The organism is Nitrospira sp., assembly GCA_024760545.1.
In the GTDB taxonomy this organism is placed as follows: Bacteria; Nitrospirota; Nitrospiria; order Nitrospirales; family Nitrospiraceae; genus Nitrospira_D.
In genome coordinates, this window is sequence record CP060501.1 from 967,501 (window position 1) to 1,025,171 (window position 57,671).

The 57,671-nt window shown below is 55.4% G+C and carries 54 protein-coding genes, 1 rRNA gene and 1 pseudogene (2 of these 56 only partly in view); 22 read left to right on the forward strand and 34 right to left on the reverse strand.

Annotated features, from left to right (window positions below):
* Positions 1-260, reverse strand: a 16S ribosomal RNA gene (locus H8K03_04665) (it extends 1,287 nt beyond the left edge of the window).
* A gap of 315 nt (positions 261-575) precedes the next feature.
* On the opposite strand from H8K03_04665, the gene H8K03_04670 reads away from it, so the two are divergent.
* Positions 576-1,613, forward strand: coding sequence for a molybdopterin-dependent oxidoreductase (locus H8K03_04670; protein UVT21211.1), 1,038 nt, complete (start codon positions 576-578; stop codon positions 1,611-1,613).
* 142 nt (positions 1,614-1,755) lie between these two features.
* Entirely contained in the window at positions 1,756-2,580 is an 825-nt protein-coding gene (locus tag H8K03_04675; protein UVT21212.1) for a hypothetical protein, read from the forward strand.
* 78 nt (positions 2,581-2,658) lie between these two features.
* Here the strand turns inward: H8K03_04675 and H8K03_04680 are convergent, their stop codons facing one another.
* From H8K03_04680 to H8K03_04700, 5 genes are all read right to left on the reverse strand, one after another.
* Complete coding sequence (locus H8K03_04680) at positions 2,659-2,895, reverse strand: hypothetical protein (protein UVT21213.1); 237 nt, start codon at positions 2,893-2,895, stop codon at positions 2,659-2,661.
* Between the two features lie 54 nt (positions 2,896-2,949).
* Positions 2,950-3,450, reverse strand: coding sequence for a signal peptidase II (lspA, locus tag H8K03_04685; GenBank protein UVT21214.1), 501 nt, complete (start codon positions 3,448-3,450; stop codon positions 2,950-2,952).
* A 48-nt stretch (positions 3,451-3,498) separates the two neighbouring features.
* Complete coding sequence (locus H8K03_04690; protein UVT21215.1) at positions 3,499-3,969, reverse strand: nucleoside deaminase; 471 nt, start codon at positions 3,967-3,969, stop codon at positions 3,499-3,501.
* A gap of 80 nt (positions 3,970-4,049) precedes the next feature.
* Positions 4,050-4,283 (reverse strand): hypothetical protein, encoded by a 234-nt coding sequence (locus H8K03_04695; GenBank protein UVT21216.1) that lies wholly within the window; start codon positions 4,281-4,283, stop codon positions 4,050-4,052.
* A gap of 275 nt (positions 4,284-4,558) precedes the next feature.
* On the reverse strand, positions 4,559-5,113 hold the full coding sequence (locus tag H8K03_04700) for a Slp family lipoprotein (GenBank protein ID UVT21217.1): 555 nt from the start codon (positions 5,111-5,113) through the stop codon (positions 4,559-4,561).
* 155 nt (positions 5,114-5,268) lie between these two features.
* Here H8K03_04700 and H8K03_04705 point away from each other — a divergent pair, with 155 nt between their 5' ends.
* The 3 genes from H8K03_04705 to H8K03_04715 are packed head-to-tail and all read left to right on the forward strand — an operon-like array spanning position 5,269 to position 7,256.
* Entirely contained in the window at positions 5,269-5,925 is a 657-nt protein-coding gene (locus H8K03_04705) for a DUF2959 domain-containing protein (GenBank protein UVT21218.1), read from the forward strand.
* Positions 5,926-5,949: 24 nt separating this feature from the next.
* A complete protein-coding gene (locus tag H8K03_04710) occupies positions 5,950-6,813 on the forward strand; it encodes a neutral zinc metallopeptidase (protein ID UVT21219.1) in 864 nt (287 codons plus the stop codon).
* Entirely contained in the window at positions 6,810-7,256 is a 447-nt protein-coding gene (locus H8K03_04715; protein ID UVT21220.1) for an FUN14 domain-containing protein, read from the forward strand. The genes H8K03_04710 and H8K03_04715 overlap by 4 nt, the downstream gene beginning before the upstream one ends.
* A 99-nt stretch (positions 7,257-7,355) precedes the next feature.
* On the opposite strand, the gene H8K03_04720 is transcribed toward H8K03_04715, so the two are convergent.
* From H8K03_04720 to rnhA, 4 genes and pseudogenes are all read right to left on the reverse strand, one after another.
* On the reverse strand, positions 7,356-7,709 hold the full coding sequence (locus H8K03_04720) for a hypothetical protein (protein ID UVT21221.1): 354 nt from the start codon (positions 7,707-7,709) through the stop codon (positions 7,356-7,358).
* Positions 7,710-7,748: 39 nt separating this feature from the next.
* Positions 7,749-8,666, reverse strand: coding sequence for a hypothetical protein (locus tag H8K03_04725; GenBank protein UVT21222.1), 918 nt, complete (start codon positions 8,664-8,666; stop codon positions 7,749-7,751).
* An 89-nt stretch (positions 8,667-8,755) separates the two neighbouring features.
* Positions 8,756-9,556 (reverse strand): ATP-binding cassette domain-containing protein, encoded by an 801-nt coding sequence (locus H8K03_04730; GenBank protein UVT22374.1) that lies wholly within the window; start codon positions 9,554-9,556, stop codon positions 8,756-8,758.
* Positions 9,557-9,586: 30 nt separating this feature from the next.
* Positions 9,587-10,030 (reverse strand): annotated as a pseudogene (rnhA, locus tag H8K03_04735) (ribonuclease HI).
* A 135-nt stretch (positions 10,031-10,165) separates the two neighbouring features.
* Here rnhA and crcB point away from each other — a divergent pair.
* Entirely contained in the window at positions 10,166-10,576 is a 411-nt protein-coding gene (gene crcB, locus H8K03_04740) for a fluoride efflux transporter CrcB (protein ID UVT21223.1), read from the forward strand.
* 3 nt (positions 10,577-10,579) lie between these two features.
* On the forward strand, positions 10,580-10,924 hold the full coding sequence (locus H8K03_04745; GenBank protein ID UVT21224.1) for a DUF190 domain-containing protein: 345 nt from the start codon (positions 10,580-10,582) through the stop codon (positions 10,922-10,924).
* 58 nt (positions 10,925-10,982) lie between these two features.
* Here H8K03_04745 and aroC read toward each other — a convergent pair whose 3' ends face one another.
* From aroC to H8K03_04765, 4 genes are all read right to left on the reverse strand, one after another.
* A complete protein-coding gene (aroC, locus tag H8K03_04750) occupies positions 10,983-12,146 on the reverse strand; it encodes a chorismate synthase (GenBank protein UVT21225.1) in 1,164 nt (387 codons plus the stop codon).
* 6 nt (positions 12,147-12,152) lie between these two features.
* Entirely contained in the window at positions 12,153-13,916 is a 1,764-nt protein-coding gene (aspS, locus tag H8K03_04755; protein ID UVT21226.1) for an aspartate--tRNA ligase, read from the reverse strand.
* Positions 13,913-14,758 carry an rRNA pseudouridine synthase gene (locus H8K03_04760; GenBank protein ID UVT21227.1) on the reverse strand — a complete coding sequence of 282 codons (846 nt, stop codon included), beginning with the start codon at positions 14,756-14,758 and terminating at the stop codon, positions 13,913-13,915. Before H8K03_04760 ends, aspS begins: the two co-directional genes overlap by 4 nt.
* Positions 14,759-15,011: 253 nt before the next feature.
* The gene (locus tag H8K03_04765) at positions 15,012-15,206 is read right to left on the reverse strand and encodes a hypothetical protein (protein ID UVT21228.1); all 195 of its coding nucleotides are present in this window, start codon (positions 15,204-15,206) and stop codon (positions 15,012-15,014) included.
* Positions 15,207-16,062: 856 nt separating this feature from the next.
* Here H8K03_04765 and H8K03_04770 point away from each other — a divergent pair.
* Positions 16,063-17,502 (forward strand): GMC family oxidoreductase, encoded by a 1,440-nt coding sequence (locus tag H8K03_04770; protein UVT21229.1) that lies wholly within the window; start codon positions 16,063-16,065, stop codon positions 17,500-17,502.
* 229 nt (positions 17,503-17,731) lie between these two features.
* Here the strand turns inward: H8K03_04770 and H8K03_04775 are convergent, their stop codons facing one another.
* The 7 genes from H8K03_04775 to H8K03_04805 all read right to left on the reverse strand — a co-directional run bounded on the left by H8K03_04775 (position 17,732) and on the right by H8K03_04805 (position 30,934).
* Complete coding sequence (locus H8K03_04775) at positions 17,732-18,949, reverse strand: hypothetical protein (GenBank protein ID UVT21230.1); 1,218 nt, start codon at positions 18,947-18,949, stop codon at positions 17,732-17,734.
* A 499-nt stretch (positions 18,950-19,448) separates the two neighbouring features.
* On the reverse strand, positions 19,449-21,044 hold the full coding sequence (locus tag H8K03_04780) for a glycosyltransferase family 39 protein (GenBank protein ID UVT21231.1): 1,596 nt from the start codon (positions 21,042-21,044) through the stop codon (positions 19,449-19,451).
* Between the two features lie 542 nt (positions 21,045-21,586).
* The gene (locus tag H8K03_04785; protein UVT21232.1) at positions 21,587-23,065 is read right to left on the reverse strand and encodes a UbiA family prenyltransferase; all 1,479 of its coding nucleotides are present in this window, start codon (positions 23,063-23,065) and stop codon (positions 21,587-21,589) included.
* Positions 23,066-23,106: 41 nt separating this feature from the next.
* On the reverse strand, positions 23,107-23,319 hold the full coding sequence (locus tag H8K03_04790; protein UVT21233.1) for an IS3 family transposase: 213 nt from the start codon (positions 23,317-23,319) through the stop codon (positions 23,107-23,109).
* Between the two features lie 1,366 nt (positions 23,320-24,685).
* The gene (gene guaA / locus H8K03_04795) at positions 24,686-26,242 is read right to left on the reverse strand and encodes a glutamine-hydrolyzing GMP synthase (GenBank protein ID UVT21234.1); all 1,557 of its coding nucleotides are present in this window, start codon (positions 26,240-26,242) and stop codon (positions 24,686-24,688) included.
* 99 nt (positions 26,243-26,341) lie between these two features.
* Positions 26,342-27,808, reverse strand: a complete 1,467-nt coding sequence (gene guaB, locus H8K03_04800) for an IMP dehydrogenase (GenBank protein ID UVT21235.1) — start codon at positions 27,806-27,808, stop codon at positions 26,342-26,344.
* Between the two features lie 159 nt (positions 27,809-27,967).
* A complete protein-coding gene (locus H8K03_04805; GenBank protein ID UVT21236.1) occupies positions 27,968-30,934 on the reverse strand; it encodes an SMP-30/gluconolactonase/LRE family protein in 2,967 nt (988 codons plus the stop codon).
* A 254-nt stretch (positions 30,935-31,188) separates the two neighbouring features.
* Between H8K03_04805 and H8K03_04810 the strand changes: the two genes are divergently transcribed.
* The 3 genes from H8K03_04810 to H8K03_04820 all read left to right on the forward strand — a co-directional run bounded on the left by H8K03_04810 (position 31,189) and on the right by H8K03_04820 (position 32,235).
* Positions 31,189-31,398, forward strand: coding sequence for a hypothetical protein (locus H8K03_04810; protein ID UVT21237.1), 210 nt, complete (start codon positions 31,189-31,191; stop codon positions 31,396-31,398).
* 121 nt (positions 31,399-31,519) lie between these two features.
* Positions 31,520-31,678: a hypothetical protein gene (locus H8K03_04815; GenBank protein ID UVT21238.1), complete on the forward strand. Its 159-nt coding sequence runs from the start codon at positions 31,520-31,522 to the stop codon at positions 31,676-31,678.
* A 47-nt stretch (positions 31,679-31,725) separates the two neighbouring features.
* Positions 31,726-32,235 (forward strand): cytochrome C, encoded by a 510-nt coding sequence (locus tag H8K03_04820; GenBank protein UVT21239.1) that lies wholly within the window; start codon positions 31,726-31,728, stop codon positions 32,233-32,235.
* Between the two features lie 1,127 nt (positions 32,236-33,362).
* Here the strand turns inward: H8K03_04820 and H8K03_04825 are convergent.
* From H8K03_04825 to H8K03_04855, 7 genes are all read right to left on the reverse strand, one after another.
* On the reverse strand, positions 33,363-34,343 hold the full coding sequence (locus H8K03_04825; GenBank protein UVT21240.1) for a hypothetical protein: 981 nt from the start codon (positions 34,341-34,343) through the stop codon (positions 33,363-33,365).
* An 11-nt stretch (positions 34,344-34,354) separates the two neighbouring features.
* The gene (locus tag H8K03_04830; GenBank protein ID UVT21241.1) at positions 34,355-35,143 is read right to left on the reverse strand and encodes a hypothetical protein; all 789 of its coding nucleotides are present in this window, start codon (positions 35,141-35,143) and stop codon (positions 34,355-34,357) included.
* A gap of 3 nt (positions 35,144-35,146) precedes the next feature.
* Entirely contained in the window at positions 35,147-35,665 is a 519-nt protein-coding gene (locus H8K03_04835) for a hypothetical protein (protein ID UVT21242.1), read from the reverse strand.
* Positions 35,666-35,872: 207 nt separating this feature from the next.
* A complete protein-coding gene (locus tag H8K03_04840) occupies positions 35,873-36,583 on the reverse strand; it encodes a hypothetical protein (protein UVT21243.1) in 711 nt (236 codons plus the stop codon).
* Between the two features lie 30 nt (positions 36,584-36,613).
* Positions 36,614-37,249, reverse strand: a complete 636-nt coding sequence (locus H8K03_04845) for a hypothetical protein (protein UVT21244.1) — start codon at positions 37,247-37,249, stop codon at positions 36,614-36,616.
* 177 nt (positions 37,250-37,426) lie between these two features.
* Positions 37,427-38,623, reverse strand: a complete 1,197-nt coding sequence (locus H8K03_04850) for a methyltransferase domain-containing protein (protein ID UVT21245.1) — start codon at positions 38,621-38,623, stop codon at positions 37,427-37,429.
* Positions 38,624-38,797: 174 nt separating this feature from the next.
* Positions 38,798-40,165 carry a glutamate-5-semialdehyde dehydrogenase gene (locus tag H8K03_04855; GenBank protein UVT21246.1) on the reverse strand — a complete coding sequence of 456 codons (1,368 nt, stop codon included), beginning with the start codon at positions 40,163-40,165 and terminating at the stop codon, positions 38,798-38,800.
* A 263-nt stretch (positions 40,166-40,428) separates the two neighbouring features.
* On the opposite strand from H8K03_04855, the gene H8K03_04860 reads away from it, so the two are divergent.
* On the forward strand, positions 40,429-41,220 hold the full coding sequence (locus tag H8K03_04860; GenBank protein UVT21247.1) for a hypothetical protein: 792 nt from the start codon (positions 40,429-40,431) through the stop codon (positions 41,218-41,220).
* A 22-nt stretch (positions 41,221-41,242) separates the two neighbouring features.
* On the opposite strand, the gene H8K03_04865 is transcribed toward H8K03_04860, so the two are convergent.
* A complete protein-coding gene (locus H8K03_04865) occupies positions 41,243-42,562 on the reverse strand; it encodes an MFS transporter (GenBank protein UVT21248.1) in 1,320 nt (439 codons plus the stop codon).
* Between the two features lie 92 nt (positions 42,563-42,654).
* On the opposite strand from H8K03_04865, the gene ltaE reads away from it, so the two are divergent.
* The 4 genes from ltaE to zwf all read left to right on the forward strand — a co-directional run bounded on the left by ltaE (position 42,655) and on the right by zwf (position 47,147).
* On the forward strand, positions 42,655-43,686 hold the full coding sequence (gene ltaE, locus H8K03_04870; protein ID UVT21249.1) for a low-specificity L-threonine aldolase: 1,032 nt from the start codon (positions 42,655-42,657) through the stop codon (positions 43,684-43,686).
* A 70-nt stretch (positions 43,687-43,756) separates the two neighbouring features.
* Positions 43,757-44,542, forward strand: a complete 786-nt coding sequence (locus H8K03_04875) for a nucleotidyltransferase domain-containing protein (protein ID UVT21250.1) — start codon at positions 43,757-43,759, stop codon at positions 44,540-44,542.
* Between the two features lie 137 nt (positions 44,543-44,679).
* On the forward strand, positions 44,680-45,573 hold the full coding sequence (gene gnd, locus H8K03_04880) for a decarboxylating 6-phosphogluconate dehydrogenase (protein ID UVT21251.1): 894 nt from the start codon (positions 44,680-44,682) through the stop codon (positions 45,571-45,573).
* Positions 45,574-45,599: 26 nt separating this feature from the next.
* Positions 45,600-47,147: a glucose-6-phosphate dehydrogenase gene (gene zwf, locus H8K03_04885; protein ID UVT21252.1), complete on the forward strand. Its 1,548-nt coding sequence runs from the start codon at positions 45,600-45,602 to the stop codon at positions 47,145-47,147.
* Positions 47,148-47,166: 19 nt separating this feature from the next.
* Here the strand turns inward: zwf and H8K03_04890 are convergent, their stop codons facing one another.
* Together H8K03_04890 and H8K03_04895 are read right to left on the reverse strand one after the other, a co-directional pair.
* A complete protein-coding gene (locus H8K03_04890; protein UVT21253.1) occupies positions 47,167-47,499 on the reverse strand; it encodes a thiol reductase thioredoxin in 333 nt (110 codons plus the stop codon).
* On the reverse strand, positions 47,496-48,134 hold the full coding sequence (locus tag H8K03_04895) for a hypothetical protein (GenBank protein ID UVT21254.1): 639 nt from the start codon (positions 48,132-48,134) through the stop codon (positions 47,496-47,498). Before H8K03_04895 ends, H8K03_04890 begins: the two co-directional genes overlap by 4 nt.
* Before the next feature lie 176 nt (positions 48,135-48,310).
* Here H8K03_04895 and H8K03_04900 point away from each other — a divergent pair, with 176 nt between their 5' ends.
* The 5 genes from H8K03_04900 to H8K03_04920 all read left to right on the forward strand — a co-directional run bounded on the left by H8K03_04900 (position 48,311) and on the right by H8K03_04920 (position 55,052).
* Positions 48,311-50,110, forward strand: a complete 1,800-nt coding sequence (locus H8K03_04900; protein ID UVT21255.1) for a HEAT repeat domain-containing protein — start codon at positions 48,311-48,313, stop codon at positions 50,108-50,110.
* A 12-nt stretch (positions 50,111-50,122) separates the two neighbouring features.
* Positions 50,123-51,673 carry an HD domain-containing protein gene (locus tag H8K03_04905; GenBank protein ID UVT21256.1) on the forward strand — a complete coding sequence of 517 codons (1,551 nt, stop codon included), beginning with the start codon at positions 50,123-50,125 and terminating at the stop codon, positions 51,671-51,673.
* Between the two features lie 101 nt (positions 51,674-51,774).
* A complete protein-coding gene (gene folB / locus H8K03_04910; GenBank protein UVT21257.1) occupies positions 51,775-52,716 on the forward strand; it encodes a dihydroneopterin aldolase in 942 nt (313 codons plus the stop codon).
* The gene (locus tag H8K03_04915) at positions 52,713-53,561 is read left to right on the forward strand and encodes a PHP domain-containing protein (protein UVT21258.1); all 849 of its coding nucleotides are present in this window, start codon (positions 52,713-52,715) and stop codon (positions 53,559-53,561) included. The genes folB and H8K03_04915 overlap by 4 nt, the downstream gene beginning before the upstream one ends.
* Positions 53,562-53,645: 84 nt before the next feature.
* A complete protein-coding gene (locus H8K03_04920) occupies positions 53,646-55,052 on the forward strand; it encodes a serine/threonine protein kinase (GenBank protein UVT21259.1) in 1,407 nt (468 codons plus the stop codon).
* A gap of 54 nt (positions 55,053-55,106) precedes the next feature.
* Here the strand turns inward: H8K03_04920 and H8K03_04925 are convergent, their stop codons facing one another.
* The 3 genes from H8K03_04925 to H8K03_04935 form a co-directional block, all read right to left on the reverse strand.
* Positions 55,107-55,775 (reverse strand): hypothetical protein, encoded by a 669-nt coding sequence (locus tag H8K03_04925; protein ID UVT21260.1) that lies wholly within the window; start codon positions 55,773-55,775, stop codon positions 55,107-55,109.
* Positions 55,776-55,844: 69 nt separating this feature from the next.
* Positions 55,845-56,858: a hypothetical protein gene (locus H8K03_04930; GenBank protein ID UVT21261.1), complete on the reverse strand. Its 1,014-nt coding sequence runs from the start codon at positions 56,856-56,858 to the stop codon at positions 55,845-55,847.
* 130 nt (positions 56,859-56,988) lie between these two features.
* Positions 56,989-57,402 carry a YjbQ family protein gene (locus tag H8K03_04935; protein UVT22375.1) on the reverse strand — a complete coding sequence of 138 codons (414 nt, stop codon included), beginning with the start codon at positions 57,400-57,402 and terminating at the stop codon, positions 56,989-56,991.
* A gap of 117 nt (positions 57,403-57,519) precedes the next feature.
* On the opposite strand from H8K03_04935, the gene H8K03_04940 reads away from it, so the two are divergent.
* On the forward strand, positions 57,520-57,671 hold the 5' portion of the coding sequence (locus H8K03_04940; protein UVT21262.1) for an adenosylcobalamin-dependent ribonucleoside-diphosphate reductase. Its footprint extends 1,579 nt past the window's final position; the window shows 152 of its 1,731 coding nt (coding positions 1-152); its start codon is at positions 57,520-57,522; its stop codon lies beyond the right edge, outside the window.

Consider the following 57,671-nt stretch of genomic DNA (forward strand, 5'->3'; position numbering starts at 1 on the left):
AGCTGATAGGACATGAGCCCATCCAAGAGCGCGATACCCACGGTATCGCTTTCCCTCCCGATCCGCAGACCAGGAGTCGTATGCGGTATTAGCTAACCTTTCGGCTAGTTATTCCCCACTCGAGGGTAGGTTACCCATGTATTCCTCACCCGTTCGCCGCTTTACAAACGTATTGCTACGTCTTCTCGCTCGACTTGCATGTATTAGGCCCGCCGCCAGCGTTCGTTCTGAGCCAGGATCAAACTCTCAAATAGGTGTTCTTAGAATTTGGACCAAGGGCCACCACTTCAATACACCTTACACCTTGCTCAACGTCCACTATTCAGTTGTCAAAGAACGATCACGTTCATCACGCGAGCCGCGCACTATACAACGTGCTGCGTCGCGTGTCAAGGGACCCGCTCGAAATAAATTCGGGTAGTTTCCCTTCGGCACCGCACCGTGACTCGCCGTCAGGCGCGGTCATCAGGCAGGAACACAAAACCAACGAACAGGTGGCAAGATAACAAGGTAGATCCCAAGAGTCAAGAGGCCCACCGATGTATTAATCGCACGGCAGTGTATAATCAAACGCCATGACAGACTTTCGCGATAGATTTTCAATCCGTCGACGCGCGCTGCTCAAAGCCATCGGTCTTGGAACCTTGGCAGGCAGCGTCGGCGGCTGCGATGCCGTTGGCGGTGTGTTCGGTCGCATGTTCGCCGTTCCTTCTCGTGACACCACGTATTTCACGCCAAACTCCAAATTCTACATAGTCAATTATGCTGATGGGGCCGTCTCCGCCTCGCGTGACCTGAACATCGAACAGTGGAAACTGAACATCAAAGGCTCGGTGAAGACGCCGATGTCGCTCGGCTGGCGCGATATTTTGAACCGCGATTCCTACGATCAAATCTCTACCTTGATGTGCATCGACACGCTGCCGGGGGGCGACAGTATCGGCACGGCGACGTGGCGCGGCATCTCGCTCAAGAAACTGCTGCTTGATTGCGGCGCCGACGCGGACACGGCGCGTGATGTTGTGTTCCGCGCCATCGACGGCTACGATGACAGTATCCCGTTCACCCGCGCGATGCAGGACGACGTCATGCTTGCGTTCCTGATGAATGGCGAGAAGCTCGCGAAGGAGCACGGGTTCCCGCTCAGGCTGATCGTGCCCGGCCTCTATGGCATCAAGAACGTGAAGTGGATCGTGGAAATTGAGGTCTATCCGGGGGACTACAAAGGCTACTGGCAGCGCAAAGGCTGGACCGATGACGGCACGATCAAAGTGTTCTCACGTATCGATTCACCAGGGCATTACCAAACATTGCGCGGACAAGAGCACACATTTCGAGGCATCGCCTTCGGCGGACCCAACAGCATCAGCAAAGTGGAATTGAGTTTTGATGCCGGACGCACCTGGAACGACTGTCAAATCGAGCCCCCCATGTCGCCCTATTCCTGGGTCATATGGAGCTACACGTGGCGGCCGCCAAAGCCCGGAAAGTTTCAGACCGTCGTCCGTGCAACCGACACAAAGGGACAACTCCAGATTGCCGAAATCGTCCGTCCCCAACCAGCCGGTGCCAGCGGGTATCACACGATTATTTCGGAAGTAACAGAACTCTAAAACACGTTACCGCTACCATCCTCGGTCATTAGCCACCTCAACGTTTTCACCACCTACGCTTCAGCGCCCAAACGCTTTGTGTATCGTAAGCCTTCCTTACTGACCTAAAATTGGAGTACCATGACGCCATTGGAGAACACTGATGGCTGATCCGCCGCTGTCAACTCCAGTTGCGCACGGTGATTACCGGCAGAGCGCACTCGAGATTTCGACGGTCCAATCCGCTGACGATGTGCTCAAGCAAGCCGACGCCCTTACGCGGCGCGACTCGCGCGCTGATTTGATGCAGGCGGCTCAGTACTATCTCTCTGCCGCGCATTTTCTCGAAACCCAAGATCCTCCTAAGTCGATACAAGCCTACCACAATGCCGGGCAGCAACTGCATTGGTTACAGCACTTCGCGCAAGCCGGACGGGCGTTTTCCAACGCCGGCCGAGTGGCGGAACGAGCGGCGGCGGCAATGTCTGCCGGGCCGGACCAACATCGGTTGCAGCATCTCGCCGTGCGGGCCTATTCGAGATCGAATAACTCTTTCGCCGAAGCGGGGGAGTTGGATGCGTCAGAAGCAGAATACCTGAACGAGCGAAACGCGCGACTCGTCTGGTCCAAAATGCAGGGCAAGCATCCGTTGGCACTCTCGACATGGAAGGCGACGAGCAATTTCGGGACGAGCGTTTCGCGCTGGGTAGCATGGATCGGCGGGGCGCTCGTAGGATTCAGCTTGCTGTACGAGTTGTTCTTCCGTTTGCATTGGTTCGAACCGATGGGTAACACAACACCTTCACCCTGGATTCCCTTGTGGTCCGGATTTTATTACACCATCAACGTTACCTCGTCACTGGCGCTTGTGGAATACCAACCGGTTCATCCCATCTGCCAAGCCGTGGTCATGCTCAACGTGATTGCCGGCTATCTCCTCCTCGGAATCGGCATCGGCATGGTGGGACGCATGATGCGAACCCATTAGTGCATCAGGCCAGTCGAAGGGAACAGCTCGGATTTCGTCGCGAAAGGAATGACGATGATCCCCGCCCGAACCCACTTCTTATTGGAGCAGTGAGTCCCGGGCGATCTGGTCCTTGCGGATCTCGTATTCTTTTTGATCGATCTTCCCAGCCTTGAAGTCTTGCTCCACCCGATCTTTCTGGCGCTTGAGGTGATACTCATAGCCACCCCCGGCCGCTCCGGCACCGACTACTCCGCCCAAGATGCCGCTCCCGACTGCACCTGAGCATCCCGTAAGCAGCACCAAACAAACGATGGCCACAGTTAGGTTCTTCATACAGACCTCCATGGAATCAACAGTCGGATCTCTTGCAGCTGCAAAAATCCAGACCTATCCATTTACGGACGTACGAGGTCGCTGCAACATCTCGAACACCAACAGCGATAGACCGATCGTAATGCAGACATCCGCCACATTGAAGATGCCGGTGCGCAGGTTGCCGATACCGAGATTCATGAAATCGATGACGCGCCCGTCGTGAAGCACACGATCCAGGAGGTTACCTATGCCTCCGCTCAGGACGAGACTCCAGGCAGCGGCCGAGAGTAGCGGCACCTGCTTGGCGACGAAGAGAAAGATCACCAACCCGGCAAGCCACAACGAGGGGAACACTTGAAACAGAATGACTCGCAACCCCTCGGACAACCCTGTGCCAAGGCTCAAGAAGGCCCCGGTATTCTCTGCATATTCCAGGCGAACGGTATCGTGGAACCAGGATCGCGGAGGTTCAGTGGACAAGTATTGTTGGGCCACATCTTTCGTGATCTGATCGCAGCCTGCACAGAGGATGAGCAACAGAAGAATCAACCAGCTTCGTGTGAACGGAGGCATGCTGCTATAGTTTACCCATGCATCGATGCTTTTGACAAAAATCGCTCCTTACACACCAGATTTCATCTGTTTCCGCCGCCAGCCCTCGAAGAGCTTCACCCCCTCCTCACGAAGGACGTCTGCCACTACGTCCACATTGCTGCGGCTGAGCTGATTCATCAGCGAGGAAGGAATGTGAATTTGACGGATGCCGGCTTTGTCGGCATCCTCGATTCGGCTGGCGTATACAATCCTCGTGATCTTCGCCCAGACACAGGCCGCGAAGCACATTGGGCACGGTTCGCAAGTGCTGTACATCGTTGCTGTGGGGAGTTCGAGCGACTTGATTTTACGGCCGGCTTCTCTGATCGCCTGAATTTCCGCATGAGCGGTCGTATCCATGCCGGATTTGGCGCTGTTGTGCGCGATCGCGACAACCTGCCCTCGGCTGACAAGACACGCGCCGAAGGGCATCTCTCCCTTCTCGACCCCCTGCCGGGCCGCTTGAAGAGCCAGCCGGATGAAATCCGCATCAGACATGGCGACTCGCTGCTGGATGTGGGGCTGATCCGGATACTTCCCGAAAGGACCTAAGGCTTCTGGAAATCTCGAAACCGTAGTTAGGACGACTTATCCTTGCGTGGCCGACCGACGGGCAACTTGCCACGTCTTTTGCCGAACCGCTTCCCCTTCTCGAGTTTCTTGAGCGTGGATAAAATCGCGGATTCGACGACACCGGTTAGCGTCAGCTTGGGGCTCCAATAGACGACGGTTCGCAACCGTTCCACCATATCGGCAGAAAGAGACAGTGTGACTCTTTCCTTACGTTTCCTGGTCTGCCGTTTTTGTTTCATGCCACGATCTCCTTCACGACTGGAGTAATCCTTGGAATCCGAACATATACTTGCATATCATGCCCTATCCCTTCGCGCAAGTACACTTTGCGGGCAATTGCCCAGCTGGCCATTTGAGACAGGAGGAAGTTACGTAAGCAGACTCTCTGCTCTTTGTCGATAAATCTCAATAGGTAGAGGAATGATCAGCGTGACTCGGATAGACGCGTCACGAAACAATCGGACGGAGAATGCGTTCATGCAATCTGCGAATGTCGGTCATGCCCTTCAACGAATCAAAATCCGATACCGAATCCACCGCCGCCGCCCATTCGCCCCCCCGAGCCTCCGAAGATTCCAAGCGAAAGACCCGGCCGAGGTCGAGCGTAGTTCGGAGATTGCTCCGTCCAGCTGTGCAAATGTTTCACGATCAGGACAGGGTACCGATACTCGACATCGTCAAGATGCTCGGTCTTTTCCCCGACCACCTCGCCAACAACCGTCATCTTCGTTCCGTTCACAATGGTCGCGGGATCCAAGAACTCTTGCTGGAGTGCGAGAAATCGGCCTTGTGACTGTTGGCGGTCAAAAATCGGTTTCTCTCCTTTATCAAGCGGTAATTGCAGGAATTCGATTTGGGTGCCGTCTTTCAGCCGCTTTGCATTTAACACTTCGCCACCCAGTACCAACACCTTCCCTTTATACGCGTGTGGAGCATCCACGACTTCACGAAACGTGACAGCTCTATCGACGAGAGGCTCCAGCGATTCAGGGATCACTCGCTGTGATGAACACCCAGCCATCAGAACGATGATCACCAGCCAGCACGGGTTGAGAGATTGCAGACGCATATCGACACTATAACGCGATGCCTAACCTGTTGCTACTTGTGAAAACCCTGAGTGTGACGACTAACCGTCTTTCCCCTCGTGCCGGCTTCAGTTATGATGCAGAATCAGGTGTGGTTTGCCGAGTTGTTGGCTGTGTTCCGTTCATAGAGGTGAACATGCGGAAATTCGTTCTGACCGTCATGCTGCTGGTCGCACCGTTTGGCCTTTCCTCTTGTGACAAGGCCTATATCGCCACCATGGAAAAGATGGGCTACGCCAAGCGCGACATTCTGAGCAGCCGCGTCAAATCGGCGCGCGACGCCCAAGAGGACGCCAAGAAAGACATTCAGAGCACCCTGGATCAGTTTGGGAAAGTGGTCTCTTACGAAGGTGGAGATCTGGAAGCGACGTATAAGAAGTTGAGCGGCGAACTAGAGACCAGTGAAGACAGCGCGAAGGCGGTCAGGAAGCGAATCGAGGATGTCGAAAGCGTGGCCGATGCTCTATTCTCCGAGTGGGAACAGGAGCTCAGCCAATACTCAAGCGCCGATCTACGCCGGAAGAGCCAAGCCAAACTGACCCAGACCAAGAGCCGCTACAAAGATATGCTGGCGGCCATGAAACGGGCTGAGCAGCGGATCGAACCGGTTCTCAGACCGTTGCGCGACCAAGTGCTTTACCTGAAACATAATCTGAACGCGCGTGCGCTTGCGGCTATCAAGGGCGAACTTATCAAGGTTGACGCGCAGGTCGATCAGCTGGTCAAAGACATGAACCGTTCCATCGCCGAAGCCGACAAGTTCATTCAATCGATGGAGAAGGAATCGGACTGATTGCTGGCGTGACGGAGGGCCACTATGCGTACCGACGGCCAACGCGAAAGCGACAACATTGAAGATCGCCGCGGCATGGGTCCGGCCCGTATCGGACGCACAGGTGGTCTCGGTATCGGCACCATCGTGCTGGCGCTTGCGGTCAGCTATTTTACGGGCGCCAATCCACTCACTATTCTCAACCTCCTCACCGGTGTTCAGAGTATGACCGAGGTCTCCGCGCCCTCGCAATCGGGACCGGTCGGCGCCCCGACCGACCAACTAGGCCGGTTTGCTTCCGTCGTGCTGGCCGATACCGAAACGACCTGGCGCACCCTCCTCGGTTCCCGTTACGAGGACCCGCGCATGGTCCTCTTCACCGGCGCCGTGCAGTCGGCATGCGGCACGTCCTCGTCCGCCGTCGGCCCATTCTACTGCCCCAATGATCAGCGAGTCTATTTGGACCTTGCCTTCTTCGACGAAATGGCGCATCGCTTGGGGGCCGCGGGCGACTTCGCTCAGGCCTATGTCATCGCCCATGAAGTCGGCCATCATGTGCAAAATCTCCTCGGTGTCGCAGAAAAAGTCCACCGTCTTCAGCGTCAGGTCTCCGAGGCAGAAGGAAATGCTCTGTCGGTTCGAATGGAGCTCCAGGCCGATTGTTACGCCGGAGTCTGGGGCCACCACGCCAAGCGGGAACGGAATTTGATCGAACCGGGAGATTTCGAGGATGGGCTACGCGCAGCCGCAGCCATTGGAGACGACCGTTTGCAAAAGATGTCACGGGGACACGTCCAACCGGAAAGCTGGACACATGGTTCTTCTGAGCAGCGGACGACGTGGCTTAGGCGCGGCCTTGAATCCGGCGATCCGTCCGTCTGCAACACATTTGAAGCCAAACGCCTATGAGCGACGCAGCGAGTAAATCTCAAGGAGGAGCCTTCGCTAAGGCGCTCGCAGCGATCCTGGCCAATCCTCCCTGGGCCGCCAAATCATTTCTTGCCGCCGGCGCAACGACTGTCGCCGGGTTTGGCGCTTGGTTGAACGATATGATGTCGCCGGCCCTTGCGCGTGGAGGAGCCTGCTTCATCGGAGGGTTTTTGATCGGGTGGGCACTTCGAAAAACCCTGATGATCGGGCTGTTGATCGCCGGTTCCTTGCTGGCGCTCATCGCTGCCCTCAAGACGACCGGCTGGATTCACGTGGAGTGGAGCTTGCTCCAAGCGGATGTCACCCGCAGTCTCGCCTGGGCGCAAGGGAAAGCCGAGAGCCTCAAAGAAGTGTTGACCGGTTACCTGCCCTCAGTCGGCGCCGGCGGGGTTGGAGCCTTGTTTGGATTTCGGAAGAAGTAGGTGGGTAATCCAGCTATTCCGACGCTGTCCCGTACGAAACCTTATTCCCCCTCGAGCGTACGATGATCAACCGGAAGTCAGTGCATCGGACTTATTCGTTCAGCGTTTCGTCACCGAGCGGACATCTAACATTCCCAGAAAGTGGCCCTCGATCGTCACTTGATCCCCGTCTTTGAGCAACACGGTTCCCATCTGACAGAGGGTCGCATAGCTGGCATCGACAACGCCGGTCTCATCCTCTACTGAAAAGGCCTGGATACACTTCTCCAATTTCGTCCTCTGGCCGATGAAGTGATTCATCCGGTAGTTCCGCACTGTGCCTTCCACCTGGACCACTTTCATCTTGTACGCTTCCGGATACGTGAACAATGAATTGATTTTTACCGGGTCGGCGGCCCATGCGGCAGATGCCAGCAGCCCTATAGTCAGCACCATCAGTCCTCTTGATCTCATCGTAGTCCTCATCGTGGGTTCTCCTGATCTTGAGGGTTGTCAGTTGACCGGAACCTGACGCAGCGATTGTCCCGTCGCAGCGCTGTAGGCCTCCGCCAGCGTGTGCACTTCCATCACCTGGATGGATCGCTCGGCTCCGGTGAAATTGAGATGGCTATTGTCCAATCCGTCCGGCACGATCATCACACTTTTTTTGAGATCCCGACAGGCACTCATCTTATCCACCAGCCGTCCGACGGGTCTGATCTCAGAATCCGGCTCGATGGTTCCCGACATGCACACGTCTTGGCGAATCGGATCGCCGAGCAGTGCCGAAGCGATGCCCACGGCAAAAATCCCGCCCGCGCTGGGTCCGTCCAGCCGGGTCGGAACCAGAATGCGCACACTCAGGTATCGAGGATCATATCCCACCGCCCTTGTGGCAACTGCGACAGCCGTATGAAAAGAGTGGACAGATGCAGGAAGCAGGTTCGAATCGCCCAGAATCTCCGGCCCCTTTCCGTCGGCTTTGTATGCAACCGTGAGTTGCGCCACCAATCCTGCCCAAGAGCCGGTAATGAAACCGACCTTGTCCTGCCCGATGCTCAAGAGAGGTAACGGCAGAGATACTTCGGAGAACGGCAATGGTTTCCTACTGGGGAGCTGCCGTGACGGGTCGAGGGAGACAGTTCCGGATAGAGATGGCTGAAGGGCGTCCGACGGCGAAGGCTTTGGACTTGGGGAAATTTTGAGCGGTGAATAGTTTTTTGGCTCACCAAGTTGCCGGCAACCCGGCGACCCACGGTCAGTATAAAGGTCCGTCTGCCCCTGGCGTGGGCAGACCCAGGTTTCAGCCCATCCTGGATGCTCAAGCGTTTGTATCCCTTCCAACATGCACAGCACCACCCACAATACAAACCAGTGATGCGGGGGCAGCGGTTTCAAGAGGTCGCGGAACGTGCCCGGCCGGCTTCTCATAGCGGTGCCTGAAGCCTAGCTCCGAGAATGACATTCGTCAAAACAAAGGAATTATTCTGTGGAGGATGTATGAAGAATATGAGAGTACATCAACCCGGCAACGCCTGATACCACCCGTTGGCCTGGACGAGAGTCATTCTACTATCGAAAAGCCCGCTGACTCGATCATCCGTAAGTAATGTGGATTTGTGGCCATCTGCGATGATCTTCCCTGCCTTCAGGAAAACCACACGGCCAATCTCAGGGGGAATTTCATGCAGATGGTGAGTCACGAGCAGAACCGTCTTTCCTTTTGCGATCAGAGCGCGCAACAGATCAAGATACTGAAAGCAGGCCTTGAGATCGAGGCCGCTCGTCGGCTCGTCCAGCACCAGCACCGACGGGTCATGCACCAGCGCCCTCCCGAGCAGAAACCGCCTTTGCTCACCGGTGGACAGATGGCCGAACCGTCGTCCGGCCAAGTGCGCAATACCCAACTCCTGCATCAGTTCATGTGCCCTCGCGACGTTTGCTTCGCCGAACTCTTGATACTCATAGGTATCGTTGCTTGCATAGAAGCCAGAGAGGATGACGTTCACTCCCTCGGCACAGATCAGATAGTCTCGTTGAAGATCGTGCGAGACAATGCCGATTTGTTTCCGCACATCCCACACATTCCAGCGCTCTTCACCGAACAGCACAAGACGTGTTTCGTCCTTCGGCATCGCGTGGACTTCGCCCAATAATAACTTGAGTAGCGTCGATTTCCCCGCTCCGTTGGGTCCCACGATGGCCACATGTTCTCCGGCATGCAGCGCAAAGGAGAAATCCGAAAAGACGTAGGTCTCGCCTCGATAGACTGTGGCATGTAGAATATCGAGTATTGGGGGAAGGTCGGCTGAACCGTGAATCTTTTTGGATAGATCGCCGACCGGCCGGCCAACGGATTGACCGGCGCGGCGAGCCCGCTCAAGGCCGGTGCGCGCCAACCCATCGACTCGTTCATTCTCTGGATGACCGTTGTGCCCCCTGACCCAGTGCCATTCGAGCGTATGGTCTGTAGCCAAGTTATCGAGACGTCGCCATAAATCCTCGTTCTTCACCGGTTCTTTACCGGCAGTCTTCCATCCTTTCCGTTTCCAGTTGTGGATCCATTCGCTGATGCCCTTTTGAACATACTGCGAATCGGTATAGACCCGGGCCGTCACCGGCGAGGTGAACGATTCCAAGGCCTCGATAACCGCGAGCAACTCCATGCGGTTGTTCGTCGTCGCCGGCTCTCCACCGCACAATTCTGTTTCCTGATCGCCATCCCGCAACAACACACCCCATCCCCCAGGCCCAGGATTCCCGCTGCACGCGCCATCTGTATAGATTTCGAGCATTCAGTTCTTCCTTGGTTAATTCGCATCCGGATTGTACTACGATGTTTTCCATCCGAACCATGCCTGTCATGACACATTCCCCACCATGCCACGTGACTCGATCGAAACACTTCAGTACAATAAGGCGTTAGTCGAATGTGGTCTCTTGGAGCGAGTCATACCCTGCGAACCCTTTTCCTTATCGGCACAGGGGGCTTCATCGGCTCAATTCTCCGCTACCTTCTGAGCGGGTACGTTCAACAACTGAGCAACAGCATCCAATTCCCATTCGGCACCCTTGCCGTTAATATCGTCGGGTGTGCAATGATCGGCTTTCTCGCCGAGCTCGCCGATCATCGTGGTGTCATCTCAGGAGAAGCACGGGCCTTTCTCATGGTCGGTCTGCTCGGCGGATTTACCACCTTCTCGGCCTTCGGCAACGAAACGATGAACCTGCTGCGCGACGGAGAACTGTGGTTAGCCGGAGGAAATGTCATCGGCCATACGGTCCTGGGTCTTATCGCGGTATGGGCCGGCTACTCCACGGCTTATCTTCTCTGGAGATGATCGATGCGTGTTGAAAGCGGCTGCCTTCTCAGGATCTTTTCCGGAGAACGGGACAAACACAATGGGCGACCGCTCTATGAATGGATCGTCGCTCAGGCCCATGCGCGGCAACTCGCCGGAGCCACAGTTCACCGCGGGCTCATGGGATTCGGACCCCACACTCGCGTGATTCATACATTCAAGATCGAGCGTCTGGCTGAAGATCTCCCCATCACCGTTGAAATAATTGATTCGCGCGACAAGATAGACGAGTTTCTCGCCTTCCTCGAACAGCAGGTCGTCTCAGACCTGCTCGCCACCCTCCAGCCGATTGCGATCTGCGTTCTTGAGCAACCTGCGTCATCGTAGCGGCTCCGCATCCCGCACAGCCTTCCTCGTGGAAACGAATCATCTGAGCGGGTGATTCCTACGCCTCGGCAGGATCGGAGTTGATTTTCGCAGCTGGAGTCTTGTTCGTGGAAACAGGGGATTTCTTCAATGAGCCTGCGATCTTGGGGGTCTTCGTCGTCACATCGGCATTTTGGGCGCGATGCAGCAGCGCGTGATCCATCAGGACGAGAGCCATCATGGCTTCGGCAATTGGCGTCGCGCGGATGCCGACACAAGGATCATGGCGGCCGTTGGTCTCGACCGTCACTGGATTTCCGTGCTTATCGATGGACCGGCGCGGGATACGGATACTCGATGTCGGCTTGATCCCGATCGTCACGACAATATCCTGCCCCGTGGCAATGCCACCCAGAATACCGCCGGCATGATTCGTCACGAATCCCTCCGGCGTGAGTTCGTCACCATGTTCAGACCCACGTTGGGCAACCGAGGCAAAGCCCGCCCCGATCTCAACCGCCTTGACTGCATTGATGCCCATCATCGCCGCAGCTAAATCGGCATCCAATTTCGCGTAGACCGGCGCGCCCCATCCAACCGGCACATGCTCAGCTACGGTCGTGATCCGTGCCCCCACTGAATCGCCAGCTTTCCGCAGCTCATCCATGAACAATTCCAGCGTGGGCACCAAATCCGGATCGGCGGAGAAAAATGGATTCTGCCCCACGACGTTCCAATCTTTGAACGACAATTCATGAGGCCCCAGCTGGCTCAGATATCCCCGAATCACCACACCATGCTTCTCGTTGAGCCACTTCCTGGCAATCGCAGCCGCGGCGACGCGAACGGCTGTCTCTCGGGCCGACGCGCGTCCCCCTCCTCGATAATCGCGAATGCCGTATTTCTGCCAGTAGGTGTAGTCCGCATGTCCGGGACGGAAGGTATCGATCAGATTCCCGTAATCGCGGCTCCGCGCGTCTTCATTGCGAATGAGCAGCGCAATGGGAACTCCGGTGGTTTGGCCTTCAAACACTCCGGACAGGATCTCCACGCGATCCGATTCCTGGCGTTGGGTCACATGCCGGGAGGTACCGGGCTTCCGGCGGTCGAGATCCTTCTGAATATCTTCCGAGGAAAGCGCGAGACCAGGCGGGCAGCCATCAACCACACACCCAATTGCCGGCCCATGGCTCTCACCGAAGGAGGTGACGGTGAAGATTCTGCCAAACGTATTGCCAGCCATAGGGATCTACTCCACGAGATCCAGCTTAATCCGCAACTCCTTCAATTGCTCCGGGCCGACGGTGGACGGCGCATCGGTCAGCGGACATTGCGCCTTCTGGGTCTTGGGGAACGCGATGACATCGCGGATCGAATCGGCATGGCCGAGCAGCATGACCAATCGATCCAATCCGAAAGCGATCCCGCCGTGGGGCGGCGCGCCGAAGTCGAGCGCTTCCAGCAGGAACCCGAATTTAGCCTGTGCTTGCTCCTTGCTGATGCCTAAGAGATCGAGGATTCGAAGCTGCACCTCGCTTCGGTGGTTGCGGATACTGCCGCCGCCGATTTCACTCCCGTTGAGCACCATGTCATACGCCTTGGCCCTGACTTTCAACGGCTCCGAGTCCAACAGTTTCAAGTCTTCGTCCATCGGCGCAGCGAAGGGATTATGCATGAAGACATAGCGCTTTTCCTCCGGCGAGTAATCCAGCAGTGGAAATTCGGTGACCCACAGCGGCTTCCAGGCAGTCTTGTCGATCACATTGAGTTCTTCACCCAGCAGCAAACGGATACGACCCAGCACGTCGTGCACGACCGCCGGCTTATCGGCACCGAACAGCACGAGATCCCCGGGCTTGGCATCGGGCAACGCGGCGGCAAAGGCCTTCGCATCCAGGAATTTTGCAATGACTGATTCGAGCTGACCTTCGGCAGTAAGCTTGAGCCAGGCCAAGCCCTTGGCGCCGAAGCTCTTCGCCGTTTCGCCCAGCGCATCGATTCGTGTGCGCGAAAGCGACGCTCCGCCCTTCACGATCAACGCCTTGACGATACCGCCCTTCGCCGCCGCATCTTTAAAGACTTTAAACTCGCTCGACGCGCCAAACGCCGTCACATCGTGAAGCGGCATGTCGAACCGGAGATCCGGTTTATCTGAACCATAGCGGCCCATGGCTTCCGCATAGGTCACCCGTGGAAAGGGCGCCGGCAGCTCCACACCGCCGGCTTCACGGAACACAGTCACGATCATCTGTTCCATCAAACTCATGACATCCGACCGATCCACGAACGACATTTCCAAGTCGATCTGGGTGAACTCCGGCTGCCGGTCGTTGCGGAGATCTTCATCGCGGAAGCAGCGCGCAATCTGATAATACCGATCGACCCCGCTCACCATCAGGACTTGTTTGAACAATTGCGGCGATTGCGGCAAGGCAAAGAACTGCCCGGGATTGACCCGGCTCGGCACCAAGTAATCCCTGGCTCCTTCCGGCGTGCTTTTCGTCAGGATCGGGGTCTCAATCTCCAGGAACGCTTCCGCATTCAAGAAGCCTCTCGTCGCCTGCATGATCCGATGCCGCAGGCTCAAGAGCTGCTGCATTCTCGGACGGCGAAGATCCAGGTAGCGATACTTCAGGCGGATGGCTTCCGTCACTTCCGCCTCGTCTTCAATCAAGAATGGCGGCGTCTTTGCCTCATTCAGAATGTCCACCTCATCCACAAAAACTTCGATCTCCCCCGTCGCGAGATTGGGATTCTTCGACTCATCCGGCCGCGCCATGACTGTGCCGGTGACCGACACGACACACTCGCTGCGGAGTAAGTGTGCCGCCTGGTGGACCTTGAGATTTCGTTCGGCGTTGAACACGACCTGTGTTAGGCCCGTCCGGTCGCGAAGGTCGATGAAGATGACCATGCCGTGGTCGCGCCGCCGCTGAACCCAACCGTTCAAGACGACAATTTGGCTCACGTGTTTCTTGTTCAACTCGCCGCAACGGTGTGTGCGATTCTTCATACAGCCTGCACCTTCTTCGCTGATACCTTCTTCGTTTTGTCCGGTTTGGCCCATCCAGCCTGTCTCGCCGGTCGTTTCGATCTGAACACCTGCTCGTCTCCCCGTTCAACAGCCTCTCGTCGCTCTTCAACCAGTTCCCGCAAGGCATTCGCTTCCCGATCGCTCAAAAACCGGAATTCGCCAGGCGCAAGATCCCCAAGAGACAGTGGCCCCATCCGAACCCGCATCAACTTGAGCACCGGATGCCCGACAGCTTCCAGCATGCGTTTGATCTGATGTTTACGCCCTTCGCGGATGGTGATTTCCAACCACGAGTTTTGCTCAGCCTTCTTCACCTTCTTCACGTACGCCGGACCAGTCATCCCATCTTCAAGACGGATCCCTCGTTCCAACTTCTTGATCTCTTCATCCGTTAAAATCTTTTTGACCTTAATCAAGTAGGTCTTAGGCACATGGTACCGAGGATGCAGTAACGCCTGGGCCAGGTCGCCGTTGTTCGTCAGGAGCATCAATCCTTCACTATCGAAATCGAGCCGTCCGACCGGGAACACCCGAACATACACACCCCGCAAGAAGTCCTTCACCGTCGTCCGTCCGCCCGGATCGTCCAATGTGGACATCACATTCTTGGGTTTATGCAGAATCAGATACACGAACGGCTGCGCCGAATTCAGGTGCTTCCCGTCCACCTTCACGTGATCACGCGCTGGATCGACCTTCGTCCCAAGCTCAGTGACGACCTTCCCGTTCACCGACACCCGGCCGGCGGCGATCAACAGCTCCGCCTTTCGGCGCGACGAAAGCCCTGTGCCTGCAATGATTTTTTGGAGACGCACTTCCATTTCGTTAACTTTAATCTTTAATAGCGAATCGTGAACTGCAAAATGCAAGAGTATCTTATGACTGTAGTGCCTCCTGAAATCAAGCCACCTGAGCCGTTTGTTGAGCCTTGCATTGAACCGGGCTACGGTATCCGAGCACTTGATGCGGCCGCTCGTGGTTGTACCACTTCAGCTAGAGAGGGCTCCGGAAATTTGGACAGTGTGCTAAGTGGTCGCCTGCCCTCTTGACGTTGGCTCCGTTTCAAGACAACTCTTAACCAAAGGAGAGGGCTTCTTCAACGTTCTGTTCTACATGACTTTGGGCAATAAACTCGCTCAGGGTCAGGTGTCCGAGTGAGCTATGGAGGCGGGGCTGCAAATCCATACTAAAATCGACCGTGATCGAACGCGGCCCCGACTCATCCCCCAAGATCCGATCGAGCACCTGCCCCACCTTCTCATCAGACACGCGAAGCCCTGCCTCTAGCTCGGACTGGAACGACTCCAGTGATCGACGACGATCAGGATCCGATAGGGCCGCCTTTCACCCAAGGTATCATGCACGAAATCCATACTCCAGCGTTTCTGTGGACCGGTGGGCATTGGAGCTGGTCTCCGATGCGGCGAGATATGTTTGTGCCTCCGCAGTTCGCTCACGCCAGATACGTGTACTTCTTCTTCGAACCCAAAAGGCTGCTCGGCGATTCCGAGTTACCGGCAGAGATCGCTGGCGAGAGGCCTGCTCTCGGCTTGGCGGAGAGCACAGACAATCTGCTCATCGGAGAACCTTGACCGCCTCATGAATACACTCCTTATCATCGAGGACCGCCGAAGCCACCTTTTACTCTAGTTTTGAACTGCCGTTATATTAAGAGTAAACTTCAGAGCGGTATCCCGTGCAAAGTCAGGTCGCATGATGACCACAGCCGGAGCGATCAGCGCCATGACCGCTTTTACAGGGAGAAAGGACTTGACCAGGGAACATTGGTAGGGAGATCCCCCGCATGCATCAGGCAGAGAGGGTAGAACATTCTCGACGGACGCTATATGAAGGGGAAGGCCATCGCGTCGTGGGATGGAAAGACCGCTTCCAGAGTGATGCCTTCAATCAGAGCTTTTCTCAGGCTGTGACTTTTGTTGATAAATGAGCGGACGCCGAGATGTACAAAGGAGGTGACACACATGTGTTCACGCAGAGGATTCTTGATCGGATTGTTTTTGTTCACCCAAATGAGTTTGCTCACTCGCATTTCCGACAATATTCATAGCAGAAGGAGTGGAAAATTCATGAAACAAGGCTGGGTGCTACAAACAGGAGATATTTGATGCATATTGATTTCAACCTTTCAGTAAACGGCCTCCCGAAGATAGCAGATTTTTGCGTGGTGGGATCAGGGCCAGCCGGAATGACTGTCGCGTTAGAACTTGGAGACTATGGTCGTTCAGTGATCCTCTTAGAGGGAGGCGGCCTTAATCGGAGCGCGGAGTCTCAGGAGATTTATAAGGGGGATGTGATAGGTGACCCCTACTTCGAACTTGATTCTGCTCGGTTACGATATCTGGGGGGTACGAGTGGCCATTGGGGAGGGCACTGCCTACCACTAGCTGAAATTGATTTCCAAAAGAAGGAGGGCTTTGAGGATGCATACTGGCCAATAGAAAAGAACGCCCTAGACCCCTTCTTGGGGAAAGCACTGTCCATTCTCGAAATTCCAGAACCACCCCATGACGTTGTCGTAGATCGTGAATTCGGCATCAGACAAATTGGTGCTTCGCATTCGCTAGTTCGATTTGGTGAAAAATATCGGGAGAGACTTAATTCGTCGACAAACGTCATTTACGTTACAAACGCCAACCTAACGGGATTGCAGACTGATGGCCAGCGTGTCGTGAGTGTAACCGCTACGAACTATTCGGGGCAATCTACCGACGTAAAGGCGAAACACTTCATTTTGGCGATGGGCGGGATAGAAAACAGCCGGATGCTTCTGTGGTGTAATCATCAGACGAAGGGGAAAATTGTTGACCCTCGAGCACCCTTAGGTCGGTATTGGATGGAGCACCCCGCTTTCACGGTGGGAGAAGCGCTCGTTGATCTCAAATTGACGCCTCTTTATCAGGGGAAGAGCTTGGTTGGTTTGACGGATGCGGTAAAAGGAAAGTTATCGACGTTAAATTGCACTATTTCAGTGAGAGGAATGTCAACTGAAGGGACACGGGCGCTGCTTCGCGACCTTTTATGCGTCGCGCCGAAAGCCGGCGCATGGGCCGCTTCCCTCGTAGGGGAAAACCTCGTGTGTGGGAAAATCCTCAGAGCGCAGTGGGAACAAGAACCCATTTGGAATAATCATGTGAAACTGTCCGAGACGAAGCGTGACCGTTTCGGAATTCCGATGACGGAGCTTCACTGGAAAAAAACAGGTCGAGATCTCGCCACGCTACGAAAATCCCTTTCTCAGTTCAATGATTATGTGATGGCCAGAAATTTCGGACGCATCAAGTTTGCCAATTGGGTGTTTGGCAATGATGGTTTTCCCGATTACCGCGAGACGGATGATGAGGGCGCTGGTTGGCACCACATGGGCGGCACTCGAATGGCAGACACGGTCAAGAATGGTGTTGTGGATACAAATTGTCGTGTGTTTGGACAAAATAATCTGTACGTCGCTGGCTCATCAGTTTTTCCATCTGGTGGAGCGGCCAACCCAACTCTCACGATTGTTCAGCTCGCCTTGCGATTGGCGAAGCATTTGCGGAATGTCTGAAATGACTCAGTGATCGCGGAGCAGGTTCATCGACGCAAGGAGAGGTGGCTTCGCTTGGCGAAGCGGATGGACGGCCTGCTCTTTGGTGAACTTCGACCGCTTCACGAGGTGCGTCCTTTTCCCCTGCCCCTGTTGAAGCAGTACCTTACTCCAAGTGTGAACCGTCCTCTTTTATTGAGATGGCCTTGGACTTTCTCGGAGATACCCAGTATTTCGTGGAGTATCATATTTATATTGCTTGACCATAGAGCACAGGAACGTTATTTAACCCCAACAGTACCGACAAGCTTACGACCAAACCAGCTTTATAGTGATCTGGCAAATGTATCTTAGCTAATCCTCGCGCTGCCAATATGGTCAGTGGGAATAGTACTTGCGACGAATATAAGAACGCCTCTCTTGGGTTAAAGAACACGTAGAACGCCAACATGGTCAATGCCCAGATGGCTATCGGTAACACCAACTCGTCGGACCGACGGATGGCTTGTCCTATTGCAACAACGCCAATGACGAGATATAGAAGCAAGGTCGCCGCAGCAATAGGATTATTAACATAGCCCAGGACCTGATGAAGGGGAATATTGCCGGCTAACGAACCCACCGGGCTAACTACTGAAAAGAGGAAGAAACTTACTGCTACAGAGGCCACCTTCTTTACTTCCAACAGGTTGCTGAGAGAGGCATAATGGTTTGCGTAATCTCGAGAAAAGCCCAGGATTGAACGCCCGTAAATTAACGCATATGGCAGGCAAAACACTAAGCATGCCGCTACCATCGTCAAAATTCCGTAACGAAGGGCTTCCTTCTCTCTTCCCCAGTTCCATCCATAAACAATACCCACCAGTGAGAGGGATAATAAAGGTGGATTGAGTAACCCAGCAAACCCTGCTGCCGTCCCAAGCAACACAGTACTACGACCAGTTCGTTTATTTCCAAGCGCAAGCAACAAGCATACATAGGCTTCGACCGCCAAACCAGATAATGAATATGTCTCAGGAATGCTGAAAAATGTCAGATTACTAAACATTAAGCCGTACATCACACATAGTGCCAGAGCGAGCGTCTTTGACACTGCAAATCGACTCAGTATCCACCATGCGAAAGTTACATTGCCTGCTGCTATTAGACCAAGAGTCACGATAACTGACTGATCCTCACCAATCCTAAATAGCCACCCTACGGCATCAACCATCGGCGCGGTTACTATCGAAAACAACGGGTGTTTGCGCATATCTCCGTCTACGGTCAACGATCGCATAGCGTCAGCGATTTCGACCGTATCGGCCCCAAAAAACGAGCCGTCATTCCCCACCAGTGTGACCTGTGCTTCATCACTAAAGAATAATGGTGCTAGTTGCGCAAGATTCAGCATGTAAAACACCACAGAGGTCAAAAACCAGCACGCACCGATTAAGAACGTTGATCGGGAGAGTTTCAAAAGGCTCATGGTTTGATTATTTCTCTCTTAGCAACACCCCTGCGAAATTTGATGAGCGGCTGCATCAACGAGACACGATCCAAAGAGAACCCGAGCGCCCGCTCCTGAGCCGAATACGAAAGCCATTTTCTCTCACAACCACGACCTAACCCCTGGGCTACTTCTTGACAAGCCGTTACAGTCATCCACGGAGCCCCGTTTCCAGTGGGCAATGATCGTCGGGTGTACCCGGTGCGCGGCGCTGAGTTCACTGAGCACTTGCACGCCCTAGACCGCCTCGACAACCACACGCGCCTTGAACGCTTCCGACTGTGTTTTCCGCTTCTGCCCCATACGTCTCTCCCTCTTGTTTGGACAACAGTGCCACCAGAAATCTTGGCTTCACCACATGTTCAAAGAGCGGGGAAGCTTCAGGGGAATCTGATTGTTTGCCAAGGCGAAAGGCTACAAGGGCATGGTGCAGAAAGAAGCCGAGCTGAAAATGGAACTAGATCCTTGAAATTGGCCCCTATTGAGATGGCGGGATCGCTCCAGCTTGAGAGGCATCTTCTACTTCTATGCGATAGATTACCAGTGCCCTTTGCAAGTCCGAATAGACGGGTTTCAGCCATGGTATGGTATTGACAGGTTCGGCGAGCATTTTAAGCTCAGGGCGCCTTCCCAAGGCAATTGTGTCATACACGAGATAATCAGCCGGCGATTTCTTCAGTGACTCATGTAGCTCATCTAGCGATTTCACCATCGGAAAGAAAACATGTTTCCCGTCGACCATAAAAGCAAGATGCGACTTTCTAGCCACGATCCTGACGCCGCTGACAGAAACGCCCTTGAGATACTCACTTGCCCCGAAGAGTTCATAGGGCTGGTCGTTGATATACCGATGTATATTCCTCATGGACGTCAGCGCAGAAATAGAACAAATGGTTAGGCCGATACAGAGCAAGCCAGCCTTGGTCATCCCGCATGAGAGCCATCCATTGTCTGAAATCCAGTCTGCAGTAGCGATCAACAGATAACTGGCCAGTCCTACATAGCAGACCAGCACATACAGATAATAACGAGTTTCCCAAACATTGAAACTCATGAGAAGCAGATACAAGAATAACGATAATAAAAAGACCCAGATTTCTCGCTGACGAAGCTTTACGAGGGCCAAAGGTATTGCTGCAACAGCCACCACGCCGATGGGTACGAGGAGAAATTCCCCGGACAGGCTTCCTGAAATCGATTTTGCGATATTGGCGAGATAATGCAGAAGAAATCGTTTCGGATCGTGAAATAGAACATCCCCGAAACTTTTAAAAACCATGCCAGCCTGTGTAAATCCCTCCCAACTATTTTGATACCCATAAAACACGACCGCCATGTTGAGATAATTGGTGCTGGATAGAAGCGTACCGCGATTGACGTAATTGAGCCACAACCAGGGCGAGATGATGACCAGGAAGCCTACTAAATGGGTCGCCGCGACCTGTACCCGCTTCAGAACCGGCAGGCCAAAGCAGTTGAAAATCACGATACCAGTCACGATGGTTGTCGGCAGAAACACTCCATTATACCGTGTCAGAGTGGCGAGACCAGCCAACATCCCCGCAAGTATGACCTTCTGCCATAGACCAAGAGTGACACAGGTGATCGTGAACATTGTTGTCACACACAACAAGAGGAACATCAGATCGGTCCCAGGCTCAATCGAATACAGCGCATATTCCCCAGCTACCAGCATGATGATTACGGCAAGGATAGCTGTGCGGAAACCAAATAGGCTCCTGAACAGATAGTAGGCAGCGAGTCCAGACAGGGAAGCAGAGAACGCGGCAATCCATTTTCCAGAAACAAAATAATCGCCAGTTATTGCAGTAACTGCTGATAAAACGAGAGGGTATCCCGGGCCATTAAATGTGTTTTCTGGGAATTCGCCTTTGGCAATTCGTTTGGCATCCGGAGCATACATGGAATAGAAATCACTATTATCGTAGGAACCGACGACATAATCCCGTCCCACATACAGTGCCATGACCAGATAGACTAGACAGACCGTGATGGGTAACAGATGTTCCCAGCTGACTGACCTCGGTTCATTCTGTATGTCAAGAACACTCATGGAGACTCCAGCGTCTACGCAATAGCGGCTCCGTTTCATTGGACAGGTTCTGTCTGTTCATATGTGTTGCCTGTGGCGGTTAAGCTGACTGAGCGGAAGGCAAGCTGGCTGGTTTTTCCAGTCCACGGGATCAGGCGTATGCCTGTAAATAGCTTGATGGGGTCGAGGCCGATTGTGGCGACTCACATAGCGCTCCGGCCCCTGCTCCGCGGCGCTAACGGTGTCCCGTGTGCGCAAGACACATCCTCGCATTTGATGCTTTTCCAGAGTCGTTCCACCAACCTATTGCCTCTCAGCGGCCTTTTCCATTCCATGCTCATCTGAATGTCGTGATGATTCAGGAACCCCATGCACTCATGGCAGGTGAACTGACGCACCTTTGGTCGGCATTGAAGATGGTTGGGATGCCATACCGGTCGATGGCCTCCGGCACCGTATCGAGGCAGAAATCTGTTGCCGGCATGTTGGAGAACCGGCGGACAATACCCGGCGACTTGCCCGGCCGAGAACGGCGAAGCGATCGCAAGCAATGCATTTTGCATTTACACGACAACCATCGCAGCCGCAAAGCTTATGCCAATACCAATCAAAACCGCCCAACTTACTTTATCCCTAACGGCAAATATGAGCGGATCATCGCACATATGTCCCCTATGCGCCTTCAACCATATCCAGCTGATCCAAAACATCAATAGCGGTACGGCTCCCCAAATAAATTCAGGAGTACGGTAATGTGCAGTTGCACTTTCCCCATGCAGGTAAAGCGCGAGCACCAAGACCGCAGCATACCCTGCAGCAATACCCAGCGTTTCGACAATCGGCGTATCGATCACATAGTAGCCGCGCCCATGTGTTTGGTTTTTGCCCTCTCGCAAAGAATCTTGTAATTCAGCGTACCGTTTCACAAAGGCCAACGACGTAAATATAAAAACCGAGAAGGCAAGCAGCCAGAACGATAGCCGAATCGATACGGTCGCTGCACCTGCGACAATACGCAGAGTGTACAAGGCAGCTAATGTCAAACAATCCACCAAGACAAGCCGCTTGAGTTTTACTGAATAGGCAAACGTTAACGTGAAATACACAAGAAGCCACACCGTAAAAGCCTTGCCGATGTGGATCGCTAACGCAAGACTCAGCAAGCCACAAACTGGCGCTAACAGGACTCCATAGTGTATCGGCACCAAGCCAGAAGCGAAGGGACGATATTTTTTGCGGGGGTGTCGCCTGTCACTTTCAAGATCAAGCAGATCGTTCGTGATATAGACTGCAGAAGCACAGAGGCTGAAAGAACAAAACGCCAAAATAAGCTGCGCCAACAAATTTACTTCGCTGAACCGATGTGCTGCCATCAACGGCACGAAGAGCAATATGTTCTTCAACCATTGGTGAATACGAAACACTCGACGCCACGCCGACCAGGCTATCGGTACACGTGGAAAGTAACCGTGAATCTCCGTAACTTGTTTCGCTTTGGCTAAAACGCTCGATGAAGCGTTGACGACGATGCCTTTCGATGCACCACTCCACACATGAATGTCATCAGCGGAGTTTCCCGCATAAATGTATCCCCCCTCTCCATACGCTTGATCCAAAGCAGCTTTTTTTCTGGCACCGGCCAAATTGTGATTGCCGTCGCTGGCCATGACTTCATCAAACAACTGAATGTGGTCTGCTATCCGTTGGGCCACACTCGTATTTGTGGCAGTACAGAGTACGAGCCTATGCCCAAGTTGCTTTTGCTGTTTCAGCCAATCGATGAGCCTAACGTTGTAGGGTAGAGTGGCCGGATTTAACTTAATAGAGTCCGCCAACTTCTGTTTGAGGAAAGCCTTTCCAGCTAGCAACCAAAATGGAAGATAGAGAACGGAAATGCTTTTATCACGAAGGAGTTGCAGAGCAGATTCATGGAGAGTATCGGTGCAGAGCAGGGTTCCATCTAAATCAACGATTATCGTCTGAGCCTTGTCTCCCAAGGATGAGACGGGATCGGTACAAACTGTGGCTTCTCGTGATGACATTGAGGTCGCTCTGAGCTAGCTGGGATTTCGTGGAGACCCGGTTAAGGCTCACCTTCCTGACGCCCGAATTCCAACGGGCTCAGATAGCCGAGGCACTGAGGGAGCCGCTGGCGACTATAGAATCCTTCAATACACGCAAAGATCTGCCGGCCCACCTCATCCCGTGTGTGATACGGCTGATGGTGGATCAGTTCATTCTTAAAGGGGCTCGGCGCGCGCACTCGGAATTCGATCCCGCCAGGCATAGTAGCCACTGGCCTCCTTGTTTCGGCCTATTGCTCGCGCCCAGAAGGGGCAGTGAAAGAATATCTGGAAGATGTGGAACAGCCTCAAAACCTAGGTACTTCTCATTCCTTGCTTCGTCTGGGGTGGCTGACCCTACAAAAGCAACATATCCGCAACAACTAGGAGTTGGCTCTGCTTTCAACACTAATTCTGCTGGGGGAAGAGGCACATACTTGCATTTCCCCCTAGGCCGCAGAACCTACTCAAGCGCCAAGACCGAGTCCCAGAGAGTCCGCTCACGGCCAGCATGGCACAAAGGTGTGGGATGCGGTGCGGCTGGCGATCTCCTTTTTGCGTGACAAGACCAAGCCGGCATTCCTGTAGCGGCTGCTTGCCGTCAGGTTTGTTGAGGATCAAAGTCTTAACGCTTCCGGCTCATCTTTTTACGTCCTGAACCATCTCTTCGCCCACACCAAGTAAGGCGCTTGTCGAACACCAGTCCCGACTGTGCCCATACGATATTCATGCATCTTGAGCAAAAGGAATGCCATTTCGCTTTATGGCCCCATGTTGGTAAAATGGCTTAGGATGTCAGACTATTCGATTCTTCTGGGGTCTTTTGCCACATCGAGGGGTGATCAGCTGTAGCAGGACTCCTCCTTAGATCTTGCCTAATGGAAAGTGATACTTAAGTATTCAAGCCCCATATGGCTATAAGAGCAGGAGTGTCTGGCCAGTGAGTCTAAGAGTTTGGTCCGATGAGTCACGGTGTATCGATTCGATACATCATGAATATATAATGATTCTATTGATCACAAGGACTTGGGTACATGGAAGCCCGGGCGGTCGAGTTTGAAAAAGGTGGTGGGAGGGAGGCTGCAGCGACCGTAACCGTTTAATTCAAATCAGTATAAGAAACGCGACAGGCTACTTTTCTGACGGGTTCATAGGCCACCCTAAGCTAGCCCGGATTTCGTGGACCCCCGGTTAAGACTCACTGACCCGACGTTCGAACTCCAGCGGACTGAGATAGCCGCTGGCGATTATAGAATCCTTCAATACACGCAAAGATCTCCCGGCCCGCCTCCTCTCGCGTGCGATGCGCGTGATGATGGGTCAGCTCATTCTTCAACATGCTGGAGAGGCTCTCCGCCACAGTGTTATTGTAGCGGTTGTCCTTTCGACTCATACTCGGTGTGATGCCGAGCGTGATGAACTGCTGTTGATACGCGACGCAAAGGATGGCGCTGAGAAGCTATTGAAGGACGGCGATTATGCGATGCTTGTGCTGCTAAATCGATTAGGAGTTGGGATCCAAAAGAGCACCTGATCTACGTCACGCCTTCATCTGATAGGCAATGAACCCCACGACATCAACCGTTTAGGTCAAGACTATTACTCCCACTCGATGGTACTCGGCGGTTTCGAACTGATGTCGTACACGACCCGATTCACGCCTTTGACTTCATTGATGATTCGACTCGACATTCGGCCCAGCACGTCGTTCGGAATCCTCGCCCAGTCGGCCGTCATACCATCCACGCTGGTGACGGCGCGAATCGCGATCACGTTCTCATAGGTTCGCTGGTCGCCCATCACCCCGACCGTTCGAATCGGCAACAGGACCGCAAACGCCTGCCAGATCTCCCGATAGAGACCGGCGCTCCGTATTTCCTGATCGACGATCGCTTCCGCCGCCCGCAGAATCGCCGTCCGCTCCGGCGTCACGGCACCCAGCACACGGATCGCCAACCCGGGACCCGGGAACGGTTGCCGCCAGATGATTTCGTCCGGCAATCCCAGTTCTTTCCCCAGCACCCTCACTTCGTCCTTGAATAATTCGCGGAGCGGTTCGATGAGCTTCAGTTTCATGCGCGCGGGTAATCCCCCGACGTTGTGATGCGTCTTGATGGTCGCCGAAGGCCCTTTGAAGCTGATGCTCTCGATCACGTCCGGATAGAGTGTGCCTTGGACGAGATACTTGACGCCTTTCAGTTTTTTCGATTCGGCCTCAAAATGCTTGATGAACTGCCGCCCGATGATTTTTCGCTTTCGCTCGGGATCTGTCACATTCTTCAGCCCGGCGAGAAACTGTTTGGTTCCGTCAAGAATTCTGAGATTCAGGTGGAGCTGCGAGGCGAACGTCTTCTGCACTTGGTCACGTTCACCGGCCCGCAAGACACCGTTATCGACAAAAATGCAGGTCAACTGATCGCCGATCGCCCGATGCGTCAGCGCCGCCGCGACCGATGAATCGACGCCCCCGCTCAGCGCGCAGATGACCCGTTCCTTGCCGACCTGCTCTCGTATCTGCTTCACCGCCGTCTCGACATAGGACTGCATGGTCCAGGTCGGCTTGCAGCCGCAAATCTCGTACACGAAGTTACGCAGGATTCGCGTGCCCTCCGGTGTGTGAGCCACTTCGGGGTGGAATTGCAGGCAATAGATTCTCCGCTTGTGATCCTTTCGCTTCATTGCCGCGACGGGCGAATTGCTCGTGTGCGCGATCGATCGGAACCCAGGCGGCATCCGTTCGATGCGATCACCATGAGACATCCACACGGCTGTCTGCTTCTCGGTTCCCACTCCTAGAAACAGATCATCCGCGTCGTCGATCGTGAGATCCGCTCGGCCATACTCTCGATGTGTCGACTTGGCGACGTCCCCACCGGAGAGATGCGTCACCAGCTGCATGCCATAGCAAATACCGAGGATCGGAATGTTCTGATCGAGAAGTTCCTTGGGCACGAGCGGCGCTTTTTTTTCGTAGACGCTGGATGGTCCGCCGGATAGAACGATGCCCTGCGGACGATACGCAAGAATCGTCGCCAAAGAAACCGTGCAGGGAAGGATTTGCGAGTAGACTTGGGCTTCGCGAATGCGGCGAGCGATCAGTTGAGTGTACTGCGACCCAAAGTCGAGGACCAGAATTCTATTGTGCCAAAGTTCCATAGGGCCGTCGTTCGTGAAGCGTGAAGCGTCGTTCGCTTGGACGAGGAAAACAGAAAGGTGATTGCGAGATATGCTTCACGAGAGACGTTTCACGCGGGGCTATTCCCAATCCATCCGGTAGTTCGGTGCCTCTTTCGTGATAATCACGTCGTGCACATGGCTCTCACGCAGGCCAGCGACAGACTGCCTGATGAAGGTCGCATTCTGCTGCAGGTCGGCAATCGTTTTACAGCCGCAATAGCCCATCCCCGACCTAACGCCGCCGACCAACTGGTAGACCACGGCCGCCAGCGGACCCTTATAAGGAACACGGCCTTCGATTCCTTCGGGGACCAACTTCTGCGGCGCGCGCCCACCCTGCCCGTACCGATCTCCGCCCCCTCGCTCCATCGCCCCGATGGAACCCATGCCGCGATAGACCTTATAGGTTCTGGCTTGATAGAGCACCGTCTCGCCCGGAGATTCCTCCGTTCCGGCAAACAGACCGCCGAGCATGACAGACGAGGCACCGGCAGCCAGCGCCTTCGTGATATCGCCGGAAAACTTGATGCCCCCATCGGCAATGATCGGCACCCCGCTTCCGCTCAACGCCTTGGCGCAATCCGCGATGGCGGTCAGCTGCGGCATTCCGGCGCCCGACACGATCCGCGTGGTACAGATCGATCCAGGTCCGACCCCGACCTTCACGGCATCGACACCGACTTTGAGGAGGTCTTTGGCCGCCTCTGCGGTTCCAATGTTTCCCACAACAAGTTCGAGAGCCGGATACAGTTTCTTGATCATCTTCGCGGTATCCAGCACCGCTTGCGAATGACCGTGTGCCGTATCGATCACCACCAGATCCACGCCTGATTTCTTCAGGAGGGTCACGCGCTCTTCGGTATCTTGCCCGACACCGACCGCCGCCCCGACCCGTAATCTGCCATGGCTGTCCTTACACGCGTTGGGATATTTAATCCGCTTTTCGATATCCTTGATCGTAATGAGACCCTTCAGTTCAAATTGCTTGTTCACGACCGGCAACTTTTCGATCCGATGTTCATGAAGAATCTCTCTCGCCTTTTCCAGGCTGGTCCCTTCCGGTGCCGTGATCAACCGGTCCCGCTTCATCACCTGCGACACTTTCAAGTCCATTCGGGTTTCAAATCTCAGATCGCGGTTGGTGAGAATCCCGACCAGCTTGCGTCCCTTCGTGACGGGGATGCCGGAGATTCGATATTTCGCCATCAATTGATGGGCGTCACGAATTGTCTCGTCGGGAGAGATCGTCACGGGATCCAGGATCATGCCACTTTCTGATTTTTTGACTTTGTCGACCTCGATTGCCTGATCCGCCGGCGATAGGACTCGATGAATAATGCCAATCCCCCCTTCACGCGCCATCGCGATCGCCAATCGCGCCTCCGTCACCGTGTCCATGGCGGCACTGAGGAGCGGAATATTGATCCGGATGTTGCGCGATACGAAGGTGCCGGTATCGACTTCGTTGGGTAGGATCTGTGACTTGGCAGGCACGAGGACCACGTCGTCATAGGTGAGTCCCTGTCTCGGTTCTTTGTCAAGCATCGTACCCTCTTCTAGCAAGCCGTTGAAAAAGTCCGCCAGCTGCGTTCTCGCGGCGCTCAGAGGTTCAACGTATGGAAAAAAGTACGCGTCGCCTCTTCGCTTACTGCGGCCTTGCTGGACGGCCTTTTTGAACAGCTTGCCGGCTCATGTGAGATCCTATTAGACGCTCTGCGTGCGTTGCGTTTTTTCCAAGTCGGCCAACTCCTCGGCCTCGTCTTGTAACCGCTCGCTGCCCTCTTCCGCCGGCATGAACTGCTGAACTCGCGTGTTGCCGCTATCCACGACGAAGACACTGCCCTTTGCATCAACGGCGATCCCGTATGGGAAATTGAATTGCCCGTCACCGTTGCCGAACCCGCCCCACTGAGTGATGAAATTCCCCTCTCGGTCGAACTTTTCGATCCGATGATTCCCGGTATCCGTCACATAGACATCTCCGGCTCCATCGATGGTGATGCCCCATGGTGAGCGTAATTGTCCGGCCTCTTGAGCCAAGGAACTGCTGGCATGCCCCGCCGACGGACTGCCCCCCCATTTCGTCAACAGCTGCGGCAAGACATTGGTGCTGGTGTCGAATTTTTGGATACGGTGATTGCCCATATCGACGACATAGACCGACCCGTCTTCTTGATCGACCGCCACCCCGCGCGGGAAATAGAACTGTCCATCGCCGTTTCCGAAGCTGCCCCAAGCCATAATGAACTCGCCCGCCATGTCGAACTTCTGCACACGAAAATTGGCGCTGTCGACGACGTAGACATAGCCGCGCACACGGTCTACTGCAATACCCCAGGGGGCATTGAACTGCCCCTCCCCATTTCCACGCGAGCCGAACTTCATGAGGTAGCCGCCGAGTTTTCCGTCGAACTTCTGAACCCGATGGTTGTTGGTATCGACGACCCACACGTCGCCCTTGCCGTCGCAGGCAACGCCGGTGGGATTGTGGAAGTTGGAATTCGCCGAACCGAAACTCCCCCAGAGAATGATGAAACTGCCGGCGTTGTCGAACTTTTGCACACGATTGTTTCCATTGTCGACGATGAACAGCGATCCCTGCTGATCCACGCAGAGTCCGTACATCGGCGCCAGAAACTCGCCGCCATGCAAGAGCGACGCGCCACGTCCGGGTTTGCCCCATTTCGACACGCACAGGTAGCCGGAGGTATTGACGAGAATCGTCGTGCTGGCCGGAGTGGAGATGTTGTTGCCGATATCCTTGAACCATACATAAATCGTCTTCTGCCCATCCGCGGGGGATAGGAGGAAGGGAATGGTAGCCCCGAACTTGATGGCCGGCGTCACATCCACCCACCCCGGAGTTCCGGCCACAGGAGTCAACGGACTTTCAGAGATAAAATAGGCTCCGACCCCCGAGTCCAAATCGGTCGCCGAGATCGTCACCACGATGTCAGGCGAATTGGTCATGAACGCCCCGTGATTGATGACCGCGTACGGATTTTGCGGCGCCGTAATATCAATGAGCACGGGCGTCGCCGTGACCTCTTCCGATAATCCGCTTTCCGCTTCGTCTTCGAACACCGCCGTCACGGCATAAAAGTACGGCGTATCGTTGGTCAGGCCCTCGTGGGTATAGGGATTCGTCACACCCTCGATCTTGGTGGCCCCCTGAGTCGTGAGATGAGGAGCGGTGCTGAAATAGAGATTGTAGGATTGCGCGCCCGCCACCTCCATCCAACTCAAGAACGCTTCTGTATCACCGGGCTTCACGGCGAGACTGCGGGGCGGCTGCACGGCCCCGGCTTCCACCGCCTGGGTCGGCTGCTCTTTGCCACGATTGATCTCCTCTTCGGTCGGCACATACTTCAGGACACGGTTGTTGCCGCTGTCGGCCACGAAGACGCTGCCTTCCTTATCTACGACGATGCCGTAGGGGAAGTTGACCTGCCCCTCCGTTTTACCGCGATTGCCGAATGAGCAGAGAAACGTTCCATTGCCGTCAAATTTCTGAATCCGGTGGTTGCCGCTGTCGACGACATAGACGTTGCCCAGCGCATCACAGGCAATCCCCCATGGCGCCTTGAACTGCCCGGGCCCGCTGCCCTCGCGCCCCCATTTCGTCAAGAAGCTTCCCCGCGGATCGAATTTTTGGATGCGGTTATTGCTCTCGTCGGCGACATAGATGTTGCCGACGAAATCGACCGCCACGCCGCGCGGGAAAAAGAACGCGCCGTCGAAACTCCCGTCACGTCCCCACTTCAGCAGCGGCTGGCCGTCGGCTTGAAACTTTTGAATGCGTGCGTTGCTGGTATCGGAGACGTAGACGTTGCCGTCTTGATCCGTCGTAATCCCCCACGGCACGTCGAACCGGCCCATGTCGGCTCCGCGCCAGGCGAACCCAAACTTGCCCCAGGCCTTCTGCACGTTGCCTTCCAGATCGAACTTCTGCACTCGATTGTTCCCGCTGTCGGCCACGTACACGACATCATCCGGCCCCACTGCTAAGCCGCGCGGATAGTAAAACTGGCCCTCTTGTGTGCCGGGTTCACCACCCCATCGAGCTAAGAACTTTCCGGCCTTGTCGAATTTTTGGATCGAATGGTTGTCGGTATCCGCAACATAGATGTTGCCATCCTTGTCCAGCGCAATCCCTGTGGGTGAGCTGAATTCACCCTCATCGACACCCTCATGGCCGATGACCATGGCCAACAGATAGGGTGAAGGAATCGCCATGACTTCTTGCGATTCAGGGCTTTCCCCCTTCGGGGTCACTACCGTGACGACATAGTGATAACAAGTTCCATTGGCAAGGTCGTCGTGGAGATAGGGGCTCGTGGCGCCTTCCAAGCACGTCGCCTTGTCTTTCTTGACTCCGATCGCGCTTTTGAAATCCTCGGGGCTGGCGATGGGTCGGGTCAGTTCCGAAAACTTGATCTGTACGCCCTTGGTGGTCTGGAAATACAGGTTGTAGTACATGGCGTCCGGAACCGGATCCCACGTGATCGTGATGCGTCCATTACCAGGTTTGGCTTGGACATTCTGGGGCGGAGACGGCAGCTCTTCGTCCTCTACCAGCGAATCTCCTCCGCCCCACTCTCCCTGGGTTCCATCGACAAAGAGACGGTGCCGATCGAATTGAAACATTTCATCAAAAAGCCAGGCTTTCATCACGGTATTGCCTCAGGGTGGTTCGTAAAACGGTTCAGAAACAGTGGAACTTTCAATCGCTTAGACTTGGATTGGACACTCTAGCAAAGCGATGGAAATGGAGTCAAGGCAACCGCCATTGGCTCTCTACAACAGAGTAAAAGAGCCTCTATGGTATCCACAGCTGGATCGATTACAATGCGCCGTTCACTCGATAGCGCAATGAACTGCGGGATGGTGGTCCGAATTCAGAAAGGAGCACGACGGAGGCAGCGATGCGGAATTTCATACTTGGCGTCATGATCGGTGTACTGCTGACCTCGATGGGCGTACAGGCAGCCGGGAAAGACGGGTTCGGAGGTAACGCGAGGCCTCCACGCCTGAATGATGAACGGGAACGCCAGTTCCAGCTTGAACTCGAGCATATGCGTAAGCAGACCGAGTTGGAACAGGCGCGGATGCAAGGACAAAAGAAGCCTTGTTAGTACACACCCGAACAATGGCACAGCTACTCAATAGTTCGTCACAGAGGAAACAACAACTGAACGAGCTCAGTATCAATAACCATAGCGGATTCAAAGGTGAACGATCATGAGGATGTTTCAGGTGAGACAAACGGTAACGTATGAACTGACGACGGCGGCGGGAACGGAGCAAGAAGCCATCCTGAAGGCGAAAGGCATTCCCCTGACCCAGTGGACCGCCGAGGCCGACGAGATCACGGCGGAAATGCTCGACGAGACCGATGAAATCGACGAATATTGAGATCCGCTCATCTTGGCTTGCCTTACAGCTATTAGGGAGAACGCACCATGCTTAAGATTCAGATCATCCGATCTTCAATGCTCTGCTTGCTACTCATCGGAGCAATGATCGCTCCGGCATTCGCCGGTGACACCGTACGCTCAAGCGGTCAGGCTTCTACATTGGATAAGAAAACCGAGGATCGGGCGAGATATGTCATCAAGATCGCCGGATGCAACGATTGCCACACAACCGGCTATGCGGAAGCGGCCGGCAAGATTCCCGAGAAAGACTGGCTCAAGGGAGATGCGATGGGATGGCGTGGTCCCTGGGGCACCACCTATGCGAGCAACTTGCGTCTCTATATGCAGAATCTTTCGGAAGACGAATGGATCAAGGTCTCACGCTCAGTCGAGCTTCGCCCGCCCATGCCATGGTTTGTGCTTCGTGTGATGACTGAACAGGATCTGCGGGCGATGTATCGATTCATCAGAAAACTCGGACCTGCCGGCGAACCGGCTCCCAGCTATCTCCCGCCGGATCAAGAACCGCCGAAGCCGTATATCCAGTTCCCGTAGCTGTAAGAATTTTAGGACAGGATTTGTCTGTCAGGTTTTCGGAGGATCACACCAGCCAATTCTATTTACGGAACATTGAAGGAAGATGTGAGAAGTGCACTTGTCAGGGGGTTGATTCAACTGCAACGTGGATCACACTAACGAAGAGATTGAGCTATGAAAGACAGCGACGGTCGAAGACAAGAATTCGCTGCAACGAACCTCTAACTCTCCGCCACGCACCGGCGCATACGTGACAAACCTCCCTCACGAATCGCCACCCTCGTTTTCAATGGCGACTTCAATTGCTGAAGGCTCGGCACACGCTACCGGTGCCCGCGGCCATTGATTCACTACGCGGTCAGGCAACCACCTGGTCACCCCGTTGGAACTACTAACTCTTTTTGTACACGACTAAGCCACCGATAAAGATTGCAAGCATGACAGACGCGAACATCAAAAAGGTACTATCCATGGCTCACTCCTTTCGTTTGTGCCATGAGCTCAGACGTTGCGCTTCTCACATTGCTTTCTCAAAAAAGGCCTTAGACGCTCTGAACCTTTTCCCTCGTCTCAGTCTGGTTCATTCCTACGAAACCCGAATGGATTCACTACGGGCGACCCTTTCCCGATGGGTGAGGCCGCCCGTGCATGGCGCTTAGGGCACCAAGGGAATCCTTTAATTTTTGAGACCCGCGCGAAGAGTGGGCCAATGGGTGGAAGAGTGCTCCATGGGAAGCACTGAGATTCGCTTGCCAGCGTACCGTTACGCCAACCTGAAATCTCCACAAGGCGTATCTGACATTTGAATCCCCTACGCGGGGAAACGACAGCCGATGGAGAACCGGCTAGCGTGACTGGCGCGGCACCCGCCCATAACTCGGCGGGCCGATGTGATCCGGTGGACTAAGGTCTTCCATTTCCACCTCCTCCTGCTACGGAATGACTCGAAGCTTATAGAATGCGACAAGTCAATGGACTATTTTCTCAATACTCCCGTTCCAGCTTCTTTGTCAACTAAAACAATCCAGCGTGCATCGGTCATAGTTGAAAGCATACAGCATGCCACTCCCAAACGAAGCAAAATCTGAAGGGACACCTACAATATGGTCAACACTGTTCAGAATGGTCCGCAGACACGTGCACGATTACCGTTGCACGCGAAGGATGGGACCAAGAGCAAGCCATTTTGCTGGTCCTAGGGCAGCCATGTGGGGTAAGTGAGCCACGTACCACAATACGACATCCTGCTCTTGGACTCCCTGATTGTCCTCATCATACCCGAGTTGCCCACGGGCGCCGAAGCTCCAGGAAATGTCTTCGCTCACATTGGCACGACGAATCGCAACATCAAAATCGGCGAACGTATCCCGTTCGCCATCGTCCTTTAATGGAGCATACCCGGCACCGGGCAGAACCCAGACTCCATGGCCGTTCACGTGGTCACGAACCAACCAGGTTTTGTACAGCGCAGGAATCTTGACATCGTTACGCTCGTTCACATATTTCCGCCAGCCAGGACCCCACCCTTTATCCGGTCCTCCCTCTTCATGAACGAAGACCTGGTCCATGCCGTTGCCGTTGATGTCAAAATCAAACCTCCAGTAGGGATGATGGTGATGGTTCGTGTTGCAGGACAACCCCCGGCTCTGAACCACCGGCCTGAGCTCCCCATCATCTGAAAGATACCATGACTGATAAATATGATATTCACCGATCCGCGCATACGCCCCCACCTCGAGCCACTTCACATTATTCTGCGTGGCGCTTTCCATACAGACTTTCTGATTCCCGCAGTTCACGATCGGCACGAGGTCCTGCCATCGCAGACGATCCTGAAATGGCCCGCATCGCCCGCTGTCGGCCCGCGAACCGAACCAGGTAAAGGGATTCCACCAGACACGTTCTTTGACATATTTGACACGGATCACCGGCATGCTGGCCTTGTTGAGAATCAACTCATCCGCATACTTGACGTTTCGCAATGCCAGTCCTGTGTTGTCTCGAACCTCCCAGTCAAAACTCCATCGTCCCCAGTCCACATGCTCGGATTGAGTCTCGGCAAACAAGGGCTCGGACAATCCAACGGCACAGAGAATGATCAAGGCGCTCAATAAGATTCGCTTCATCTCACTCCCTCTCACGAACGAGGCGGTTCCTCTCCTGCATCCAGGACTGTATCCTCCGTCAAATCGACCACGGCCCAATATTTCGGATCTCCGTCCTGTCCTTGGGAAAACGTGATCCAAATCGTGCGGTGGGCATATCCAGGGTCATTCCTGAAGAATCCCCGGTCTGGTTGCATGAGTAATCCGTGGCCTTGGAGCTGTTCGACCTTGCCGGCCAAACGTGGGTCCGCCTTGGCTAATTCGATCCCTCGCTGCACATCTTGCTGGCCTTCCGGCGGCTGATACTCTTCAAGACGAGCAGCACTGAGCACATTCATTTCCTTCATGCGAACGTCCACAGCGACGTTTTGTCCATAACTGTAATAGACAAGCCGTGTAAGGCTTGTCGTGTGCCGGCAACACCCAAAGGAGATCTTGCCTTCCGGCGGCACCCGGTCGGCCTCGACGAATGCCCAGCGACTGCCCAGCAACGCCATCACACGAGAGTCGCTCTCGGCCGCTTTCCGCAATGCGGCCACCTCACCGGCGGTCAGGACCGCCGGAGCGTTCGTCGACCGCTTCACAGCCGCATCCGGGGCGGCACCCGCCATTTTTGGTTTGTGGTGACCGGCGATATCTTCGCCGGTGAATTGGAGGACGTGGGGAGCAGGAGCTTTGCCGGGGAGTTTGACTTTCTGCACCGCAGTTTCAGGGTCTTCGGGTCCAAACGGACCACGCGAACCGGCATCGAGACTACAACCGCAACCAACCCCGATGACGATCCAGAGCAAGAACATCCGTCTAATCGGTCGGAATCTCATGGCTCACACCGCGAGCTTCCCGGCAATTCCCAAGGCAAGCTTGGACATTTGGGCAGCGGCCTTGATGACGGCTGCCCGTTTCTTTCGCGAAGCGGCGTCGAGTATGGCCTCCTTCATGAGTTCTTTGTACGTCTTGATCTCGTCCTTACTGAACGGAACGATCTGAGCGATGGTCTCATTGTTGAAGGTGTTGGCCAACTGCAAGTAGAGATTGGAAATCTCCGCCGCGTAGATACCGCGCCGAAGCGGGTCGTTCTTGTAGGTCTCGAATTTTTTCCGTAGCGCCGCGACGGCTTCCAGGAGCGCCTTCTGGCGGACCTTGGTTTCATCCTGTTTTCCCACAGCGAACTCCACAACACCCAGCTGATCGATCAGCGCTTTGGCTTCTTCACGAGCATGATCCACCTGAACGGATAAATCGCTGATTTCCTGATCTGCGCTTTCAGCCGTTTCCATCAACTGCTTGATCAGGGTATCGTTGTCTTCGAGAAAACCGACGACCCCGGCGATACTGGTCTCCATGGTGCCTCCTCTATCAGGATGCTGAAAAAGTCCGCCAGCGGCGTTCTCGTGTCGCTCCGAGGCTCAACGTACCGCAGCGTACGCCTCGCCCCTTCGCTCGCTGCGGCCTTGCTGGACAGCCTTTTTGATCATCCTGAAGGTATTTAGGCGTTCGCATCGTACGGAACATTTTCGGCTATATTGTCGGCATCGTTTTTCCGCAGCCTGCTATTGCCCGTCGTCTTTCTTCAGCTTATCCAGAAGGTCGACCAAGTCGGCCGTGAAGGTATGCGCGCGTTGCAAGCCCCTCATCCTGACGATGCCCGAACCCACGACCTCCTCCAGCGCGTCATTGACGGTCCGGGAATGGTTCACAATCTCCATGATCCGATCCGACTGTCCCGGAGCCTGTTCAATCAAGGCCGACACAAACTCCGGATCGACCGACGCCAGTCCTGATTTGTCGGCATAGCGCTTCAGCTGGGCATGAAGCGCCGCTGTACGTTTCCATGAGTCGTTCAACGCATTCGCCGCATCGCGCAAGCCGCAGAAATCTTCCTCAAACTGATCCCAGACGGCCTTTTCCAACCCTTGATAGTCGGCGAGATACATTTGCCCGACGAGGTAGGCTGCCGCGTACGCTGACTCCCCCTTCTTCCCGGCGGCGTTACGGTACGGGGCGAGGACGAATTGATGTTTGGCTTCGTGCGCCTGCAAGGCCTTGAAGCTCTCGCGCAGAGAGCTGCGCGCCTGCTCTAGAAACTTGATGCGCACTTCCGTTTCTTTCTGGAATACATCGATGTTCGTCTGAGCGGCATCGATTTTGATCCCTTCTTTCTGAATGAGATCGCGTACGGCATCGCTATGAATCGAGTGGCATCCTAATGCGCTCATCAGAACGAGTCCGAGACTCCAAACCGTGGTTCCTCGTAGGATCATGCTGGTCTCCTCCCGCTCACAAGATGGACATCATCGGCGAAGCGTCCGCACCGCTTCCGCGAGCGACTGCACATCGTTGCGTGACAAGGTGACGTCGATATCCAGGTATTGCTTGATGATGGCGTTGATCCGTCGAACCGCTTCGACGTTGGTCCGGTACTGATCGAAGGCCGTCAGATCCACCGCGGACGACGCCTGTGAATCTTTCGCGACACGCTGCTCGATCCGACCAATCAGTTCAGGAAGCTTTTGCAGCAGACTGTTCATGTCTCCCATACCGGCCTGAAAAATAACCTGCCCGGTCGGTCCCTTGCGCTCGGGGAGATTCTTCAGCCGAATCTCGTTGACCAGCGCGATGATCTCCGTCCCCAACAGGTCGGCATCGTCTTTGGCCAACTCGGGGTCGGCCACATCGGTCAGTTTGGGGTTTGTGGTGGCCCATTGCAGCGCCAAGTTGAGCTTGAGCCGAGTTTGAACATAGCGGTACCATTGCTGATGCCGCTCGGTCACGTTGCTGACCAGCTCGCGGTACTCCTGCATCAGTCGTTCACTCTCGGCATAGGCCTGGTCTTTGGCGATCAAGGCCTGCTTGACTTCGGGCGGAGTGGCGCAACCGACACACAGCAGCAGACTGAGTGAGGCAACAAAGATGTGCGCCGATCTCATCGTGATTCCTCCTTCCGACTTATGCCGGAAACGATCATGCACGAACACGAGGTGCGTACCTACTGAATTCTTTTAAGGATGGCGCAAGGGTAGCGAGAGCAACAGGCGAATGCAAGAAGAATATCGGGCAATACGTACCTTACCCATATGTAGTTATTGGAGCGTAGCGGGCACCTATTAAGAGCCTCCTTCCTTTGACATGCCGTCGACAATTTCCTGGTAATAGGAATCCACCATCGCCGAGTAGGCCTCCTCGACGATCACCAATTGCCGTCGGTCAAACGTATTGGCGCAGTACAGGTATTGGAGCCCCCGAGAAGCGCCGCGCTCGACATGCAGTTGTCGACCCTCCGGTCCTTCGTGCGTCATCTCTCTAGCCACTTCCCGATTTTCCAACTGCTCCCATGCAGCCTGGGCCGATGGCCAATGGTTCTCGTAGAGCGGCGCGCGAGGATCGGTGGCAACGGGCACAGCGTTCTGAGCAAATACTTGACCGCTATCCTGCTCCGGCCGCTCATCCCAAGCCGCAACGGTCTGTCCCCCCTTCTGCATCAGATAGAATGGACCATCTTCCACCGCCTCTTCGATCGATCGGTATTGGATTGGGGCGGAAGTCTCAACCGGCTGTAATCCTCTGTGGGCCAAGGCGCGCTGAAAGGGCACTCGCCTGGCCAATTGCCGCGTTTTCTCGCTCGCGATCATCCGGCCATTTGGGTGGAGAACCTCGCAGAGCCGATCGAGCCGAGCACCCAGCCCTGTCCGCCGTTCAAACGACGCCTGCTGTAACACATTGCGCGCTCGCTCGAACGTTCGCCAACTTTGGCTCGGAAGACCGGGGTCGTGCTCGGCCTGTAACAATGCGTGAGCCGTGAGGATCAGGTCATAGACCCCTGGCAGAGGTTCGGCCTCCGCATCGACACACTCGAAACGAAGATTGTCCAGACCAAGCTCGTGAGCCTTTTTCCGTGCAACCGCGAGTGAAGCTGCTGAGCGGTCAACCCCCACAAACGTTCGGTCACGAAACTGCCGAGCATAGAAGGTGGTCAGAATCCCGAGGCCACAACCGAAATCGAGAATATTCTTCGCTTGGCCGAGCGATGCGATCGTCCGTCGCCCGATCGCTTCATAGTACTCATAGCGCTGGCTGTAGAGGACTGGAAAGATCGTCGGATGCGCGGTGAGATCGTAAAATGCAATTTCGTTGTCACGATCGCCGTTTCGTTTTTGCTCGACGCGTAAGGCCAACAGCTTGAGATCTTCCGATGAGAGTTGCCGTCTCTGCCACGCAAAGTACTCGCGGTCCGACGTGAAGCGTCTGAGCCCCCACCAGGCAAGATGCTCGCGAAGCGATCGCTGCAGGGAATCAGAAACCATTTTAACGGGCTCGCTCAAAACCGTTGCCAGCAAGGCCGCAAGGAGTGAGAACCACGAGTCGTAACCTTCTTCACCCGCCCGCCCCGAGCTGCCAGAGCAGCTCTCTCCCGTTGAGGGTACGTTGAGTGGTTCGAACGACTGAGAACGAAGCTGGCGAGCGTTTTCAGCGAGCGCCTAGGGACGTTTCAGCATGATGGCATCGAAGTAAGTGTCGGGCACCGGATGCGGTAATCGAAGCTGCCCCGCCCCAAACGCGACATACTTTTCACAGGTCAATTGTTCCAAGCCGATCGGCCCCTTCGCATGCAGCTTGCCCACACTCAGACCGACGTCGCATCCCAGACCGAAACTATCGCCTGCGTGCAGCCGTGTCGAGGCATTCACGAGCACTGCGCTCGCATCGACTTCCCGCGTGAATCGCAGCGCGGATTCGTAGCGGCTGGTGGCGATCCCCGCGGTCTGACATGCCCCGTGCGCCGCGATATGTGCCAGTGCCTCATCGATATCCTCCACCATCTTGATGGCCAACACCGGACCGGCAAACTGAGTATGCCAATCCGCATCCGTCGCAGGAACGATCGACGTATGGCCCGTCATGGCCATCTGTCCCATGAGGGCGACCGTTTTGGGGCACGCACGCACTTCCACCTTGAATTGATCCAGCAGACGGTTGATCAACGGAGGTAAGAATTGCCGTCCGATGACCTGTTGCACCAGCAAGGTATCCAAGGCATTGGAGGCTCCCGGCTGTTGCACTTTGGAGTTGATCACCAAATTCTGGGCAACCGGTATGTCGGTGTCTTCATCGACAAAAAATTGGGTGAGCCCTCCGTCATCACACAAGATCGGGACCTTCGCTTGCTCCGCGACTGCTTTCCGCAATCCTGCCCCACCGCGCACGATCATCGCGTCGAGACTTTTGCCCGAACGCATCAGCTCGATCGCGACCTCCTTCTCTTGGCGGTCAATGAGCACCCACGCCCCTTGGGGTACGCCGTTTTTTGTCGCCGCCTCCCGTAACCGCACGTCGATCGCCTGATGCGTCAAGCTCCATTCCGGAGCTCCGCGAAAGATACAGAGATTGCCTGATTTGAGACAGAGCGCGATCGACTCGACGGTCACGAGCGGACTCCGTTCGGAAATCATGCCGACCACCCCGATGGGAACCCTGACCTTGGATACCTGCAATCCATCAGGACGCTCGTGTCGTGCTGTCACAGCACCGACAGGATCCGGCAGATCGGCGATGAGATGCAACCGCTCGACAATTTCCTTCAGATGGTCGGTCGACATACGCACGCGGGCCACGGCAGCCTTCATCCGATTTTTGGCTTCGGCGCCATCAAAGGACTTCCCGATGGCATCGACCTCTTTCGCATTCACCGCCAGAATGGCTGACTCGTCGCCGGCAATACGATCGGCCATGGCATGGAGCGCCCTCGACTTCACCGGACCCGGAAGCCGAGCCAGTCTTATCGAGACCTCTCTGCAATCTTTCAATAACCTATCGAGATAGAGCTTAACTGGAACTTCAATCGCCATAGGGGCCGTTTTTCGCGGGATATGCCTTCCAAGGATTCATTGCAATCAGCCCATCACCCTGAGACAATGATAGGATCATAGGGCGTCGGACTATAGCACGCATTTTTTCGACGAGTAAACAACGGTCAGCGGGTTTTCGATTCAATCTGTCCCAATTCGATGCTCGATATGGAAAATAAGAAATCGGTGAGCCGACTCGTGTTTGCGCAAGAAAAGGAGGAGTGATGCGGTCTCTAGCACAGGTGCACGTACGTGGTTTCAGCATGGCTCTCTGGATGTGTTTGGCGCTATCGCTGGGAGCGTGCACTTCTCTTAAGCCCATGAATCCTCTGAATCCCCCGACACGAGCGACCCCTGAACAGGAAACCGAACGGGAACGGGAGAGCCAAACTCCCAAAGTGGTTCAAGTTCGTCCAAACGGGAGTAGTCCGCAACAATGTGTGGTCAATTTCGACGACGAAGCTGCGCTCTCACAAATCCTTGCCCAGGCTCGATCGACTCTCGCGTTCAAAACAGCCCGATCGCCGTCAGGACCATTGCAAATGTGCGATCCCTCCAAGCATAGCGACTGCTGGACCTACCGCCAGCGTTGTCAAAAACATGACGTCAACTTAGACAGCCTGGGACAAAATCATTTTCATTTGAGCATGGCGAGAGGAATCGAGTGCTACACCCTTCCGGACCCGGGAGATGGTCTTGGCCGAGGCTTCGGCAAACTTGTCGATTGGAAATGCACCGATGTCGATTGGGCGAAGACTCCCAGAGTGCTCTCCTCTCACGACCAAAACCAGTGGATTCGCGTCTGGCTCAGCAACGGCGAGACTCATGCGTTTACGTATTTTGACATGGAGTCTATTCGCGTCCTGCCGGATACACCGATCCAACTCTGGTTTCGGAAGCGCGACGGAACTTGGTGGTTCTGGCCGGAGTTGAACGCAGGAAGTACATGGAACACCCGTGAGTGGACTCGCGATGTGTCGGAAGTCCGAGTGCGAGGAGCAAGGGCGGGCCGTGCAAGCTCCTATATGATCGGGTCCGTCACCATTCGCGACTAGACAGGTCAGGTCGAAGCAACGCTCATCCTGTGGAATGAGAACCCGCAATCGTCGATGATGCGGTGGACGACGTCTGATGCTTGTGCTGACGAGCGAGCATAGCCGCGAGCCATGCCCAGGCCAGCATCAATGGCACCAGTGCCCAGGCGATGTGGGCGGTGGTGGCTCCGAGTGTCTTCACGCCGGTGACCAGCCAGGCGGTGGATGCATCTCCTCCGCGTGAAATGGCTGTGTCGATAAAGTTCTTCGCCTTGTACTTTTCTTCACGACTGACGATAGTAAACAGCACTTCTCGCGACGGTTTGGACAACGCATATTCCCCCACCCTGCGCAGAACCGAAAAGATGACATAGACCATCAGCGTCGGCCACAGGGCGATCCCTATAAATCCCATCACACTGACCGCCGGGAGAAAGAGCAGGCCCGCTACCAGCCCAAACCGGCTGATTACCCCCTTGGTAATGAATACCTGGGTCAGCCAGGTCAACAGATTGGTGACAAGATCTAGACTAGAGAAGAGACGCGTACGAGCCTCCGGCTGATCGAGATATTCCGCCACCAAACGAGTCTGTTCAAAGTACAAGAAGGTTGCGGTCATGGTCAGCAGGGCCAGGTAGCCGCAGATCCCAAGTAAATAGGGCGAAGAGAATGTCAGACGGATTCCCGCCAGGAAACTTCCCCTGAGAGGATCGCCCGGGTGCGGTCGATGGTGTTCCGACCGTTGCCGACTCCACTGATCAAGCCGGAATATGCATCCCAGGCACAACAACAGAAACGCCGTCGAGGCCAACATCAAGACCGGAACCGGGAAAACAGACGTGAGGCCTGTTGTCAGCAGTGGGCCGACTATCGCTCCACTGCTCCCTCCCGCGGCAATGACCCCAAACAGCCGCGCTCCCTGCTCCGGTGTAAAGATGTCGTCCATGAAACTCCAGAACACGGACACGACGAACAGATTGAACACCGACAACCAGATAAAAAACCCACGGGCTACCCACTCCGGGGACACATGACTCGTCATCAACACATAAAACGCAACCAGATTCGTGATGAAGAAGGTGTAGACGGTCAACAGCAGCCGATCGCGCGTATATCGGGCCGAGAGCCATCCGAAGAGCGGCGTGGCGGCAAGCATGGCCAAAAATGTCCCGGACATCATCCACGGGAGATTCTTCAGCCCTCCCTCAATGGCCATTTCGTCGCGAACGGGACGGAGAATGGAATACCCGCAAAGCAAACAGAAAAAATATGCAAAGGCCCAGGCCAACGGAACCAATTCTTCCCGTTTGGCACCAAGAGACTCCGCCCATCGAACAAGAATCGTCTGACTCGGTTCGCCCATGCGTGCCCAGTGTAGCAGGTGTGCTTTCGCCTGCAAGTGGCATATCTGTTAGAATGCGGCGGGCCGTGTGGAATTCTCGGGAGACACACCACATGATTGATCTTCGTAGCGACACCGTCACGAAACCGACGGACGAGATGCGGAAGGCCATGGCGCGCGCCGAAGTCGGCGACGACGTGTATGGTGAAGATCCGACCGTCAATCGGCTGCAAGACATGGCGGCCAACCTGCTCGGCAAGCGCTTCGCGCTCTTTGTCCCCTCCGGAACCATGGCCAATCAACTGGCGATTCGGTCACAGACCCAGCCAGGGCAGGAGATTATCGTCGAAAGCAAGAGTCATATCGTCCGTTACGAGCAGGGGGCGGCCGGGGCACTGGCAGGCGTGCAACTCCATTGGGTGGTCGGTGAACGGGGGATCATGACCGCCGAGCAGGTGGAAGCCGCGATCAGGCCGAACGATCCCCATAGCATCATGACGGCTTTGATCTGCCTCGAAAATACACACAATGCCGGAGGCGGGACGATTTATTCCCTGTCCACGATCGAAAGAATCCGCGCCATTGCCGTCAGACATGGGATTCCCATGCATCTCGACGGAGCCAGGCTTTTCAATGCCGTGGCCGCTACGACGCTGCCCCCCACGGTGTACGCACAGCACTTTGAAACCGTCTCGATCTGTCTCTCGAAGGGGCTGGGAGCTCCCGTTGGATCGCTGTTGATCTCAAACGACCAACGAATCATCGATCGCGCCCGCCGCTTTCGGCGCATGTATGGAGGGGCCATGCGGCAAGCAGGCATTCTGGCGGCCGCCGGCATCTACGCCTTGGATCGGCACGTCGCCCGCCTCAAGACCGACCACGACAATGCAAAAAAACTGGCTCGCCTGCTTCAGCAGATTCCCTCGATCCAGATTGCACCGCAGCACGTGGAGACCAATATCGTCATTTTCGACATCATCGACGAGCCGCGCTCTCCCGCCGAACTGGTCGCTGCTCTGAAAGAGCAGGGGGTACTTATCAACGCGACTGGAGGGAAATCCTATCGAGCCGTCACCCATCTCAACATCTCGGAGAAGCAGATCGACGAAGCCTCCGCCGTTTTTTCGAAAGTCCTCTCACGTTGAACGTTGACACTCTATTTCTTGACCCATAGAATGCCGGAGAGACACCGTCGTTTACTGTTGAAAGAAGGTTATGGATTCAAACACCACGACAAGCACCCCCACGCGAGACGAACTGAATGCCGAGTTGGTCGAAATCCCGGAACCGCCGGAACAGCCGGAATCACCTTCTCCCCCCGGGTTTGAAGACAATGTGGAAATTGCCTTGCGGCATGTGAAGGGCCGAAGGGGCGGGGATCTGGTCGGCGTCATACTCGTCGGGTCGGGCGCACGGAGAGCGCTCACTCCGCATAGCGATATCGATCTGATCGCTCTGGTCAAGGGAGAGGCCGACAGCCACGAGATCCTTCGCGTCGGCGAGCGCTTGGCGGATATCCGCTATCGTGGATACCAGTCTATTGAGGATGACCTCGCCTACTCCCTGCGCCTTCCCTCGTTGCTTCGAAAAGGCCGAATCCTTTACGATTATGAGGGCGTCTGTGCGCAGTTGATCGAAAAAGTTCACCAACGATTCCGCCAAGGCCCGCCGCCGGCTTCCATCAACGAACAGATTCGTCTCAAGGCCGAATGCTTCCACCTGTTGGGGAAAGCACAGGATCTCCTAGAAAAGCCGGGAACGGCCCACTATCTATTGACGCTGTTCTACGAAGATTGCATCTCGGCCTTTTTCCGGTTACGAGGGTTTTGGCTGGTCGCCCCTGTGGATGTTCATCGATTCATGTTTTCGCGTGAACCGGCGCTCGAGCACCTGGCGGGACAATTCCTGACGGCCACCACCCTCGCCGACAGGCTCAACTTTGGACGGCAATTTGCCGATCTTCTCTTTAAGGATGTCCCGAATCCTGCCCGCATCGACTGACCGCGGGAATGCGCTGAACCGGTAGCCTCTACGCAAGGACCTTGTTCCCATGCGACGTGAGAAGAGCCACGCGTGCCCGTGAATAGATCGACGGCTACCGCACCCTCTGTAACCGACATTCATACCAAGGAGCTCTTATGGAACTGGGATTTATCGGATTAGGCAAGATGGGGATGAACATGGTCACGCGTCTCCGGCGCGATCAGCACCGCGTGGTCGTCTATGATCGATCCAGTGAACTGATCAAACAGGCGGAAAGTCACGGGTGTATCAGCTCCACGTCTCTGGCTGATCTTGTGAGTAAACTTGGTGCCCCCCGCGCCGTCTGGATCATGGTTCCGTCCGGATCGCCAACGGAAGAAACCGTGGAGGCGGTGGCCGCGTTGCTGCAACCTGGAGATACCATCATCGACGGCGGCAATACACGGTTTCATGACGACGTGCGGCGGGCCGCCGAGTTGAAGAAACGAGGCATCCACTACGTGGACGCCGGAACGAGCGGAGGTATCTGGGGGCTCACCGTCGGCTACTGCCTCATGGTGGGTGGCGAAGCGGCACCCGTCCAGCGGCTTGCCCCGGTCTTCAAAACCCTCGCCCCAGAAAACGGGTGGGCGCATGTCGGAGGTGTTGGAGCCGGGCACTATGTGAAGATGGTCCACAACGGGATCGAGTACAGTATGATGCAAGGGTATGCGGAAGGGTTTGAGCTGATGTCAAAGAGCGAGTACAAGCTGGACCTGGCAAACATAGCCGACTTGTGGATGCATGGAAGTGTGGTCCGATCCTGGCTCTTGGAGTTGGCTGCGGGCGCGCTGAAACAGGATCCCAAACTGGAACGCCTGAAAGGATATGTGCAAGACTCGGGTGAAGGACGGTGGATGATCGTCGATGCCATCGAGAAAGACGTGCCGGTTCCGACCTTGACGACCGCCCTCTTTACCCGGTTCCGTTCACGGCAAGACGAATCGTTTACCGAAAAGATGCTGGCCGCCCTTCGCAACGCCTTCGGTGGTCATGCCGTCCGACGATAACTCCCGGCAGCATTGAGGAGGCCTTGATGGCATCGACGAACAGTCAACGGATTGATATCAGCCCCTCTCAGGAACCGCTGCCGCCGGTCGAACCATGTACCTTGGTCATTTTCGGTGGCTCCGGCGACCTCGCTCGTCGACGCCTGATTCCCGCGGTCTATAACCTCCTCCTCGACGGGTTGCTCCCGTCGAACTACGTGGTGCTCGGCCTGGGCCGTACTTCGATGAGCGATGAAGAGTTCCGAGCCAGCGTCCGTGATGGCGTCGTCAAACATTCCCGGCAGGCCTTGATCGACGAGACGTGGAAGGCCTTTGCTCAGCATCTGTTTTATCTGGCAGGGGGAAACGACGACGATCAGACCTATGTGAGACTGAAGGAGCGCGTGGAAGAACTCGAGCGGACGTTTCAACTGCCCGGGAATCGGATTTTCTATCTCAGCATCCCCCCCAGTTCCTTTACATCCGTCTGCGAAGGCTTGTCCCGTTCCGGTCTAGCGGGATCTCCCGGGGCTCGTTCCCCCTATACGCGCATCATCGTCGAAAAACCGGTCGGGCGCGACCTGGTGTCGGCACAGGCCATCAACGAGGTCACAGGCCGTGTCTTCGATGAATCGCAGATTTTCCGGATCGATCATTATCTGGGCAAAGAGACGGTTCAGAATCTCATGGTCGTACGGTTCGCCAACAGCATTTTCGAGCCGATCTGGAATCATAAATACGTCGATCACGTTCAAATTACCGTGAGCGAAGCCGAAGGTGTCGGAACCAGAGCGACGTACTATGAGGAGGCGGGCGCTCTCCGGGACATGATCCAGAATCATTTGCTTCAACTCCTCTGCCTGGTCGCCATGGAGCCGCCCTACTCCCTGGATCCCAACGTGGTGCGAAACGCCAAAATGGAAGTCCTCCGCTGCTTGAGGCCGATCACGGCGAAAGACGTGGAAAAGTTCACTGTGCGGGCCCAATACACCGAGGGGACGGCGCATGGGACACCAGTCCCCGGCTATCGACGTGAGAAGGGCGTCAACCCGAACTCCATCACCGAAACCTACGTGGCGGTGAAATGTTTCGTCGAGAACTGGCGGTGGTCCGGTGTGCCGTTTTACTTACGAACCGGAAAAGCCTTGCCACAGCGGGCCAGCGAAGTTGCCGTCCAATTTAAGGAGATCCCGCAGATCCTCTTTAATGCCGGTGGACAGACTCCTCAAGCTCCGAATGTCTTAGCCTTGAAAATTCAACCGGAAGAAGGGCTCACGCTCCGCATCGTCTCCCGTGTCCCCGGTACCCGTGCTCAGACCCATCCAGTGGAAATGGACTTCAAGTATGGAGAAGTATTCGGTCGTCCGTCTCCTGAAGCGTATGAGCGCCTTTTACTCGACGTGATGGCGGGAGACGCGTCCCGCTTTATGCGGCGCGATGCCGTGGAAGCGTCCTGGGCGTGGATCACCCAGATTCTCGAAGCCTGGGACAAGTCGGGACAACGCTGGCTCCCCGAATATCAAGCCGGAACATGGGGGCCGGTGGAAGCCGACCGGTTGATTCAAAACGACGGCCGCGCCTGGCGGGAGCTGTAGAACTGCTTCATCACGATCGTCACCAGCCGACCGCTAACCAGACCTGTTTCACGATCTCATCCTTCTTCCCTAGTCCTCCAATACATCTTACGAATTGTCCTTTGTCATATAGCGCCAGCGCGGGGAGCGATGAGATTTCCAATTCTGCGGGGATCTGGTGATTCTCCTCCACATTCATGGTGAGGATGACGAGTTTCGATCCCATATCGTCTTGCAACAGTTCGAGCTCCGTCATAAGAGCACGGCAATGGCTGCAGCCTGGCTTCCAAAATTCCACCAACACGGGGACTGCACTCGCCTCAACGACTTGATCGAACTCTCGATCGGTGATGGCTTGCAGTGAACCACTCACGACGATCCGGCCTGTGCCAACAAGGGTTTCAGAATGTGAGCCATGTGCTCCGCAAATAATCGGTATCCGGCCGTGGTCAGATGAATGCCGTCGTTCGAATAGATCGAAGCCAGCTGCCCGCTTTTTGGATCAGCGGTAAGCGTGAACAGGTCGACCATGGCGATGCCTTTGGAGTCGGCATATTCCCGGATGAGCGTGTTGAGGTGACGGCGATGGGTGAGATGCTCGGCCACCCACTCGTGCCCGGCTTGACTCTCCGAAGTATCTTCGACGCGAATCGAAGGGACTGTCACCGGAATGGGCACACCTCCAATCGCGAGCACCTGTTCATACATCTTGACCAAATTGCGCATGATGTGGGGCGGAACCGCATTCCATCCAAGGTCGTTCGTTCCTCCAAGAATGGGAACGTAGCCGGGCCGATGATCGAGGACATCCCGCCGGAACCGCATGACCATTTCGCCCGTCAATTCACCGCAGATTCCACTGGTGCGAACGTGTGCGCCGCCATCCAACAACGATTGCAGAAACTCGCCGTACGGAGTCTCCCGCCCGGTCGGATTCTCCCTGGTGGGGGATTGAAACCCAGCCGTCAAACTGTCGCCGAAACAGATCACCAGCGTAGATCGGATCATAGGTGAGAGAAGACTACGGTGGAAAAGAATTGCGCGTCGCGCCCTATCCAGGATCGATTCTACTGATGCTTCTCACAACACACAAGGTGCCGGCGCAGATGATCCTTCTCCGAGGAATGACCGTGAGGAATAGCGATTTTCTTGACGAATATTCGAACTGCCGGTAATTCTTACGTATGACCACGGATCTGAAGACCGCACAAGAGATGATGGCTGCCGCAGTAGCCGCACGCGCAGCGGAAGACCCGGAAATTGCCTCCATCAAACGCGTTCTGAAACTCTTGGACAAAACGGCCAAATCCAATCGGACCTATGGCTCGACGAACCCCGTGGCGCAGAAGTTTTCCCAGCAACTGTTTGCCGAATTGACCACTCACCTCTCCACGTATTCCAAACTGGCTTTTCTCATTCAACGTTCCGAACTGCTGTGTAAGGACTCTGTCGTCTATCAGGCAGAGAAGGATAGTGGAAGCGAGAGCATCGCCTTTAAACTGTATGCCGACGGCATTCGAGAATTGGTTCTGTATCAAGGCCTGACGGAGGAGGATCTGTCCTTCTTCCTCGCGTCCTTATGGAGTGGGACCGACTCCAACGAGGATGACGACGATATCGTCACCCGGCTCTGGTCTCGAAATCTTTCGACCATCACGATCGCGACCGCAGAAGAACTCTCAAAAGCGTCTGCAAGCAACGACGGATTCCTCCGTCTTGATGGAAGTATGAGTTCCTCGGATTCGACGCTCCGAGACTTGCTGGACCGGGAGCTAGCCAGAAAAAAGCGGTCCGGAGGGGAAACCGATTCCAACAGCGGAGGGACGGGAAACTCCAAAAGCCGATTTCAATCTGGGCTGGCGGGCTATGAAGTCACGGAAGAAGAACTCGCAACGCTGAGAAATGAGATCGAAGCAGAGAATAAACAAGATAGTCTCACGTACATCTTGGATACGCTGACGGCAATCCTTGCGTCCGAGAAGTCACCGGCGTTACTCACAAAACTTTTTGGTCTGTGGGGAAATATCGTCGAAACCCTCCTGCGTGAAGGCAAATGGACGGTGTTGGAGAAGGTGTTGGGCCTGCTTCATGAATCGGACGCCGTGCGTCCTGACCTCGCTGAGGAACAAAAGCAACAATTAGCCTCCGTCTTCAATGGACTCGGCCGGGCAGAGCGAATCAAAGCGATCGAAGGCTACCTCAATGGAACACCCAACGCCGGCACCGAAGGACTGTCGACGATTTTGCTGTTGATGAAGCACGACGCCGTACCCGCTCTGTGCAACCTGCTGGCAAATCTGGAGTCGCCCATACATCAAACCATCGTATCGGAGGCGCTCTTGGTGTTAGCGAAAGATCAGCCTGAACCGCTGCTGAGAAGTCTGTCGGACCGCCGGCCGACGTATGTTCGAAACCTTCTGTCGATCCTCCTCAAGTGGAATAATCCAAAGTTCATCGATGCCATTGAGAAACTGATACGGCATCCTGACGCACGGGTCCGCCGGGAAGTCGTACGGGCGATCGGCCTCTTTCGGCCGAACGGCAACGGCTCGAAACTCATTTCCTGCATGGGAGACGCGGATGAAAATGTGCGGATCGCCGCGGTGAAACTGCTCATGTCTGGACAATATAAGGTGTCATTCGACCACTGGACCTCGCTTGTGTCGGGGGAAGAGTTCCTGGATCTTCCTCCGAGTGAGCGTCGAGCGATTTTCCAGGCTATCCGCGCGACGTGTGGCGACGAGGCGATCCCCTATTGGGAAGGCTTGATGACCGAATGGGCATGGACGAATCGGAGAAAAAAAGAAGAATTGGCGGTCATGGGCGCCGAAACACTCGGGAAACTCGCCACACCCGCGGCCATCGCGTCCCTCACACTCGGCGCCAAAAAGGGAAGCGCTACGGTTCGTCAGGCCTGTGTCACAGCATTGTCGCACGCTCAGCGGCAGCAACGGGGAAATCCTTCCACCGGTTCGCCGCAATAGGAGTATGGACCCGTGAATGAACTCAAGTCCAAGATTCCCCGGAGCCAGCCAAGCGAGGACACGACCCAGCCGATCCTGACCCACGAAAAATCTTTGTCACAAAAGATCGGCCAGGGTTCGGAAGCCGGCGATATCCTCGACCAACAGCTGGCGATGCTCGGATTCCAGCTGATTACGCAGCTGAACACCTTGATCAAGACGTCGAGGATTCATGGTCGCGCCAATGCCGCGCTCGACAAGCCCGTCGAAACGATGTTGACGCTCATCGAAACGCTCGCTCATGACCGACCGGTCGGTTTATGGGTCCAGGATGATTTCCTCTTCTTGGGAGAGCACCATCTGAAAGTGACCTCGCAGCAAATGCTGGTGGTCTCAAGCGTGATTGACGCTCTGAGGAAGTGGGGCATCGGCGGCTTGACTTTTTCTTCGTCCGTTTCCTCCAAAGACCTTCGAGAGTTCGCCCATCTGTTCGTCAGTCTTGACCCGGCCTCCAAGTCGATCGAGGACTTCAGACAGGAATTGAAGAACCTGGCCGTCACCGGCATTGAAATCAACGATCCTCGTCAACTCACGTTCAGAGAAGATCCTGCCGGAGACGGGGATGCAAAGGTCAAGCACAAATCGCAGTCGAAAGCCGCGTATGGGAAAGCAACCGACGCCGTCGGCAACCTGACACAGTCCGCCCGCGACGGCAAGACCCTGAGTTTTAAGCTCGCCAAACGTGCCATTCAGAATATCATCGACCTGATGATGCACGATGAGCCTGTCTTGCTCGGTCTCACAACACTCCGCTGTCACGATCAATACACTCATAATCACTCCGTCAACGTCGCGCTGCTCTCCATGGCTCTCGGTAATCGTGCCGGCTACTCCAAGGTCGACCTTGCCGATCTGGGGTTGGGGGCTCTCTTTCACGACGTGGGGAAATGTGCGATCTCCTTGGATATCCTGAATAAGCCCGGCGAATTCACCACAGACGAGTGGGAGATCATGCGAAGCCATCCCGTAGAGGGAGTGCTGACCCTCATCGAGCTGCGGAATATCGGGAATGTCCCAACCCGAATGGCCTCAGCTTCCTTCGAGCATCACATGAACTATGACCTCTCCGGATACCCCAAACTTGCTGTGCCGTGGAAGCAAAGCTTGCCGAGCCGCATCGTCACGATAGCGGACTGTTATGACGCCATGACCTCATCACGAGTCTACCGGCGCGAACCTATGTCGCCGTCGAAGGTCTTGAAATTCATGTTCAGCAAAAGCGGCCAATCCTTTGACCCAATACTTCTGAAACTCTTCGTGAACTGTGTCGGCATTATCCCCATCGGAAGCTTGGTCGTCCTCGATTCAGACGAATTCGCCGTCGTGCTCAAACCTGCCGCCGACAAAGCCGACGGTGAACGCCCCATCGTCAAAATCATAACCGATGCCCAGAGCAATCCCATCGACGACGGACCGGAGTTGGACTTGACGGAAAAAAACGATACCGGCGAATATGGGCACAGCATTATTCGGTTGGTCGACAACACCGAGTACAAATTCGACACCAGCCGCTACTTCGTCTAGTCGTCGTATGTAACGGGACTCTCTCCTCTCCTGGTTCCCTTGCGCCGTTCTTGTGACGCTCTTGCTTGACACGCTGAAAGACGATCCTCGACAATGCCGGCATGGGCGGGCAGATCGTCATCGAGCAGTTGGAGTTCCGCGGCCGCTGTGGCGTGACGCCGGAAGAGCGGGCTCGGACTCAGCCACTTGCGGTCGATCTGGAGTTGAGTTTCCAGCTAGAGGATGCGGGGCAGTCCGACGACCTGCTGCACACGATCGACTACGCGAAAGTGGCTCAGCGCGTGGTTGAACTTGGAGTCGGTCATGATTCTCGGCTGCTGGAATCGATGGCTGAACGATTCTTGTCGGCCCTCTTCGACGAATTTCCCGTTGATCGCATCAAGCTATGGCTGCGTAAGCTTCATCCACCGATCTCCCAAGTCACCAGATCCGTCGGGATCACTGTGGAACGCAGCAGGCTCGCGCAACAACTTCTCCGAACGGACCCACCGCCGGCACGGTTTCTTATCCAACAGCTCCACCGTCTACCCAAAGGGAAGGTCCTCGACGTCGCGGCTGGAAACGGACGCCACGCGCTCTTTCTCGCGTCGTTGGGCTATCAGGTCGACACCGTCGATCGCGATGAGGACGCCATCGCGCAACTTTCGTCCAGCGCACGAGCACGGAACCTCACCGGGGTTACGACACGAGCGCTCGACCTGGAGCAACCGCCCCCGTACAAGCCGAATCTTGGACATGAAACGTACGACGCTATTCTCGTATTCTTTTATCTGAACCGACCGCTCTTCCCCCACCTGATCGAGGCGCTCAAGCCCGGCGGCATGTTGTTCTACGAAACCTTTACCATCGACAACCACCTCCAGTATCGACATCCAAGGCGCCAAGAGTTTTGCCTCAACCACGGTGAACTCTTGGACCTCACAGCGAGCCTCCGCGTGCTTCATTATGATGAAGGGCTGCACGAAGGACATCACGGCTCGGAATCGGTTCACACCGCGCAGCTCGTGGGGCTGAAACCCTTTCTTGCGAGGTCCTCACCATGAGCCGCTTGGACCTTCATCTCCATACGACCCACTCTGACGGAAGCTGCACACCCGCCGAAGTGATCGACCTGGCGCACAAAGCGGGGGTGAGCGCGTTGGCGATCACCGATCATGACATTACAACAGGGGTCGCCGAAGCCATCGCGGCCGGACAGCAGTGTGGAATCGAGGTGATCCCTGGAGTCGAGATCAGCTCGATCATCGCCAACTCCGAGTTGCATATTCTTGGATACTTCCTCGATTGGCAGGACGCCGACTTGAATCAGCGATTCAAGAGCATGAGAGACAGTCGCCACCGCCGCAATCCGAAAATCATTGAACGGCTGCAGGCCCTCGGGATCGAGATGACGTACGACGAAGTCCGCGCCGTTGCCGGCAGTGATTCAGTCGGCAGACCACACATTGCCCGGGTCCTCATGGACAAGGGAGTTGTCTCGTCAGCGAAAGAAGCCTTCGATCGCTTTCTCGCCGAAGGAAAATCCGCCTACGTTCCTCGCGACCTCCCGAGTCCCGCCGAAGCCATTCAATGGATCAAAGCCGCGCGAGGACTCGCCGTCCTGGCCCATCCGACGTGGGTCAAGCCTGCGGATCGGTCGCTGGCCGATCTGGTTCGACAGCTCAAAGCCGATGGGCTCGATGGTGTGGAAGTGTATTATAGTACGCACGCCGCGCGGCAAACACGCGAGTACCTTAGCCTTGCAAAACAACTCGGTCTGTTGGTCACCGGCGGAAGCGACTTTCACGGCCTCACGAAACCCGACATCGAGGTCGGCATCGGCAAAGGCGCACTGCACATTCCCACCTCGTTGCTTCCCAAGATGAAGGAAGCCGCCGCGCAACTCTAAGATATCCCTGCGCGTATTTCCTCCAATCCATTGACTCTGCTTCGGTATCCGCTAGACTTTGCTAGTCCTCAGATCTTTTCGCTCATGATCAACGCTTCAAGTTGGGTCTTTCAATATCTTCTCGTCGCGCTCGTGGCGCTGTTTGCCGGTCCCCTCTTGAGCAAACTACCGGCGGCGCAATCGTTTCCGCTCACGCTGTTCGGCCTGAACGGTTCCCAAATGATCCGCCTCGTGGTGGAAGAAACCGGCCTGGCCATCCTCTGTATACTCTCGATCCGCGCATTTCGGCAGATGCCCGATAACGGGCGAGGGTCTTCGTTCCTCAGGCAACTGGTCCTTCCAGTCACGACTCTGTTCATCGTGATTGCGACGGATAGAACCCTTCGCGTGGTCGGACTTTCTTTGATCGACCATTTCGGCCCTGCACGCTATACCCTCGCGTATACCGCTGGGCTGACGCTGACGGGCCTCTGGATCACCGCTGCATGGCTTTTGAATCTTGACGCACTGCACCGGTTTTTTTCCAAGCCCGTCCCGTCTCCTCGTCGCAAGGAGGCCACGCCGTCGACTGACGAGACCGACGAAATCCATCCGGACCATGAAGAGGAAGAAGAAGAGGAGACAGAGGCCACAACCGGGACGACCGCCGCAAAGAATAGCCCACCCAGTACACTGGGTCGGTATAAGGTGTTGAAGGAACTGGGACGTGGCGCGATGGGTGTGGTGTATCTCGGGAAAGACCCGACGATCCAGCGGTTCGTCGCCATCAAGACGATGCAGCTCGACGAGATCGACGATGCCGACACATTGCAAGAGTCGAAAGCGCGGTTCTTTCGAGAGGCCGAATCCACCGGGCGATTGTCCCACCCGAACATCGTCACGATTTTCGACGCGGGTGAAGAAGATGACCTCGGCTACATCGCCATGGAATTGCTTCAGGGCACGACGCTCAAAGAATGGTCGCGAAAGCCCAATCTCCTGCCCTTCGAAAAAGTGATCTCGACACTGGCCATCGTCGCCGAAGCGATGGACTATGCCCACCAGCAAGGAGTCGTCCATCGTGATATCAAACCGGCGAACATCATGGTGACCAACGATGAGGTTGTCAAAGTCATGGACTTCGGCATCGCCAAGATGGCGACGTCGTCAAAAACTCAGACGAATATCGTGATGGGAACTCCCACCTACATGTCTCCGGAGCAGATCGCCGGCAAAAAGGTGGATGGTCGATCCGATATTTTCTCCCTCGCCGTCGTCATGTTCGAACTCCTAACCGGTCGTCCACCGTTCATCGCCGACAACGTTTCGGCCCTGCTGTTCGCAATCGCGCACAATCCCCATCCCAGTTTGGCTGCAATCAGACCCGACGTGCCTCCCATCGTCAAAACAGTCCTGGATCGAGCGCTCCACAAGGATCCTGTCCAACGCTATCGTCGCGCCGGTGAGTTCGCGACGGAACTCCGTTCCTGTGTCGAAGGGCTTGCCGCCTAACAAAGGCTAATGGTGTGTGTCTTCCTGGATGGCCCGGAGCGATGCGGTGGGAACTTAATTTCGCAGGTTGAGCCGCCCTTTCGGCAGACTTTGGTAGCAGCCCTCTGAGAGATCCTGTTCGTGCTCCTGCAGACATTGCAAGATACGGCCATCACCGGGCTGTACGTCTCGGCAGACCCGCTTCACGTCTTCGGCGCACGCCAGCTTATAGCCATCGGCTTCTTTCCAGCGCACCAGCTTCTGCCGCACGATCTGTTGACAGGGAGCATCTAATCGTTTGAGGCGTTGCATCACGCACCGTCGTCGGTCTTCTCCAGAAAGAGAATCGGGACAGTACTGCTGGACCTCGGCCTCGCACTTCACTTCCGCGATTTGCCTGGCACGTCCGTCGAGTGGAACGGACAATCCGCCGAGAGTCCTCACGGACCCTGACCCTTCGTTTCCCGCCGCACTTTCGCTGGGTTGAGCAGGTATGCCGGGGATCGTCAAATCGAGTTCCGGCACGCGCGCCGCTTCGACTCGAGCTGGCGCCGGTTGCGCCGACAAGAGCTCCTCCTTCGAGGGCAAATTCGCCCATACGATCGTCCAGACGAGGATCAATCCAACCACAGTGACGAGACTCGCAGTGGCCTTTCCGGACTGATCTTTAGTGCCGGTGGTCTTCATCGAGGAGAGAATAAAGTAAAGCTGTCGGAAAATCACCGAAAGAGAGGTTTTGCGCATGGCCTCTCCTTCGGCCGACACAACCACGATCGAGGAACGAGCTGAACAGCATTGACGAGAGCGGCGGAACTAGTTTTCGGGGGTTTCGACGATGTGATTTTCGAACCTGGTGCAGCCTTCCGCAAGGAGTCTGTTGGTCAACATCTCACCCGGCCATTCAATGGGCAGATCGGCCGTAAAGACCCAGACATCCGGGGACGTCCACACCGGGCCGTGTTCTTCCGGAAGCTCGGGGTCGAACAGGTCGGTCCACACCGGCATGTAGACCCCGTTTCCACATTGCGTATGCAGATGCACGATGGTGCGTGACCGTACGAGCGGGTCCAGTTCTCTCCACACGGCCGCAGTTTCATCGGCCAGATGATGTAGACGTACCGCGTTCTGCGCATCGAACATGGCATACGCCGCGTAAACCGGTACCTCGATCGTGTCCGGCGCGCAAGCCAACTCCGGACATTGCTTCACCAGTCCTTCCAGAATTTCACGGCGCTGACTGTCCTCCCAGGAATCAGGCAAGCCAGGGTCCGGGGCTCCTATCAGTTCGAACAAGAGAAACGCCGTGTTTTCGACGGGAGGAAGAAGCCGCGCCGCCACTGATTGCGCACGCCGTGAATCCGCAACCGTCACCAAGTGATCATGGAACATTTGAAGATTCAACATCTCGAGCGTCGCATCGGTCAATAGTCGCGACTCGACACGAACGACCGTTCCAGTAGGAAGCTGCAAATAACGGTGTAGCAAGTCGGCTGTGGCGATCGGGTCGATTTTGAGCTTCAGCGGAGCGGTTAAATTCGCCTGCAGGGGAAGTTCGAGCGCTGCGATCGTGGCATAGGTCGGCTTTTCATCGTTCGGCCCATCCAGAAGCAACGTGCAACTCGCCTCGGCCACGAGGTCGAACAGCCATTCCGCCATTTCTTCGTCGAGCGCGGCAAGCACGGTCAAGAGATCGTGCTCGCGGCCCTGTTCAAGAAATGCCTGCAGAGTGTCGATCGCATCATCGGTGTCGCCGTGATCGTGGCGACGGGCATTGATGAGATGAATGAGATCGCGTGTGAGTGGATCAGGGCGAGACCACGCTAGCATTTTCGCTCCCTACGATATGAGCCATGCGTGATGACTCGACAACTCAAAATGCATGTTGCCAAACTTTTCTGGCCCGCGCAAGCGTCAAGACGATTATCCACGATGCAGTGGCGCATGGCCGTCGACTCGCCTACTCCCCGATGATTTTAACGAGAACCCGCTTGCGCCGACGCCCGTCGAACTCGCCGTAAAAAATTTGTTCCCATGGACCGAAGTCGAGTTTGCCCTCGGTGATCGCGACCACGACCTCCCGCCCCATCACTTGCCGTTTCAAATGGGCATCCCCGTTGTCTTCCCCTGTGTCGTTATGTCGGTAGCGAGCTTCCTGAGGAGCCAGCCGTTCCAAAAACTCGTCGTAGTCCTGTAACAGACCCGGCTCATCGTCGTTGATGTACACACTCGCCGTGATATGCATGGCATTGACCAGAACCAGTCCCTCCCGTATCCCGCTCTTCCTCACCAATCCCTCGATATGTGGCGTGATATTGAGGTAGGCCCGTCTGGTCTTCGTCTCAAACCACAGTTCTTCGCGGTAGGATTTCATGGTCGGGGATCGAGGCATTGTGCCTGCCGCCTCACCGGACATGCAAGAGGCACCGGCGATTCCTCTCCCACTACATGCCTCGCCGCAAAAGAAGAGGATATAATATTGATCAGCTCTATGAACACTCCTCGACAACCACCGCGCCTTTCGGCCAATGCACTGACCGTCTTGCGCCAACGTTACTTGGCGAAGAATGAAAAAGGGGTCGTGATTGAATCACCGCGTCAGATGTTCCGTCGCGTGGCCGACGACATCGCCTCCGCCGAACC

What these genes read in the sequence shown, in the direction of transcription:
- H8K03_04670 (UVT21211.1), top strand. Translation starts at nt 576, where the DNA reads ATGACAGACTTTCGCGATAGATTTTCAATCCGTCGACGCGCGCTGCTC.
- H8K03_04675 (UVT21212.1), top strand. Translation starts at nt 1,756, where the DNA reads ATGGCTGATCCGCCGCTGTCAACTCCAGTTGCGCACGGTGATTACCGG.
- H8K03_04680 (UVT21213.1), bottom strand. Translation starts at nt 2,895, where the DNA reads ATGAAGAACCTAACTGTGGCCATCGTTTGTTTGGTGCTGCTTACGGGA.
- lspA (UVT21214.1), bottom strand. Translation starts at nt 3,450, where the DNA reads ATGCCTCCGTTCACACGAAGCTGGTTGATTCTTCTGTTGCTCATCCTC.
- H8K03_04690 (UVT21215.1), bottom strand. Translation starts at nt 3,969, where the DNA reads ATGTCTGATGCGGATTTCATCCGGCTGGCTCTTCAAGCGGCCCGGCAG.
- H8K03_04695 (UVT21216.1), bottom strand. Translation starts at nt 4,283, where the DNA reads ATGAAACAAAAACGGCAGACCAGGAAACGTAAGGAAAGAGTCACACTG.
- H8K03_04700 (UVT21217.1), bottom strand. Translation starts at nt 5,113, where the DNA reads ATGCGTCTGCAATCTCTCAACCCGTGCTGGCTGGTGATCATCGTTCTG.
- H8K03_04705 (UVT21218.1), top strand. Translation starts at nt 5,269, where the DNA reads ATGCGGAAATTCGTTCTGACCGTCATGCTGCTGGTCGCACCGTTTGGC.
- H8K03_04710 (UVT21219.1), top strand. Translation starts at nt 5,950, where the DNA reads ATGCGTACCGACGGCCAACGCGAAAGCGACAACATTGAAGATCGCCGC.
- H8K03_04715 (UVT21220.1), top strand. Translation starts at nt 6,810, where the DNA reads ATGAGCGACGCAGCGAGTAAATCTCAAGGAGGAGCCTTCGCTAAGGCG.
- H8K03_04720 (UVT21221.1), bottom strand. Translation starts at nt 7,709, where the DNA reads ATGAGATCAAGAGGACTGATGGTGCTGACTATAGGGCTGCTGGCATCT.
- H8K03_04725 (UVT21222.1), bottom strand. Translation starts at nt 8,666, where the DNA reads ATGAGAAGCCGGCCGGGCACGTTCCGCGACCTCTTGAAACCGCTGCCC.
- crcB (UVT21223.1), top strand. Translation starts at nt 10,166, where the DNA reads ATGTGGTCTCTTGGAGCGAGTCATACCCTGCGAACCCTTTTCCTTATC.
- H8K03_04745 (UVT21224.1), top strand. Translation starts at nt 10,580, where the DNA reads ATGCGTGTTGAAAGCGGCTGCCTTCTCAGGATCTTTTCCGGAGAACGG.
- aroC (UVT21225.1), bottom strand. Translation starts at nt 12,146, where the DNA reads ATGGCTGGCAATACGTTTGGCAGAATCTTCACCGTCACCTCCTTCGGT.
- aspS (UVT21226.1), bottom strand. Translation starts at nt 13,916, where the DNA reads ATGAAGAATCGCACACACCGTTGCGGCGAGTTGAACAAGAAACACGTG.
- H8K03_04760 (UVT21227.1), bottom strand. Translation starts at nt 14,758, where the DNA reads ATGGAAGTGCGTCTCCAAAAAATCATTGCAGGCACAGGGCTTTCGTCG.
- H8K03_04770 (UVT21229.1), top strand. Translation starts at nt 16,063, where the DNA reads ATGCATATTGATTTCAACCTTTCAGTAAACGGCCTCCCGAAGATAGCA.
- H8K03_04775 (UVT21230.1), bottom strand. Translation starts at nt 18,949, where the DNA reads ATGAGCCTTTTGAAACTCTCCCGATCAACGTTCTTAATCGGTGCGTGC.
- H8K03_04780 (UVT21231.1), bottom strand. Translation starts at nt 21,044, where the DNA reads ATGAGTGTTCTTGACATACAGAATGAACCGAGGTCAGTCAGCTGGGAA.
- H8K03_04785 (UVT21232.1), bottom strand. Translation starts at nt 23,065, where the DNA reads ATGTCATCACGAGAAGCCACAGTTTGTACCGATCCCGTCTCATCCTTG.
- guaA (UVT21234.1), bottom strand. Translation starts at nt 26,242, where the DNA reads ATGGAACTTTGGCACAATAGAATTCTGGTCCTCGACTTTGGGTCGCAG.
- guaB (UVT21235.1), bottom strand. Translation starts at nt 27,808, where the DNA reads ATGCTTGACAAAGAACCGAGACAGGGACTCACCTATGACGACGTGGTC.
- H8K03_04805 (UVT21236.1), bottom strand. Translation starts at nt 30,934, where the DNA reads ATGAAAGCCTGGCTTTTTGATGAAATGTTTCAATTCGATCGGCACCGT.
- H8K03_04810 (UVT21237.1), top strand. Translation starts at nt 31,189, where the DNA reads ATGCGGAATTTCATACTTGGCGTCATGATCGGTGTACTGCTGACCTCG.
- H8K03_04820 (UVT21239.1), top strand. Translation starts at nt 31,726, where the DNA reads ATGCTTAAGATTCAGATCATCCGATCTTCAATGCTCTGCTTGCTACTC.
- H8K03_04825 (UVT21240.1), bottom strand. Translation starts at nt 34,343, where the DNA reads ATGAAGCGAATCTTATTGAGCGCCTTGATCATTCTCTGTGCCGTTGGA.
- H8K03_04830 (UVT21241.1), bottom strand. Translation starts at nt 35,143, where the DNA reads ATGAGATTCCGACCGATTAGACGGATGTTCTTGCTCTGGATCGTCATC.
- H8K03_04835 (UVT21242.1), bottom strand. Translation starts at nt 35,665, where the DNA reads ATGGAGACCAGTATCGCCGGGGTCGTCGGTTTTCTCGAAGACAACGAT.
- H8K03_04840 (UVT21243.1), bottom strand. Translation starts at nt 36,583, where the DNA reads ATGATCCTACGAGGAACCACGGTTTGGAGTCTCGGACTCGTTCTGATG.
- H8K03_04845 (UVT21244.1), bottom strand. Translation starts at nt 37,249, where the DNA reads ATGAGATCGGCGCACATCTTTGTTGCCTCACTCAGTCTGCTGCTGTGT.
- H8K03_04850 (UVT21245.1), bottom strand. Translation starts at nt 38,623, where the DNA reads ATGGTTTCTGATTCCCTGCAGCGATCGCTTCGCGAGCATCTTGCCTGG.
- H8K03_04855 (UVT21246.1), bottom strand. Translation starts at nt 40,165, where the DNA reads ATGGCGATTGAAGTTCCAGTTAAGCTCTATCTCGATAGGTTATTGAAA.
- H8K03_04860 (UVT21247.1), top strand. Translation starts at nt 40,429, where the DNA reads ATGGCTCTCTGGATGTGTTTGGCGCTATCGCTGGGAGCGTGCACTTCT.
- H8K03_04865 (UVT21248.1), bottom strand. Translation starts at nt 42,562, where the DNA reads ATGGGCGAACCGAGTCAGACGATTCTTGTTCGATGGGCGGAGTCTCTT.
- ltaE (UVT21249.1), top strand. Translation starts at nt 42,655, where the DNA reads ATGATTGATCTTCGTAGCGACACCGTCACGAAACCGACGGACGAGATG.
- H8K03_04875 (UVT21250.1), top strand. Translation starts at nt 43,757, where the DNA reads ATGGATTCAAACACCACGACAAGCACCCCCACGCGAGACGAACTGAAT.
- gnd (UVT21251.1), top strand. Translation starts at nt 44,680, where the DNA reads ATGGAACTGGGATTTATCGGATTAGGCAAGATGGGGATGAACATGGTC.
- zwf (UVT21252.1), top strand. Translation starts at nt 45,600, where the DNA reads ATGGCATCGACGAACAGTCAACGGATTGATATCAGCCCCTCTCAGGAA.
- H8K03_04895 (UVT21254.1), bottom strand. Translation starts at nt 48,134, where the DNA reads ATGATCCGATCTACGCTGGTGATCTGTTTCGGCGACAGTTTGACGGCT.
- H8K03_04900 (UVT21255.1), top strand. Translation starts at nt 48,311, where the DNA reads ATGACCACGGATCTGAAGACCGCACAAGAGATGATGGCTGCCGCAGTA.
- folB (UVT21257.1), top strand. Translation starts at nt 51,775, where the DNA reads ATGGGCGGGCAGATCGTCATCGAGCAGTTGGAGTTCCGCGGCCGCTGT.
- H8K03_04915 (UVT21258.1), top strand. Translation starts at nt 52,713, where the DNA reads ATGAGCCGCTTGGACCTTCATCTCCATACGACCCACTCTGACGGAAGC.
- H8K03_04920 (UVT21259.1), top strand. Translation starts at nt 53,646, where the DNA reads ATGATCAACGCTTCAAGTTGGGTCTTTCAATATCTTCTCGTCGCGCTC.
- H8K03_04925 (UVT21260.1), bottom strand. Translation starts at nt 55,775, where the DNA reads ATGCGCAAAACCTCTCTTTCGGTGATTTTCCGACAGCTTTACTTTATT.
- H8K03_04930 (UVT21261.1), bottom strand. Translation starts at nt 56,858, where the DNA reads ATGCTAGCGTGGTCTCGCCCTGATCCACTCACACGCGATCTCATTCAT.
- H8K03_04935 (UVT22375.1), bottom strand. Translation starts at nt 57,402, where the DNA reads ATGAAATCCTACCGCGAAGAACTGTGGTTTGAGACGAAGACCAGACGG.